Here is a 54,487-nt window from a genome sequence, read left to right as displayed (position 1 = left end):
ATGGCCCGATGTCGAATACGCTGCATTGCTGCCCGTGAACCAGGTGATCGACTGGCTCACGACAGTCGATTCATTTGGTGCCGTCGCCGCAGAGTTGGATCTCAAAGTAACGATCTACTACGGCGCTGTGATCGCAGGACATGTCGCTCCCATGGGAGCTGTCTACATCCTTTCAGTGATGCCCGATCCGTTCTTCGCGAAGGAATGGGAAGATGCTCTACCTTATCCGTCGATTCACGACGAAGGCCTCCAACTCTATGACGACACGTTCGTAGCAATTGGCTCGATGTCTGCCATCGCATCAGCCCATGCGGATGGATTGAACGCCATCGAGTTGGAATTCTTTAAGAAACTAAGTCAACGTTGCATACGAAATATTGCCCGCATCACCGAACTGCTTGAAGAATCGCGGGGAGAGAATGCACCGCTGACAGTTGCAGCCGACTCGCTGGCACGCATTTTTTCTCGCTTCACCGAAGAGTTCGGAAGCACCAGGACAGACACCGTGGCTGCGGACATGAGCGAGTTCAGTCCCGGTTCTGCATCGAAGTTGTACTGGGAACATCTCGAAATCCGCATGACACTTATCGAGCGGGCTGCCATACAGCCCAACGAGAGCACTGGCCGACGCACCGCACCAGGCAGCGGCGTATTTCAGGGCTTGACCACGGCCCCCGAGAACGGCGACACCCCGAAAACCATGTAGTAGTTGAAGTCGGGTGTTACTTGAGGCTGGCCAGCGAGGTGCAGCGCCATTCAAAGGCCAGCAAGCACCCCTCTAGATGAGAAAGGGCGTGAGGCCCATCACCAGAACAGGGTAGGCGGCATCGTGTCTCTCGACCATATATTCCACTCAGGTGGAAGTACTTGAAAACCAACCAGAGAAATCAGGAGAGAAGATGCCCCAATACGATTACTACGTTTCTGCTGTCGACTACAACAGCGACGAGACCCATATTGCGAAGCTGCGAGTGCATCCGATTAAAGCTGACGGGAAATTCTCCCTTGCCGGCGAGTTGATGACACGGCCTCAGATCGTGGAGCTGATCGGGAAAAAGAAAACGTTCTGCACCATCTTCCAGAAGGTCGACAAGAGCTGGAAGGAAGGAGCGAAGCTCGAGATCTTCCCCGTGACCACCAACTACCTGAAGACCAAGAAGGACAGCTCCGAGCGGGACAATCTCGAGAATCTGCCTCGGATCTAGATATCTGGACTTCCTGGAGCGTCGCCCCCGGGACAGAGTGCTTGACGTGCATGGGAGAACAAGGCATCCAGTTCGATGGCACGTCCGAAGAGCAGGCACGGACCGACTTGTCTGCTCCACAAATGCCGAAACAGTCACCTCGTTCTGGATCGCCAGTCGCGCATGCCTTCGGCAATGCCGACAAACCACTCGGGCGCGTTGCGAAAGTCCTTGAGAAGGTGGTTGTAGCGAAATGCGCGCGCGCTCCAGGCGCGCCGGAACGCCTCCTCCACATCGGACATCATCCATGCTCCAAGCTGGAGCAGATGAAAACGCTCCTGCGTTGGCCTGACCTCGAAGAGCAGACGCCCTGGCGCAAGGCCAGGGTCATCCACACCCAGTTCAACCAATAGGTGCTCGTGCAGATTCACGTTCCGGTAGGTGCTGCCCAACAGCTTCAGCGTCTGCCGCAAGACAGCGAGCTCCGACCAGTCCAGACCCGGAAGTTCAAACCCTTGCTGTAGGTCCAGCAGCTCCTGCCGGTACACCAACCACTCCATACCCTCGCGGCTATAGCCATCGCCCAGCACTGGAGGCGCCTCGTCATAGCGCGCACCGCAGGCATGGCAACTTCGCATCGGCACTTCGCCGGAAGCCTCATCCCGCCCGAAATCCATCCGGAAGTAGGCCACGGCCTCTCCGCATCGATGGCAGCGGTCATCCAGCAGGCGTTGATGAATCGAGCAGAACGTACAGAACGCCAATCTCCAGCGCCTGCGGAAATACGGCTGCTCGTCCGCGGCGAGGCATTCCGCACAGAACTGCTGTCCGTAGGCCCGGCGTGTGCGGTGGTACATCTTCAGGTTCAGGACCCAGGGCAGCACGCCGGAGGCCTTGAAATGGTTGAAGAACGCCCCTTCATAGGCCCTTAGGGAAGTGGCGTAAGCGATCTCCTTCGGAGTTGCCGTACGCTGGATCAACTCATCCAGCAGCCAGCTAGGCGCCAGCCGGTCGATGTCCCGATTCCAGACCTGCAGGCGGTTGCCGAAGATCAGGTTGCAGAAGGTCTGGACCTTCAGGCCCATGCCATGAGCCAGCCGCACCAGCCAACTGGAGGTGAGCTCATCGGGAAAGGGCTTGTAGCGGACTGGCCAGAGCGATGGTGTCAGTCCGTGCATGGCTTCAGATCGCCGGCTGCACACCTGGTTGAACGCTGCGCCTGCGCTTGGACGGTGGAGTCCAGACCAGGTCGTTGATCAGCGCTTCTGTGATCTGCTCGTCCCCGGTATCGATCGCCTTGACGGCCGCATTACGCACGAGCGAACAGATATCGCCCAGGGAGTCTTCGGCGCGGTCTTGAACCAGTCGAAGCATCGCCACCGACTTCAGATCGGAGGGCTTCTTCAATGGAATCCGCTTCTCCATGGTGGCCAATAACGTACCCACCTCCTTGTCGCTTTTCCATCGAGGCATGTACATCGTCTCGAACCGGCTGCCCAGTTGTTCGTCAATCGTCAGTGCGTTCAACGCGTCGTAGGTGCCCGCGGTCACCATGCGGACCTTTGTGTCGTGCGCCAGATTCTTCAGCGCGTTGCGGAACTGGCGCTGCCTTAGTGGCGGTCCTTGCAGGGTGTTGTTGATCTCATCGATGAGCAGAACCTTGACACTGACCTTGCGAAACATGAGCTTGATCTGCGAATACATCGCCCCTTCTTCCGCATTCGGCTTGTACGGAACCAACAGCGCATCCAGGATACTCATATAGAGCGCTTTGATTTTGGGCTCTGGAGGACAGGTAATGACGACCACGTCAACCACAGAGGTCTCAGCCTCCGGAGAAACAACCGGACCGTGAAGGGACAGGAAGTGCTCGAGCACCGTCGACTTCCCGCTGTGCGAGTCACCGATGAGCAGAAGATTCGGCGGGCGCGTGGAAGGTGGATGACGAAGGAGGAACTCCATGAACTCCAACGCCTTCACGGAAGGCCCCAGCGACATCCATGAGCCCATCAGGATCGCGTTCTGTCGCTCGGCATCGGGCGCGTCGATCATCTTGAGCGCTTCCTTGCCGAGGTGAGGGTACGACGAGTTCGGTTTCGACGGGCTCGGTGTTGACGAGTTTGTCGTTGACGACTTCACCGTTGGCGAATTCGACTTCTTGGGCATGCAGTACCTATTCCTCTTCGATCGGGAAGATTTCGTCAGGGTTGTATCCCGCAATCGCGTCCGGCGGCGAAGTAGGCACCACCTGTGAGGCGCGCGGCAGCTCGACAGGCCCGCGTTCACGCGCCTTCGCATGCTCGGCACGCCGCTGCATGTTTTGACGGGCCTTCTTGGTCGTCTCCGCGCTCTCCTGCTCGCGCCTACGCTGCTCCAACACGATGGCCATCACGGCGCGTGTGTCTTCAAGCCTCCCGCCACCATCCTCCTGGATACGCTGTGCCGCGTCATACTCCCATTGGCTGATGCCAGGCGGCAGGCTCGGATCCGCATAGGGAATCGACACGTGCTTCTTCTGGATCGGGTCCCGGAAATAGAGCACGCTGATGTCGCGAGGATCCCGGCCGAAGCGGTGATAGACGCTGGTCTTGGTCTTCGGATCCTTGATGTTCACGTACGGCCTCAGGCAGTCGTGGAAATAGACGATCCGATCGATCACCACGCCTTCAGGATGAATGACCCGCTCCTGGAATGGAAGCAGATCGATGCGCAGCTTTTCCTCGTCCTGAACCAGGGCCGGCCGGCCTCGTCCTGGTTTGGTCTTTGTGCCCAGGATGCCTTCCTTCCACTTTTGAGCCGGCGGCATACCGAGCGTCGAGTGCTTCTCTTGGTGGTACTTCTCGATGGTTAGATACAGCCATGCCTCCAGCTCCATGAGGGTCATGGTCGCCGTCTTCGCCGAGTCGTACTCACCCCTTTCCTTGGGGTTTGAGAAAGTAGCGCCCGGCAGCGCCTTGATCTTGGAGGCCAGCGTACCCATGAAACGCTCGATGATGGCGCCGTACTTGGGATTCTTGACCGGACGGAAATGCGCGTCGATATGGTGCTCCTTGCACCCGAACTCGATCAACTTACCCCGGAACTCCTTGGCGTTGTCCATGTGCACGACGTCCATGACGCCGTAGTACGGCCAGTTGACCTGGTTCGTCAGACCAAGTTGCTCCAGGCGCCGGCGCTTGGTCAGGATGGCGTTCGTGATGCACAGCCCCGCGGACAAGCTCGACGGCGGATCAAGGGACACATAGAACCCCAGGATGACACGGCTGTAGCAATCGATGAGAACCGTGATCCACGCGCGCCGGATCGCCTTTCGGTACTTGTCGTCGACAACGATGATGTCCAGCAACGTGTGGTCCATCTGCGCGATGGCAAGCGGGTAGTCAGCATCCGGCAGCTTGTTGCCTCTGCCTGGCGTCTTGTTCGCTTCGAACTTCCTCGCCTCGGCCTCGCCCTTGCGCTTCTTGGCTCGCTTCTTCTCTTCGATTTCGTCGATGCGCGAGCGAATCGTGTTGGGCGCCGGCGGCTTGATGCCTGCGATCGCGCAGTCTGCCTCGATTTTTTCGACCAGGGCTTTCTTGCTGATCTTCTGACCAGTGAGGAAGTAGTTCCTGATGCCGTCCTGGATCACGTGCTCCAACTCGTCTGAAAGACGGTTCTTTCCTCGCCCGCCGCTCGGGCGGTAAGGAAGCAGGCTCGAGAGCAACTGCGTCTCGTACAGATCGTGCATCAGCCGGTAGAGGGTTGCCTGCGAAATCTCAAGCTCGGCGCAGGCTTGCTCCCGAGCCTCCTTCGAGACCGTCTTCATGGCCAGCAGCTGCGTCAGGATCTTGCGCCGGTGCTCGGCAATCTCCCAGTCATGCGAATCCACGCCGTCCAGGTTGACCTGCTCGGCCACCTTGATCTTCTTTCCTCGCCTGAAAACCTCCCGAAAACCGAGTTCATCCAGATCCAGCGTCGCCAGCTCTTCCGTCCCCAGTTCCTTCGCCATCACCTTCATCAGGCCGACGAACCGCAGGATGACGTACTCCTTGCCGTCATCGGTCTTGACGACCATGCCTTCACGCGGCTTCAGCAGGGGAGCGGCTCTATGGCGAGGATCGGTCATGGCGCCGTGCCCGGGATGATCCACGCATCGTTTTCCATGGGGGCGTCCAGATCCAGCAGGATCCTGCGGTGCGCGACGCAGGTCCAGAAGTGATGGAGCATTTCCCCGCTTCCGTTTTCATGAGCTTCCCGCAACTCACCGACGGTGGAGCTTTCGCCTTGCTCGGCAAGCCAGGCAAGGAGCCGACTCGATGCCGCGGTATCTGGCGGATGCCTCAGGAAGCCGCGCAGATACTTGATGTTCTTGAGCCGCTGATGCGGGAAGTCTTCCTGGCTTTTCTTGATGAAGATCCAGCCCCGCTCCGCGCAATACGCCTCGGCAGCCCTGAACTTGGGCTCGTACTTCTGCTTGTTGGTTTCGAAATCTGCCCGGGTCTTGACCTCGGTTAGCTCCGAAGGACGTCCCAGTTCCTTGCGATAGTGAACGAGCACATCGGGCACGTACCCGTTGCGCACACCTTTCACTGGAATTCGCACCGGCTGGACCTCAATACTCAGGACGTCATCGTCGGGGCCCAACAGGAGGACATAGTCCTTCTCCTGCAGCGACTCGAACTCCTGAAGCTCCTCCGAATGGCGCGTGTGCACGCGCCCCGTCACCCCCAGGTAGTTCCTGGGAATCCTTCGTACCGGCATATCTTCTCCCCCGAGAGATGCCGGATATTCTCATACTCTTCTGAGTGCGCGCGGATATGGCACAGGTCGACGCCGGTTGCAGTCGATCTCCATTTCTTGCCTGGAATGCACTTTCCGGCGCGACGGAATCTCCTGATTCCTGCATTCATACATGCGCTTTCGCGGACTGAGGGGGCGGTGCCTGAGGCGCTACCTTACGGCTTTTGGGCCTCCCCGGGGCGGTTATTGGAACACCCCCCGGGACGCCCCACACGCCCTCCTAAGCAGACGTGGTGGCGAAGCAGACGTCGTGGAGATAGACGTCATGGAGCAAGACGCAGTAGATCCATCGGGGGGAGGCATAGGCGCCCTCCCGACAGACCTCAGTTGGCTTGCTTGGCCGCAGGACGCTGGGGATACTGCGCACATCGATTCAATGACCGGGTGCAGAAAATGGCAGCTATTCCCAAGAAAGCCGCAGCGGACGCGACCACCGACCGCCGGGTTGCAGCGAAGTGGTCCAAGACCGTCGCCGAGTCGGGTTGGACGTCGTTCCCCAACGTCATCTTCGAGCGGCAGCAAGCGCTGCGGCTCTCTCCGCTGGACATCAACATCCTGCTACACCTCGCAGGCAATTGGTGGAACGCTGGCAGCAATCCGTTTCGCTCCAAGAAGACGTTGGCTCTGGCCATCGGCGTGCACCCGCGGACCATCCAGAAACGCATCGAGGAGATGGAGAGATGGGGATACGTCAAGCGCATTTACCGCAAGGCCGGCGTAGGCGACAACCTTCCCAACGAATACGACCTTTCAGGACTGATCGAGAAGATCACGCCCTTCGCCAAAGAGAAGCTCAACGAGCGCGCCAAGGCGCAGGCGGAGAAGACCGCCGCGATCACCCGCAAACGACCGCTGACGGTAGTCGTCGGCGGCAAGTGAAAAGGCGAAACCCGCCAGGTGCTGGAACACCGAAGCGGGTTTCTTGTGCAACTGGTCCTAGAGAGGGACTTCGGAGAAAGGAGGCTTTCAATGCTTCGGCTGCGCAAGCACATCACATTAGGGTAGCCCCGCTCGGGTTGCGTCCGAGCGGGCATCTTACGCGAGAGGCGGGACCCCGTCTCGCCTCTTATCTTGATAAAGATTCAGCTAAACACTGATGATGAAGGTGAACAATCAGCGCAAAGTGCAAGTGACCAAACGGTGTCATTGGGTACCCCAAGCCTATCTCCGAGCCTTTGCCGCGGATGAGCAGGGCCGAAAGATTTGGCGTTTCAGTAAAGAAGCGGGCGAACCCGAGCTGAAGCCGATCGACAAGGTCGCGGTCAGTTTCTACCTCTACGTGCCGGTCGACCCAGATACGGGCCATCGCAACGATAGTTTCGAGCAGAAGCTGAGCGGACTCGAAAGCTGGTTTGGTGATCCAGTCTGGAAGATGCTTCAAACCGATATGGTCAATCTCGGTTGGGAGCCGATTCGAAAGATGGTGAGCCTGCTGGTTGCGACGATGATGCTGAGAAACCCGAGGCACTTCGGCTTTTACAAGCGTTGGCATCGGTGGCTCTGCGAAGAGGTCAGCGCTCGCGGTGAGGTGCCTTCCGCTTTCGAACACAGGGACAAGACCTACGATATTGATCCCGCCAGTTGGCCGGCTTTCAGGGATGCAACTGAAGATGATCTGAAGCGCAACTGGATCAAGGAGATGAACGGTTCGGCGCACTACGCCAGCATGTTGATGAAGATGCGCTGGTCGGTCCTTTGTGCCGAAGAGCCTGCATTCATAACGACCGATGCACCAGTAACATTCATTCATCCTTCGTTAGCGTTTCACGGTATCAACAACCCTGAGACGAGTATTCTTTTTCCGATAAGTCCGACACGCTTGCTTTGTATGGACCATCGAATGAGCGAGCCTGACAATCAGTACTATCCTCTGAATGGAAGCGGTGCCGCTGAGAACCTGCTGCTATGGAGAAACTCCCTCGAGTACATGTTCAGCCATCGGCACACAGATGAGGTCTGCGAAAGCATGGTTGCTGCCGAAGACCAGCTCAAGGCAGCAGCTCTGAGGTCGGAAGGCAGCCAGTCGGCATAGTGGCTCACGCTTCCGAGCCGTTGAAGAGCTCCGGTTTATTTTTAACCGCCCTGCAGCTCCGAGGAGTCGTGGGGTTGCTTCTTCACCATCGCCTAAAGGTATCTTGAACTCGTCGCGCACGTTCTCAGGGTGTGAGGCCTTCTCGACGAGAGTGAGGCACTTCGTGTGCGCGCAAGAAGGGACGTCACTTTCCGAGTGCAGCGGAACCCATTCGGTTTAAGCTGGAGACCCTTCCAAGATCCGTCGCCCCGAGGAAACCTCTCCCAAAGCCGAGGCAAGCAAACAATGGCCAGTGTATTTTTCTCATACAGCCACAAGGATGAAGAGCTGCGCAACCAGTTGGAAGCGCACTTGGCACTGCTCAAGAATCAGGGACTCATCGACGGGTGGCACGACCGCCGCATCATTGCCGGAGACGAGGTTGACGATGCGATCTTCAGCAAGCTCGAGACCGCCGACATCATCCTGTTGCTGATCAGTTCGGACTTCATCAGTTCGCCATATTGCTTTTCCAGAGAGATGAAGCGGGCGATGGAGCGCCACGAAGCTGGCGAGGCGCGAGTCATCCCAGTCATTCTTCGCCACTGCGAGTGGCATAGTGCGCCATTTGGCAAGTTGATGGCCGCGCCGAAAGACGGCAAACCCATCGCTTCTTGGCCGGATCGCGACGAAGCATTGGCCGATGTGGCGAAGCAGGTTCGCCGGGCTGTTGAAGCCACCCCGGCACCCAGGGCCCCTCAGCAAGCACCGCGCTCATCACGTGCAAGCTGGTCAGCGCCTCCTTCCGCCTCGACGGATTCACCGCGACCAAGCCCTGGACTTCCGCGCTCGAGCAATTTGAGGCTCAAACAGGAGTTCTCCGAGCAGGACCAAGATGACCACCTGCGCTCAACATTCGAATTCGTGGCCAAGTTCTTCGAGGGTTCGGTGGGAGCGATCGGCGAAAGAAATCCTGAAGTCAAAGGCCACTTCGAGCGCATTGACTCCCGCCGCTTCGCTGCAGTCCTCTATCGCAATGGCCAGAAGCTGGCGGAGTGCTCCGTCCACCTTGAAGGGATCAGCCGATGGAACAACGGCATTGCGTTCTCACATAACGCGTCGGCGAGCCAGGGCTCTTTCAATGAACTGCTGAGAGTCGAGGCCGACGAGCAATCGTTGTTCATGACGGCCTTGGGAATGAACTTCAACGGCAACGGTGGCAAGAAGCTCTCGCAAGAGGGGGCCGCAGAGTACTTCTGGGCGATGTTCATCGGGCCGGCTCAGCGATGAGAGGACGTAAACTACCGCCAGCTATGGCAGAACAGCACATCTATCTCGAAAGCTAGGTTTCTCTCAGAAAAACTCAAAGGCGACTTGATTTTTCTCATTCACTTTTGAATTTTTCTCACTGACTTCTGATTTTTCTAGATGACGGAGCCCGTTTTTTCTCATCAACTTCTGGGTGCTGTCAGGCGCGCCGGCGCTCGATTGACGCTCCCGGAGGCCGCCTCCGCCCCGGACTCCGCGCAGTCCGGCAAGCCCCTGCACATCCTCCTGGCGATGTGCTACCTGCTGCATCGCACGGGCGCCGAGATGTTCACGCGCGACCTGGCGATGTGGCTGCGACGCCGCGGGCACGCCGTCACCATCTTCGCGACGGCCTTCGGCGACATGGCGAACGAACTGCGCTTCGCCTCCATCGCCTGCGTCACCGACCTGGCCGACATGGCGGCGCGACCGGACATCATCGTCGGCAACACGCACCACGAGACGGTTCGAGCCCTGCTGCATTTCCACGACGTGCCGGTCATCACGATCTGCCACGACCGCAGCGACGACCATGGGCGGCCCGCTCAGTTCGCGCAGGTCGTGCGCCATGTGGCGGTCGACGAGAACTGCGCGCAGCGGCTGGTGCACGAGTTCGGCATCGAACGCGAGCGCATCGAGCTGATCCAGAACGGCGTCGACCTCTCTCGCTTTCCTCGGCGCGGCGCACTGCCGCAGCGGGCCCGCACGGCGCTCGTCTTCAGCAACTACGCCTCGCACAACGAGCAGCTCGAGGAAATCCGCGCCGCCTGCGTGCAGCGCGGGCTGTCGCTGGACGTGATCGGCAGCGGCACCGGCAACCACCTGCCCGACCCGGCCGAGGCGCTGGGCCGCTACGACATCGTCTTCGGCAAGGGCCGCTGCGCCACCGAGGCGCTGTGCACCGGTAACGCGGTGGTGGTTCTCGACCCGGTCTGGGGCATGGGCGAGATGGTGACGGCTTCCACGATCGCCCACGCGCGGCGCTGGAATTTCGGCCGGGCGCTGCTGATCCGTCCGATCACGCGGGAAAGCGTGGGCGCCGAACTCGACCGCTACGACGCCGAAGATGCCGCCAGCTCCGGCGAGTGGATGCGCACGCACGGCAGTCTCGACGCCACGCTAGGCGCGCTCGAAGGCTCCGTGCTGCGCATGGTCCGGCAACACACGGTGATCGAGATTCCCGCCGGTCAACGGGCGGACGAGATGTCCCGCTACATGCAGGACTGGATCCGGCGCGGCAATCCTTCGGCCGCGCAGCTGACCATCGCATCGCTGCACCAGCATGTTGCGGGGCTGCAGCAGTCCTTCAACGACCACCAGCACATGTACCAGAGCCGGATCGAGGCGGTACAGGCCGAGGCGCAGCGCCAGGCGGAGCACGCGGCGCAGTCGAATGCCCACTGCAACGAGCGGCTGGCCGAAGCCGAGCGGCAGGCGCAGCAGGCACGCACCGAACTCGCCCTGCTCCAGGCGCAGCTGCGCGAGGTCTACGCCAGCCGCTCGTGGCGCGTGACCGGGCCGCTGCGCCGCATCTCGACCCTGGTTCGTCCAGGCGAACCGCAGGCATGAAGGCGCTGGTGATCGCCGCCCATTCGGGGCATGAGCTGCTGCTTTGGAAGTGGCTGCGCAACGAGCGGCCCGACTTCGTGGTGCTGACCAACGGCGCCGGATCGACCGGCGTGCCGCGGCTCGAACCGACGGTCGACAACCTCTCGCGCGCCGGTGCCCGCTGGATCCCGGAGGTGGTGCAGCCGGTCGCCGACGCCGACATCTACCGCGCCCTTCTCGAAGGCGACACGAGCCTCTTCACGCGATGGGTCGATGCGCTGGCCGATCACGTCGTCGAGCAGGGCATCGACTGCATCGTCGCCGACGAAGCCGAGGACTACAACCCTTCGCACGACATGTGCCGCCTGATGGCCAACCAGGTCGCGGCGCAGGTCGTGGCGCGCGGCCGCGAGGTCGTCTCGCTCGGCTATCCCACCGTGGGCCACCCCAGCCCGCCGGCGCGGCTGGCCTCCGAACGCCACGTCGTGGTCGAACTCGATGCGGGCGAACTGCAAGCCAAGCTGGACGACATGCACGGCTACGCGCGCCATTTCGGCGGCCAGCTGGAGCAGGAGCTGGCGGGCTTCATCGCCGAGTTCGGCGCCCAGGCCTACGGCCGCGAATGCCTCTTCGCCGCACAGCCCACGCGCTACGAACTGGCCCAGCCGCCCGCGGGCAAGCCCGCCTTCGAAGTCTTCGGCGAAGAACGCGTCGCCGCCGGCGTCTACAAGCACGTGATCCGCGGCTCCCACCTGCAGGCCGTGGCCGAGCGGCTGCGCGGCGCCATTCGCCGTTGACCTGACGCATCAGCCAGCGACGACGCCGCGATGATCTTCACGACGCCCGCCAGCGACGACGACAGCACGGCCACCGTCGCCGATCCCGTCGTCACCGTACCGGCCCCGCTTGCCACCGACACCGCGCTGTCCCATGCTGTCGTGGGCATCGGCCGCTTCGGCTGCGTGCACGCCCGCAAGCTCCTCTCCCTGCAAGGCTTCCACCTGCGCGCGCTGGTCGATTGCTCGCCGTCGGCCCGCGTCGCAAGCGAGCTTGCCGCGCTGCCGTTGCTGTCCAGCCTGGACGACATGCCGCGGGACATCGCCTCGGCTACCGTCGCCACCTGCGACGACGCGCATGCCGAGGTCGCGATGGCTTTGATGCGACGCGGCTGTCATGTACTGGTGGAAAAGCCGCTGTGCATCGACCGGCACGAAGGCGCCCTGATGATCCGCACGGCGCGGCAATGCGGCGTCACCCTCGGCACCGGACACATCGAGCGCTTCAATCCGGTGTTCGACGAGTCGCTCCTGGGCCGGCTGCGCAATGCGGCCACGAACCATCGCCAGAGCCGGAGCGCCCGTCCGTTCATGCGCTTCCGGCGCTGCTCGACCCGCATCGCGACCGCCAGGGACAGCGTGCTGGACCTGATGGTGCACGACCTCGACCTGTTCGCATGGCTGTGCGCAATTCCCGCCGAGGCGCCACTCGAGCTGCTCGCGCTGCATGTCGATGCGCATGGCGTGCGCGCCCGCGTGCGGCTGGATGCGCTTGTCGCCGAGTTCGAGAGCGGCTACGGCAGCCTGCCCGCGGCCCGGCTGCAGCTGTGCGACGGCCATCGCGAGCAATGGCTGGACCTGCGCGGCGCGGCGTCGACAACGGCGGCCGGCGGCGACGATGCCCTGGCGCGCCAGTACCAGGGCTTCCGGCGCGCGGTGCTGGGCGAGCCCAGCCGCATCGCGTCCGGCGCGGATGGCCTGGCGGCCGTCACCCGCGCCTGCCAGATACTGCACGCATGAAGATCCCGCTGTTCCGGCCGGCGGCTTCCGCCGAACCGACGGCGGCGCGCCTGGCCCAGTCCCTCGCCGGCGTGCTGCGCAGCGGCACCTACATCCTCGGTCCGCAGGTCCAATCCCTGGAGACGCGGCTGTCGGCATTGCTGCAAGGCCGCGAGACGGTGGCCGCAGGGTCGGGCTCCGAGGCGCTGCTGCTGGCCTTCAAGAGCCTCGGCATCGGCAATGCGGGCGGCGGCGATGCGCTGGACGAAGTCCTGGTGCCGGCCTACACCTTCGTCGCATGCGCGGAAGCGGTGCTCGCAGCCGGCGCGCGGCCGGTCTTCGTCGACAGCGCGCCGGACGACTTCATCCCCATGCCCGAGGATTTCCGCAAGGCCCGCACGCCTCGTACGCGCGCGATCCTCGCGGTGGGCCTGTTCGGCGATGCGAGCGGCCTGCCCGAGCTGGCCGACTGGTGCCGCGACGAAGGGCTGCTGCTGGTCGAGGACGTGGCGCAGTGCCTGGGAGCCCGGGCCGGCGACGGCGCCACGGCAGGTCACGCCGCCGGCACCTGGGGCGATGCCGCGGCGATGAGCTTCTATCCGACCAAGACCCTGGGCACCGCCGGCGACGCCGGTGCCCTGGCCTTCAAGGACCCGCGCCACGCGGACAAGGCCCGGCTGCTGCGCAACCACGGCTACCGCGACGGCCTTCATCGCTGCCTCGGGCACAACAGCCGCATGGACGAGCTGCAGGCCTGCCTGCTCCACGCCGCGCTCGACGACTTCCCCGCGAACCTCGCGCGGCGTCGCGCCATCGCCGCGCGCTACCTCGCGGCCTGGTCGGACCTGCCGATGCGCCTGCCGAAAGACTCGGCCGGCCACGCCTGGAACTACTTCGTCGTCCGGCTGCCCGGTCCGCTCGAGCGCGAGAACTTCGCGGCCCGGCTGGCAGCGTCCGGCATCGCCACCCGCGTCTACTACGAGCAGCCGCTTCACCTGCATGAGGCGCTACGGCCCTGGCACGGCGACCGCGGTGCCCTGCCGCACAGTGAAAGGCTGGCCGGCTGTTCGCTCGCATTGCCGCTGTACCCGATGCTCGACGACGAGGAAATCGGGTACATCATCGATGCCGTACGGCAAGCAGCCCGAGCCCCGGGCGACCCGCACCCGACGACATGCCAGCCACCGTCCTGACCACGCTGTCGACCCGCCCCGTCCCGGGCCTGGTCGAGAACCACGCGGCCTATGCGCGGCGGCACGGCTACGCGCACCGCGTCGTCGACAGCACCCATGTGTGGGGCCCACGCCAGCCGGTCTACTTCCGCTACCACGCGATCTACCACCACCTGGCGCAGATCGGCGAAGGCAGCCTGCTGCTGGTGCTCGACCAGTTCGCGGTGGTCTACGAGCCCCGTGCGCTGGAAGAGACTTTCGCGGGCGTCGACGCGCTGGTCAGCGCGCAGCCCGACGACGACGCGCTCTGCAACACCAGCATGCTCCTGCTGCGCAACACGGCCGAGGTGCGCGAGAAGCTTCGCCAGCTGGTCGACCATGTCTCCCACTGGGCGGTGCGCATCCTGGAAGACGACGAGCAGCCGGAGAACTCGCTGGTCGCGCACGTCTTTCCGCCCCGCCCCTGCGGCCTGGCGCTGCCCAACGGCGTCTATACCAACGTGCAGGCCAGCTGGCCCGGCGGCGGCTATCACGACTCCATCCGCGGCGTGCGGCCGCTGGTGGCCAGCGACGCGCCCACCTGGCGCCGCACAGGGCCCGGCAACCGGTGGACGCCGACGCTGGACTACGACTTCCGCGGCGTGCAGAACCTGGTCGACGAAGCCGCCGCGCTGGCCGCCGGCGAACGCCCGCCCTGCCTCGTGCTCGCCGAGGCCGCGCAGCCGGACGGCGACGAGCTGCACCTGAACCCCGGCGCGCGCATCGCCTTCGTGAGCATCTACACGCACCACATCGCGAGCTATGGCCGCATCCACGAAGAGAGCTTCGCGCGCTACTGCCTGCGGCATGGCTACGGCTACCACCTCTACCGGAAGGTGCCGGAGTTCGCGAACGGGCTGACGGGCTCGTGGGCCAAGCCGCACGTGATGCGGCGCCACCTCGCCGAGCACGAGTTCCTGCTGTGGGTCGACGCGGACATCATCGCGATGAACCAGTCGCTGCGCATGGAGCCGCTGGTCGAGGGACGGGATGCCCTGGTGGGCAACGACCACACGGCGTGGAACATGAATTCCAGCGTGGTCGGCGTGCGCAACACGCCCGCGATGCATGCGCTGGTCGAGGACGTCTGCCAGCAGATCGAGAACGCGCCCGACCGCTCGTCGATCCACGCCAACGGCGGCGACCAGACCTACTTCGCGAACGCGTTCAGGGCACGTGGCCTCATCACGCAGGCCCAGGTGGTCGATGCCCTGTCGCTCGACGCCCCCGTGATCTACGCCACCGGCGAGAGCCACTTCGTGCACTTCCCCACGCAATACACGCCGCAGCGTGCAGCATCGATGCATGCATGGAACCAGCGCAGCCTCGCGCGCGACGCCGACGGCTAGAGAATCAGGCGCAGCCCCTTCGCGAGACACCGCGGAACCGGCTTCGCCGGGCCGCAGGCGTCGCCCCCGGCGAGGGGGTTGGCGCAGCGACACGAAGTGCGCGAAGCCTGGGGGAGTTTCACGGTAAGTCGAGCCTGTAGCCGACCCCGTAGATCGACCGGATCAGCTCCTGCCCTCCGCTCGCCGCATCGAGCTTGCGGCGCAGGTTCTTGACGTGGCTGTCGACCGCGCGATCGGTCACGGCGCGCTGGTCGGCATGCACATGGTCGAGCAGCCTGTCGCGCGAGAGCACGCGGCCGCGCGCGTCGGCCAGCGCCTTCAGCAGGCGGAACTCGACCGGCGTGAGATCCAGCGGCGTGCCCTGCCAGGCGGCCTTGTAGGCCTGCGCGTCGATCTGCAGCGGCGACGCCTCGCGCGCCGCATAGCCGCTGCGCCGCAGCAGCGCCTTCACGCGCGCCACCACCTCGCGCGGGCTGAAGGGCGTCTTGCAGATGTAGTCGTCCGCGCCGATCTCGAGCCCCATCAGTCGGTCGGCCTCCTCGACGCGCGCCGTGAGCATGATCACCGGCACCTCGCTGAACTGCCGCAGCTCGCGGCACACGCTCATGCCGTCCTGCCCGGGCAGCATGACGTCGAGCAGCACCAGGTCGGGCCGGCCGGCCTTCACGGAAGGCACCGCCTCCAGCCCGTTCGCGATCCATTGCGAGGTGTAGCCCGACGCCCGCAGGTAGTCGGCGAGCAGCGCGGCCATGCGCGGCTCGTCCTCGACGATCAGGATGTGGGCCGTCGCCGCCGGCGTGTCGTTCGTCGTTGCTGTCGTCATCGTCCTGCCCTCCTCCTCATGCCCTCGGCAGGCGGATCGCGATCCACACGCCGCCCAGCGGCGAGGCCTTGGCCTCGATGGTTCCGTCGTGCGCCTCCACGATGCTGCGGCAGATGGCCAGCCCGAGCCCCGCGCCGCCGCTGGCACGGTTGCGCGAGCCCTCGCCGCGGAAGAAGCGCTCGAAGAGGCGCGGCAGCAAGGCCTCGTCGATGCCCGGCGCGGAGTCCATGAGGTCGATGGCGATGCGGTCGCCGTCCTCCCGCGCCTCGATGCGCAGCACGCCGCCGGCGTCGGTGTAGCGGCAGGTGTTGAGCACGAGGTTGCTGAAGAGCTGCTGCATGCGCCGCTCGTCGGCGAACACCACGAGCGGCTGCGCGGGCAGCGCCAGCTCCAGCCGCAGGCCGGCCAAGGCCAGCCGCTCGCGGAAGGCATCGAGGCTCGGCTCCAGCAGGTCGCGCACGTCCACGTCGGCCTTGCGGTAGGCGAGCGCGCCCACGTCGGCCAACGACAGGTCGTAGAGGTCGGTCACCAGCTGGTTGAGCATGCCGACCTCGTGCTGCAGCGAGCGCACGGCCTGCGCGTCGAGACGGCGCACGCCGTCTTCCATGGCTTCGAGTTCGCCGTGCAGCACGCCCAGCGGCGTGCGCAGCTCGTGCGACACGTCGGCCATGAATTCGCGGCGCATCTGCTCGTTGCGCTGCAGCGTGTTGGCGAGCGAATTGAAGTCGCGCGCCAGCTGCCCCACCTCGTCGTGCGAGGCCACGGCCACGCGGCTCGCGTAATCGCCCGCCGCCAGCCGGTGGGTGGCCGTCGCCACGCGCTTGACGGGCGCGAGCAGCACCCGCGCGATCCACCATGCGATGCCCGCGGCCAGCAGCACGCAGAGGCTGCCGATGACCCAGCTCGCGCGCAGCTGGTTCTTCTGGAAGCGCTGGTCGCCGGCCTCGCTCACGCTCTGGAAGGGCATCATGACGACCCAGCCCACGGTCTTTCCGTCGACCACCACGGCGCGCTCGACGGCGCCCTTGCGCACGTCCCTGAAGCCGATGATCACTCGCCTGTCGACATCGAGCAGCGAGATGCGCAGCACGGCCCCGGTCAGGTCGGACACCAGCGCCGGCGAACGGCCCGGCTCGAAGTGCTCGCCCGACGCGGAGGGCGCGGGCCGCATGATCTCGAACCAGGGGCGCGGGTTGTCGCGCAGGAAGTCCCAGCTGCCGTTCAGCCGGTAGGCCGCGGCGGCGTTCGGCACCACGGCGTCGAGCCGCTCCACGCCCTGTTCGTTGAGATAGCCGACGAAGCCGCGCTCGAAGTTCCAGCGCGAGGCGGCACCCATGGCGACCACGGCCAGCACGGCGGTGGCCAGCACGGCGAGAAAGAGCTTGGTGGTGATGCTGATCTTCATGAAGGGCCACAAGATAAGCCAGATGGGGCCCGCGCGGTGCATCGCCGCCCCATGGCCGTGCGGGTCGCGGGGACCTCCACATTCGCTCCACATTCCCTGAAGACCATGGGTTCCAACCTGATTGGAACTCCGAACATGATGTCTTCCCGCTTCAACCGCACCGGCCTCGCGTGCGCCCTGGCCATCGGCCTGCTGGGCGCTGTCGCGGGATGCTCCGGCTCTTCCTCCACTTCGCCCGGCCCTTCTTCTCCTTCCGGCCCTCCCGGCCTCGCCGCAGGACCCCAAGGCGCTTCCGCCACACAGGTCAGCGTGGTCACGGTGCAGCCCGAAAACCAGCCCGTCACCACCGAACTCTCGGGGCGCACCCGCTCCCGCCTGAGCGCCGAGATCCGCCCGCAGGTGGGCGGCATCGTGCAGCAGCGCCTCTTCGAGGAAGGCGCGCTGGTGAAGGCCGGGCAGGTGCTCTACCAGCTCGACCCCGCCAGCTACAAGGCCGCCTACGCAAGCGCGCAGGCCACCGTCGCGAAGTCGGAAGCGACGGTCAACGCCGCGAAGGTCACGGCGCGCCGCAATGCGGAGCTCGCGAAGATCGAGGCCGTCAGCAAGCAGACCAGCGAAGACAGCCAGGCCACGCTGCAGCAGGCCGAGGCCGAGCTGGGCGTGGCCCGCGCCGCGCTCGACACGGCGCGCATCAACCTCGGCTTCACGCGCATCACGGCGCCCATTGCGGGGCGCATCGAAGCCTCCACGGTCACGCCGGGCGCGCTGGTCACGGCCAGCCAGACCACGGCGCTCACCACGGTGCAGCAGCTCGATCCGATCTACGTCGACGTGACGCAATCGACCACCGAGCTGCTGCGGCTGCAGCGCGAACTGGCGGCCGGCACGCTCAAGGGCAGCAGCGACAAGAGCGAAGCCTCGGTGAAGCTGCTGCTGGAGGACGGCAGCACCTACGGCCACGCCGGGCGCCTGCAGTTCTCCAGCGTCACGGTGAACGAAGGCACCGGCGCGGTCACGCTGCGCATCCTGGTGCCGAACCCCGATCGCACGCTGCTGCCCGGCATGTACGTGCGCGCAGTGCTGGAAGAAGGCGTGGCCGAGGGCGCGCTGCTGGTACCGCAGCAGGGCGTGACGCGCACGGCCAGCGGCGACGCGTCGGCGCTGGTGGTCACTGCCGACGGCAAGGTCGAGAAGCGCGCGCTGAAGGTGTCGCGCACGGTCGGCAACCGCTGGCAGGTCACCGAGGGCCTGAAGGCCGGCGAGCGCGTGATCGTCGAGGGCTCGCTGAAGGTGAAGGCGGGCGACACGGTGAAGACCGTGGCGGCTTCCGACGCCACGGTTGCCAGCGCGGGGGCCGCAGTCGCGCCCACCGCGCGCTGAGGAGCCCACGCACATGGCACGCTTCTTCATAGACCGGCCCATCTTCGCGTGGGTCATCGCCATCGTCATCATGCTGGCCGGGGCGCTGTCGATCAGCACGCTGCCGCTGGAGCAGTATCCCGACATCGCGCCCACCAAGGTCACCATCAACGCGACCTACACGGGCGCCTCGGCCAAGACCATCGAGGACTCGGTCACGCAGGTGATCGAGCAGAAGATGAAGGGCCTCGACCGGCTCGTGTCGATGTCCTCGAGCAGCACCTCCTCGGGCACCGCGCGCATCGAGCTCACCTTCGAAGCCGGCACCAACGCCGACGTGGCGCAGATGCAGGTGCAGAACAAGCTGCAGCAGGCCGAGTCGCAGCTGCCGCAGTCGGTGCAGAACCAGGGCGTGACGGTCACCAAGTCGGGCACCGACTTCCTGATGATCGTCTCGCTGATCTCGCAGGACGGCAGCGCCTCGGCCACCGACATCGGCGACTACATCTCCAGCAGCCTGCTCGACGTGGTCAGCCGCATCGACGGCGTGGGCGACGTGCAGACGCTGGGCTCGGGCTACGCCATGCGCATCTGGCTCGACCCCGCGAAGCTGCAGAAGTATTCGCTGATGCCCTCGGACGTGACCACCGCGCTCACCAGCCAGAACACCGAGGTCTCGGCCGGCCAGCTCGGCGCGCTGCCGGCGGCCGCCGGCCAGCGCCTGACCGCGACCATCACGGCGCGCAGCAAGCTGCGCACCGCCGACCAGTTCCGCGAGGTGATCGTCAAGTCGGACAGCAGCAGCGGCGCGATCGTGCGGCTGGGCGACGTCGCGCGCATCGAGCTCGGAAGCGAGAGCTACACCATCAGCTCGCGCTTCGACGGCAAGCCCGCGGCCGCCATGGGCGTGAAGCTGGCCACCGGCGCCAACGCGCTCACGGTGTCGAACGCGGTGAAGGCCAAGCTCGACGAGCTTTCGCCCTTCTTCCCCAACCAGATGAAGGCGGTGGTCGGCTACGACACCACGCCCTTCGTGCGCATCTCCATCGAGGAAGTGGCCAAGACGCTGGCCGAGGCGATGGTGCTGGTCGTGCTGATCATGTACCTCTTCCTGCAGAACCTGCGCGCCACGCTGGTGCCCGCCATCGCGGTGCCGGTGGTGCTGCTGGGCACCTTCGGCGTGCTGGCGCTGCTGGGCTACTCGATCAACACGCTCACGATGTTCGGCATGGTGCTGGCCATCGGGCTGCTGGTGGACGACGCCATCGTGGTGGTGGAGAACGTCGAGCGACTCATGACGGAGGAAAGGCTCTCGCCGAAGGAAGCCACGCGCAAATCGATGGGCGAGATCACCGGCGCGCTGGTGGGCATCGCGCTGGTGCTGTCGGCGGTGTTCATTCCGATGGCCTTCTTCGGCGGCTCGACGGGCGTGATCTACCGCCAGTTCTCGGTGACCATCGTCGCGGCCATGCTGCTGTCGGTGCTGGTGGCGCTGACGCTCTCGCCTGCGCTGTGCGCCACGCTGCTCAAGCCCGTGGAGGCCGGCCACCACCAGGAAAAGCGCGGCTTCTTCGGCTGGTTCAACCGCAACTTCGAGCGCAACGCCGAGCGCTACCGCTCGGGCGTGGGCGGCCTGCTGCACCGGGGCAAGCGCAGCATGCTGGTCTACGTGCTGCTGCTGGGCGTGCTGGGCGTGACCTTCATGCGCCTGCCCACCTCGTTCCTGCCCGACGAAGACCAGGGCACGCTGATGGCGCAGGTGAAGCTGCCCGCCAGCGCCACCGACGAGCAGCTGCAGCAGACCATGAAGAGCTTCGAGCAGTACCTCTCCTCGCAGAAGGAGGTCGCCCACTTCATCACGCTGACCGGCCTGAGCGGCGACCAGGCCACGGGCAATGCCTTCATCACGCTGAAGGACTGGAGCGAGCGCGGCGGCAAGGCGCAGGACGCCGCATCGCTGTCGCGCCGCTTCACGATGGACATGGCCGCGCGCACCAGCAACGCCAACGTGTTCGTGATGCTTCCGCCGGCCGTGCGCGGCCTGGGCTCCAACGCCGGCTTCGACGTGCAGCTGCAGGACCTGGGCGGCATCGGCCACGAGGCGCTGGTGCAGGCGCGCGAGCAGTTCCTGGCGCTGGCCCGAAAAGACCCGGCGCTGAGCCAGGTGCGCAGCAACAACCTGGACGACACGCCGCAGTTCGCCATCGACATCGACGACCGCAAGGCCGCCGCGCTGAACCTGTCGACCTCGGACATCAACGACACGCTCTCGAGCGCGATGGGCGGCAGCTACGTGAACGACTTCATCAACAACGGCCGCGTGAAGAAGGTCTACGTGCAGGCCGACGCGCCCTTCCGCATGCAGCCCGACAGCGTGGACCGCTGGCACGTGCGCAACGGCAACAGCGAGATGGTGCCCTTCTCGGCCTTCGCCAGCAGCCGCTGGACCTACGGCTCGCCGCAGCTGTCGCGCTACAACGGCATGTCGTCGTTCGAGCTGATCGGCGACCCGGCCGCGGGCGTGAGCTCGGGCACGGCGATGGACGCGGTGGAACGCATCATGAAGCAGCTGCCGCAGGGCATCGGCTACGAATGGGCGGGCAGCTCCTACCAGGAGCGCCTTTCGGGCTCGCAGGCGCCGCTGCTGTACGCGGTGTCGATCCTGTTCGTGTTCCTGTGCCTGGCTGCCCTGTACGAGAGCTGGTCGGTGCCGTTCTCGGTGATGCTGGTGGTGCCGCTGGGCGTGCTGGGCGCTGTGCTGGCGACCAAGCTGGCGGGGCTGTCGAACGACGTGTACTTCCAGGTGGGGCTGCTGGCCACGGTGGGGCTGTCGGCGAAGAACGCGATTCTCATCGTGGAGTTCGCCAAGCAGCTGCAGGACGAGGGCATGGCGCTGGTCGAGGCCACGCTGCAGGCAGTGCGCCTGCGGCTGCGGCCCATCCTGATGACCTCGCTGGCCTTCATGTTCGGCGTGCTGCCGCTGGCGCTGAGCACCGGCGCGGGCTCGGGCAGCCGCCGCGCCATCGGCGTGGGTGTGCTGGGCGGCATCGCCACCGCCACCGCGCTGGGCATCTTCTTCGTGCCGCTTTTCTTCGTCGCTATCCGGCGCTTCTTCGCGCAACGGAAAAAGCCCACGACTCCGACCACGCCGGCCTCGCTGCCCGCATTGCCCGAGGCATGAAAGCCATGACACATCCTCGCTTCAGACTCCGCGCGCTTTGCGCGCTCCTCGCCGCCGCGACGCTGGCCGGCTGCGTCAACCTTGCTCCCGTGTACTCGCGGCCCGAGGCGCCCGTGCCCAAGGCCTGGCCGGCCTCCACGGACGCGAAGGACACAAAGGACACCAGGGACGCCAAGGACGGCGCCGTCTCCGCCACCACCGGCTGGCAGAGCTTCATCACCGACGACCGGCTGCGGCGCACCATCACGCTCGCACTGGCGAACAACCGCGACCTGCGCGTGGCCGTGCAGAACATCGAGAAGGCGCGCGCGCAATACGGCGTGCAGCGCGCCGAGCTGTTCCCCAGCGTCTCGGCCACGGCCGGCGGCACGCGCCAGCGCACCTCGGCGGCCACGAGCAGCAGCGGCGAATCGTCCATCGGCAACACCTACACCGCCTCGCTGGGCTTCAGCAACTACGAGCTCGACCTGTTCGGCCGCGTGCGCAACCTCAACGAGGCGGCCCTGCAGAGCTACCTCTCGACCGAGGCCACGACCCGCAGCACGCAGATCAGCCTGGTGGCCGAGGTCGCCTCGGCCTGGCTCACGCTGGCCGCCGACAACGAGCGGCTGAAGCTCGCGCAGGACACGCTCGCGAGCCAGCAGCGCTCCTACGAACTGACCAGCCGCATGAAGGCGCTCGGCGCCAGCACCGCGCTGGCGCTGGCCCAGGCGCAGACCACGGTGGACTCGGCGCGCGTGGACGTGGCCGGCTACACCGCGCAGGTGGCGCAGGACCGCAACGCGCTCGACCTGCTGGCCGGCGCCACGGTGCCGGACGAACTGCTGCCGGCCGCCGGCATGACCACCGCCAGCGCGCTGGTCGAAGTGCCCGCGGGGCTGCCCTCGACGCTGCTGCAGCAGCGGCCCGACGTGCTGGCCGCCGAGCACACGCTGCAGGGCTCGAACGCCGACATCGGCGCGGCGCGCGCGGCCTTCTTCCCGACCATCTCGCTGACCGCGAGCTCGGGCTCGTCGAGCACGGCACTGTCGGGCCTGTTCAAGGGCGGCAACAGCACATGGAGCTTCGCGCCCTCGATCAGCCTGCCGATCTTCAACGCCGGCAGCAACCGCGCCAGCCTCGATTCGGCGAAGGCGCAGCGCGAAATCGACCTCGCCACCTACGAGAAGACGGTGCAGACCGCGTTCAAGGAAGTGGCCGACGCGCTGGCCGTGCGCGGCTCGCTGGGCGAGAAGCTGGCGGCGCAGCAGTCGCTGGTCGATGCCACGCAGAAGAGCTTCACGCTGTCGGAAGCGCTCTACCGCAACGGCAGCTACAGCTATCTCGAAGTGCTGGACGCGCAACGCTCGCTGTACACGGCGCAGCAGACGCTGATCACGCTGCGCCTGTCGGAGCAGAGCAACCGCATCACGCTCTACAAGGTGATGGGCGGGGGCGGCACGGCGCAGCCGGCTTCGACCGGCTGAAGCTGCTCAGCCGCGCGTCGCGTTTTCCTTCATCTTCGCCAGCGCGATGGCGATGGCCGCGCCGCCCAGCGTCTTGATGAGCCCGGAGTGCTGCGCGTAGAACTGGCTGACTTCGTCGATCACGCCCGCGTGCTGCTGCTCGGCATGCGTGGCGATCTCGGTCACCTGCGCGGGCGAGAGTTGCGAGGCCTGGTCGGGCGTGACCTGCGTCTGCCCCGGCTGCAGCATGCGCCCGAGCACGCCGCCGGCCAGCGCAGAGGCGGCGGCCGGGCCGAGCGTGGCCAGGATCTGGTTGAGCACGCCGGCCTGCTGCGCCGGAGAAGACTGGCCGAACAGCTGGCCGACCGTGTCGCCGAAGGGCGGCGTCTGGTCCGAGCGCATCGCCGCGGCGAGCCCCGCGCCCAACTCGCCGGGCGAGGCGTGCTGCGCGACCTGGTCGAGGTGGGCTTCGGCATTGTTGTTGCCGATGGCTTGCTGGAGGATGTCGAGTAAACCCATGGCGAGCTCCTTGGTGATCGGATCGGTCGGCTTCAGCGGGTCACGAGGTGCCAGACCCCGAGCAGCACCGCCGCGCCGACCACCGAGGCGATGAAGCCGGCACCGGCCCCCGCGGCATACCAGCCCATGGCCTGCCCGGCATAGGTCGCGACCAGCGAGCCGGCAATGCCGAGCACCGCGGTGAGGATGAACCCCATCGAGTTGTTACCCGGCAGCACGGCGCGGGCCAGGAGCCCGGCGATGAAGCCGATCAGAATCGTCCAGATGATGTGCACGGAAACTCCCTGTCCTTGGTGACAACAAGCGCCGCCGCTTTGTTGCGAAAGGCGCCCGGGGATCGTCGCCCCGCCTTCCTGAGCGGCAACTGACGGCGTGCCGTCCTGCACCCGGGCGGTCGCCAAGGCGCTGGCCGAAAGCGGGAGCATTTCGCTATCCTGCCGGCTGGCCAAGAAGAAGGAAGATGACTTTGCAAACGCACCCTGCCATCCAAGCCGCCATGGAACGCAGTTTCGGCGCCATTGCCGATCTGATTCGCCTCCACGCGCAACACACGCCCGACCACGCAGCGCTGGCGGACGCCACCCGCACGCTGGACTACCGCGCGCTCGACGCGCTGATGGACCGCATCGCGGCCAGCCTGCAGCGCGACGGACTCAAGGCCGGCGACGCCATCGCCATCTGCGCCTCGTCGTCGGTGAACTACGCGGCCGTGTTCCTGGGCGCGCTGCGCGCCGGCGTGGCCGTGGCACCGCTGGCACCCGGCTCCACGCCCGCCAGCCTGGCCCGCATGATCGAGGACGCCGACGCGCGCATCCTGTTCAGCGACGCATCGGCCGCGGAAGTGATCGGCCCCGCGAAGGAAGGCGGCATCCCGCGCGTGGCGCTCGACGGCTCGCAGGTCGGCCGCGGCATCGACGAATGGCTCGCGCCGGCGGGCGCACGGCCCGAGGCCGTGGAAGTGCAGCCCGGCTGGGCCTTCAACATCATCTATTCGTCGGGCACCACGGGCGAGCCCAAGGGCATCGTGCAGGGCCACGGCATGCGCTGGGCCCACGTGCAGCGCGGCGCCAAGTACGAGTACGGCCCCGACACGGTCACGCTGCTGTCGACGCCGCTGTACTCCAACACCACGCTGGTGGTGTTCTTTCCCACGCTGGCCTTCGGCGGCTGCGTGGTGCTGATGCCCAAGTTCGACGCGCTAGGCTACCTGCAGCTGGCGCAGCAGCGCCGCGTGACGCACACCATGCTCGTGCCGGTGCAGTACCAGCGGCTGATGGCGCATCCGCGCTTCGACGAGCACGACCTGTCCTCGTACAGGCACAAGTTCAGCACCAGCGCGCCCTTCGGCGCGGCACTGAAGGCCGACGTGCTCAAGCGCTGGCCCGGCGGGCTGGTCGAGTTCTACGGCATGACCGAGGGCGGCGGCACCTGCATCCTGGAAGCGCACCTGAACCCCACCAAGCTGCACACCGTCGGTCGCCCGGCCGAGGGCAGCGACATCCGCCTGATCGACGAGGAGGGCAACGAGCTGCCCAGCGGCAACACCGAGGTGGCCGGCGAGGTGGTTGGCCACTCGGCCGGCATGATGACCGGCTACCACCGCCAGCCCGCGAAGACGCGCGAGGCCGAGTGGTTCGACGCCACCGGCAAGCGCTTCATACGCACCGGCGACGTGGGCCGCTTCGACGCCGACGGCTTCCTCACGCTGTTCGACCGCAAGAAGGACATGATCATCAGCGGCGGCTTCAACATCTACCCGAGCGACCTGGAAGCCGTGCTGCGCGGCCATGCGGCGGTGGCCGACGTGGCGGTGGTGGGCGTGCCCTCGGAGCAATGGGGCGAGACGCCGGCCGCCTTCGTGGTGCGCCGCGAGGGCGACGCCACGAGCGAAGACGAGCTGCTGCAGTGGACCAACGCCCAGCTCGGCAAGACCCAGCGCCTGGCGCGGCTGGCCTTCATCGACGAGCTGCCGCGCAGCGCGATCGGCAAGGTGCTCAAGCGCGAGTTGCGTGAACTCGTCGGCCGCTGACACCGGCGCGGCGGCGGCGCCCGACCACGGCGGCGGCGGCAACGGCCTGCTGTGGGTGCTGGTCGCGGTCGCGGTGCTGTTCGCCTTCCTTCGCCCGCGCGCGCCGATGGACTGGCTGCGGCTGGTCGACTGGCAGACGGTGGGCGCGCTCGCCGGGCTGCTGGCCATCACGCAGGGCGTGGAGCGCAGCGGGATGCTGCAGTCCGCCGCGCAGCGCCTGCTGGCGCGCACGCACAACCAGCGCAGCCTGGCGCTGCTGCTGACGGCCAGCGCGGCATTTCTCTCGGCGCTGGTCACCAACGACGTGAGCCTCTTCCTGCTGGTGCCGCTCACGCGCGTGCTCGCCACGCAGGCGCATCTGCCGCTCGCGCGGCTGGTGGTGCTGCAGGCGCTGGCGGTGAACGCGGGCTCGGCCCTCACGCCCATCGGCAATCCGCAGAACCTGTACCTGTGGCATCGCTCGGGCGAGGGCTTCGTCGCCTTCATGGGGATGATGGGGCCGACGGTGGCGGTGATGCTGTTCTGGGTCTTCGTCGCGGTCTGGCTGCTGGTGCCGCGCACGCCCATCGAGCTGAAACCCGAGGCCGAAGCCGCGCCGGTGCAGCCGCGCATGCTGGCGCTGTCGGCACTGCTTTTCGTTGGCTTCGTGGTCGCGCTCGACCGGCACTGGCTGCTGGCGGGGCTGGGCGTGGTGTTCGGCGTGTTCCTGGTGGCGTATCCGCGCGTGCTGCGCGGCATCGACTGGGCGCTGCTCGCGATCATCGCGCTGATGTTCGTGGACCTGCGGCAGCTCGCGGAACTGCCCGCCGTGGTGGCGCTGCTGGGCCACTGGCCGATCACCGAGGGCTGGCGCGCGTACCTCGCGGCCATCGTCACCTCGCAGTTCATCAGCAATGTGCCGGCCGCGATCCTGCTGGACGGCCATGTGCGCGACCTGCCGGCGCTGGCGGCCGGCGTGAGCGTGGGCGGCTTCGGCTGCGTGCTGGGCTCGCTGGCCAACCTGATCGCGCTGCGGCTCGCCAAGCTGCCGAACGGGCTGCGCGAGTTCCACCGCATCAGCATTCCCTTCCTGCTGGTGTGCGCGGCCTCGGCACTGCTGCTGCGGCTGGGATGACAGCGGCGGGCCGGAGTCGGACAATCGCGTCCTCCCTTCCCCGCTCCTTTCCATGCACACGCCCGCCACGCACACCCTGGCCCTGCGCGACTACGGCCACTCGCACGGCAGCCACGCGCACGAGCATTTCCAGGTGCTGATCGGCCTGGACGGCGTGCTCGAAATCGAGGTGGAAGGCCGTGGCGCCGGCATCGCGGCCGGCGAGGCGCAGGTGGTCGCGCCGGGCGACCGGCACGACTTCAGCGCGCAAAGGCATGGTGCCGTGTGCCTGGTGCTCGACACCACCCATGCGGGTTGGGCCCGCTGCGCCGCACGCGCATCTCCCGATTCGCCTCAGCTGCACACGCTGGCGCGCTACCTGGCGCAATGCATGAAGCAGCCGCAGGCCTCGGCGCTGGCCCTGCAGCACGGCCCCGCGCTGCTGCTGGAGGCATGGAATCCGGCACCGGCATCCTCATCGGATTCGCGCCGCCGCCGCATCGACTGGCCCCTGCTCGCCGACTGGGCCCGCGCCCGCTGGCACCAGCCGCTGGCCGTGGCCGACCTGGCGGAGGTCGCCTGCCTGAGCCCCAGCCAGTTCGCGCAGCGCTGCCGCGACGAGCAGGGCATGGGCGCGATGCAGTGGCTGCGCTCGCTGCGGCTGGCGCATGCGCGCGAGCTGCGGCTGGGCGGCTTGAGCGTGGCGGAGACGGCGCGCCGCACGGGCTACCGCTCGCCGTCGGCGCTCACGGCGGCGCTCCGACGCTGAGGCGCTGACTTTCTCCCTCCCCCGCTGGGGGAGGGCCGGGGTGGGGGCACGACGGCGACGAAAAAACACGGGGCGCGATCAACGGCCTGCCCCCATCCCAACCTTCCCCCAGCGGGGGAAGGAGCAAAGCCCAAACCGTCGTTTCGCGACGACGAACCATCGTTGCGCGACGACCGCATCGCGTAGCCTCGCCGTCCATGCCATCGACCGCCTACGCCCTGATCGCCATCGCCCTGTGGACCACGCTCGCATCGCTGGGCACGGCCCTGTCCCATCTGCCGCCCTTCCTGCTGACGGGCCTGGCGCTCATCATCGGCAGCGTGCCGAGCTGGCCGCTGGTGCTGCGCGACCGCGCCGCCTGGAAGGTGCCGCCGCGCACGCTGGCGCTGGGGATCTACGGGCTCTTCGGCTATCACTTCCTGCTGTTCATCGCGCTGCGCTACGCGCCGCCGGTCGAGGCCAACCTGGTCAACTACCTGTGGCCGCTGCTGATGGTGGTGCTGGCGCCGGTGCTGCTGCCGGGCGTGTCGCTGCGGCCGCTGCACCTGGTGGCGGGGCTGCTGGGCTTCGCGGGGGCCGCGGCGGCGATCCTCGGGGCGGGCGGCGGCAATGCGTCCTTCTCGGGCTACCGGGGCTTTCTGCCGGCGCTGGCCTCGGCCTTCGTGTGGGCCAGCTATTCGCTGTGGACGAAGCGCGTGCCGGCCTTCCCCACCTCGGCGATCGGCCTGTTCGGGCTGGTCTCGGGCGCGCTCTCGCTGGCCTGCCACGCGGTGCTGGAGCCCTCGGTGGCGCTGTCGGGCCGCGACTGGCTGCTGCTCGTGCTGTGCGGCCTGGGCCCGCTGGGCGCGGCCTTCTTTGTTTGGGACATGGCGCTCAAGCGCGGCGACGCGCGGCAGATCGGCATCCTGAGCTACATCACGCCGCTGGGCTCGACGGCGTTGCTGCTGCTCGTGACCGGGCGTCCGCTGACCTGGACCATCGTGCTCGCGGCCTGGCTGATCATCTCGGCGGCGATCATGGGCACGCGCGCGCGGTGATGCTTGCGTGCTGAATCAGGCTGTATCCGACGGGGCGGCTTCATTTTTTGTGGCTAGAGTGGAGGCTCAGGAAAAAAGGAGCCAACCCACATGGACGACAAGAACAGGGATTTCGAGATCACGCCCAAGCTGGTGTTCGACCTGAACCTGGCGCTGTACCTCGACCTGGTGGCCGCGCTGGAGGGCGCGGGCGCCGTCACCTACCGCCAGATGGCGGCCCGGGTGCTCAACATCAGCATGGATGCCCGCAACGACGGCGAAACCGGCCTGTCGACGGTGCTCGAGGGCATCGCCCGGGGTTTCGCGGGCCACGGCGACGGCCTGTCGATCGAGCTGCTGAAGGCCGCGCGCGGACTGCGCGAGGACGACGCGCTGGGCGACATCCCGCTGCGGCCCGACCTGGGCTGAGCGCCGGCCCCGGCTTCGGCCCGGCCCGGGCTGTCGGGGCTACTTGTAGTCGAGGGTGAAGGTGGCGGTGCCGTCCGCGCGTCCCGGCGTCACCTTGTCGGCGGTCTGGTAGTAGCGCGCGGTGTAGGGCAGCACGTAGTCGCCGTCCTTCGACGGCCCGACCAGCGCCTCGTCGCCGAACTTGACCGGCTGGCTCTGGTTGTCCACCACCTGGATGCCCACGCCGGTTGCGGTGCCCGTGCCGCCCTGGGTGATCTTCAGCACCCCCTGCACGTTCGACGGATCCGGCGTGGCGTCCATGCGCAGGTAGACGGTGTTCTGCGCGTTCTGCCCGGCCTTGCAGTTGAGCCTGATATCGAACTTGCGGTCGCCCGTGGTCGTGCCCTTGCCCTTGAAGTTGTTCTGGGGCACCTTGCCGAAATCCACCGTGATGTTGCGCGAGCCCAGGTCCACCGAGCACGAGGGCGTGATGATGGTGATGCCTTCGCCCAGCAGGTTCGTCGTGAGCACCGACTTGTTGTCCGCCACGCTGTAGTACTGCGTGTAGGTGCCCTGGGCCAGCGGGCCGTTGCCGGTCACGGTCGCGATCTTGAACAGCTCCACCTGGAAGCGGGAGGCCGCGTTGAAGTCGCCGAAATCCGTGGTGGTCGAACGATCGTGCGGGTAGTAGTTGACCGCGGTCTGGTCGAAGTAGCGCGACAGCCGGATGCCGACGCCGGGCACGTTGGTGGTGTACACGTGGTCGTAGCCCGCCACGGGGGAGCCCTGCAGCATGACACCCTTCACGTTGCCGCCGCCCGAGCAGGTCCACGGCTTGTTGGTGGTGCCCGTCAGAGGCAGCGGGAAGAGCTGGCTCTTGAACATGGTGCCGACCGCGGCGTCGTTCGGGATGACGACCCGGCCCATCGCCATGTTGACGGTCTTCTCGATGTAGCCCGGCGTCACGTAGCAGGCGGCGCGCGCGGCCTGCGCGCCGAGCAGCACAGCAAGGGCCCCGAGGGTCGGAATGGCGAGGCGCGCGATCTTCATCGCGCCGGATGGATGGCTGCTGCGGCTCATTCCGCTCCCTTCGGTTGCACGGCGTCCGGCCCGGTGGCAGCGCACTGGCCGTTCAGCTCGCGGATCGGCGGCGGGTTCTTTTCGTCGGGCAGGCTGTAGGGCACGACGCACTGGTCGGCCTGGCCCTGGCCCCATCGCACGGTCAGCCGCCCGCTGTCGGCCGCGCCGGTCACGAAGGACTGGCCGTCGGGCCCGACGATGCCGACCTCCTGGCCCGCCTCGTTCTCGATCTTCGAGCCCAGCGGCAGGGCCCGGCCCTTGCGGTCGGTGAGCACCATCAGCAGGCGGAAGCCCACCGAGGTCTCGAACTTCGCGACCACCACGGCGCCGCGCGTGGGCACCAGTTCGGTCGCGGCGTTCTTCACTTCCACGGTGTCGCCGAGGTCGCTCGTGCGCACGGCCAGCCGGTTCAGCCGGTACGGCGTGAGGTTGGGAATGACCGCGTTGCCGGCCCGGTCGGTCGCCACGCCAGGCTGCGACTCGAAGCCCACGCCCTGCGCCTTGGGCGCCTGCACCAGCGCCACCGTCTCGCCCAGCGGCTGCGACGCCGTGACGCCGCCGCCGTGGAACAGCAGGCCGCCGGCCACGCCGACGGTGCTCTGGCCGTAGCCGCGGCCCTGCGAGTACCCGAGATCGAGCCGGCCCACCGACGACAGATAACTGGCGCTCGCGCTGGCGCTGCTGCCGCCGCCCTGGTTCGCGTTGCTGGCCGTGACGTTGTAGGTCAGGCGGCTGTCGTCGAAGGCCGAGCCGTAGACGCTGGCCTGCTGGTTGAGGCGGCCGGTGCTGTCGCGGTTGACGGCGTACTGCGCGCTCGCACGGGTGTCTCCCAGCGGAATGCTCAGCGTGAACATCAGCTGGCGCACCGGCGCCCGGTTCAGGCTGGTGGTGTAGTTGTAGTAGACGCTGTAGCCGAACTGCCTGTAGTTGCCCGAGTAGCCGACCTGCACCAGCCTGTCCTTCGCATTGGTGCCCCAGTAGCTCTGCTGGCGGGCCGAGGCGAAGACGCTGCCCCAGTCCTTGATCTGCTGCGAGACCTCGAAGCGGATCTCGTTGCGGCGGCTGTTGAAGGACTCGAAGGGCAGCAGGTCCTGCATCTGCACCGCTTCCTGGAAGGTGCGGAAGCCGCTGGTCGAGTAGCGGTAGCCCGCCACGCGGAAATTGGTGCCCGACGAGAGGACGGCCTTCGAGTAGAGAAAGCGCACCGACTGGCCGTTGAAGTTCCTCGCGCCGTTGACCGGCGTCCGGTCGGTGGTGCGCGCGGCCGAGAGGTCGACCGACACCGCGCCGAAGTCCTTCATGTTCTTGCCAACGCCCACCAGCACCGACTGGTAGATGTTGGCCGCCAGCAGGCCGCCGTACAGCGTGAACTCGTTGCCGAGGCCGCGCGCCAGCGTCGCCTGCACGAAGGCGGGCTGGGTGAGCGTGGGGCGGCTTCCGGCGCTCGTCGTGCCGAAGTAGTTGTTGCGGTACTTGCCCACGGTGGCCGAGTAGCGCCAGGTGCCTTCGCGCAGCAGCGTGGGCACGGCGGAGAAGGCCTGCGTGTACTTGACCTCGCGGCCGTCGGCCTCGGTGATGGTCACCTCGATGTCGCCGCTGGACGCGGTCGGGTAGAGGTCGTCGATCACGAACGGGCCCGGCGCGACGAAGGTGCTGTAGATGATGTAGCCGTTCTGCCGGACCGTGACGCGCGCGTTGGTCTGCGCCACGCCGCGCACGGTGGGTGCGTAGCCCTGCTGGCTGTCGGGCAGCATCGCGTCGTCGGAGGCCAGCTGCGCGCCGCGGAAGGGGACGCTGTCGAAGAAGTTGCCGGGCGTGTTGCCGTCGCCGATCAGCAGTTGCCCGTTGATCGAGGCGATGTCGCGCTGCGCGTAGGTGTTGATGCCCTGCCAGCGGCTCTGGCCGTCGATCCCGCGGTTGTAGGTGGAGAAGTGACGGAAGCGCCAGTCCTCGTAGTTGAAGCCGGCGCGCAGGCCCGCGAACAGCGTGTTGCGCTGCAGGGCCTTGTTCGTGTCGGCGAAGGGATTGCCGTCGAACGCGCTCTGCGGCGTCGCGAACGGATTGACGTCGTTGCGGTACTTGTCGCCGCTGTAGCGCGCGAAGTTGAGCTGGTAGTCCAGCATGCCGGCGGTGATGCCCCTGCTCCACTTCTCGGGGCCGACCGCGCCGCGCGCCGAGCGCTTCAGCGCCGCCTGCGGGATGCTCACGAACAGGCGCTGCCTGCCGGCGTCGTAGCTGTACCTGGCCTCGGGGCTGATGGCGGACAGGTCGACGCAGGCGTCGTCCGCCGCGTTCGCCAGCGCGGCGAACACCGCCACGTTGACGCCCCAGCCGTCGAGCATGCCGCGCGTGATGCAGGGCTCGGCGTCGTTCCTGCCCTCCTTCTCGACGAAGCGGATCTCGGCCTGGCCGGTGCCGCGCTCGTTGAGCGACACGTCGACCATGTACTTGCCCGCGAGCACGCGATTGCCGAAGGAAAAGAGCGACAGGTCGGCGTGGGGCTGGTCGCCGCCGATGTTCAGGAATTCCTCGTTGAAGCTGGAGGCGGCCTGCTGCTGCGATTGCTGCTGCTGCGCGTGGCCGGTCGCGCCCAGCGCGCCCAGCAGGGCCGCGCACAGGGTGAGCCGGAACGGCGCGCGAGTAGCGGACAGGCAGCGGCGCATGGGGGGATGCCTCAGCGCTTTGCGCCGTCGGCGGGCGGCGGGGTGACCGTCTCGACCGTCACCGCCACGGGCTCCGCGCCCGCCGGCACCTGCACGCGCTCCTCGGGCGTCTCGCCGCCGTAGTCGTTGAGCGTGGTGTAGCCGACCTGCACAGCCTGCGGCGCCTTCACCGCGCTCAGCGGGTACGCCACCTCGCCGAAAGGCGGCACCATGTCGGCGTTGATGAGCTGCTGGCCATTGTTGACGTTCAGCGCGGTGAAGGTCACGTGGTAGCCCGTGGGGTTGGCGATCTTCAGCACCGCGCCCTGCCCCTGCGCACCTGCGCTCACCGCCCACCTGAGCTGGGCGCGCGACTGGTCGGACTTGCCCTGCAGTCCCGAGGGCCGGTAGAACACCTTGATGCGGCTGCGCACCGCGATCTGGAGCACGTTCTCGTCCCTGGACTTCTCGGGGATCTCCTTGACGTTGAGCCAGAACACCGACTCGCGGTCCGACGGCAGCTCGCCCGTGGTGCGCATGATGCGCAGGATGTTCTCCATGCCCGGGTCGAGCCGCGACAACGGCGGCGTAACGAGCAGCGGCGTCTTGTTCCGGCCCTCGCCGGCGTCGATCCAGCTCTGCACCACGTAGGGCGAGACGCCGGTGTTCTTCACCGGGATGGAGGCTTCGCGGTCCTTCTCGCCGAGGATCACGCGGGTGCCGCCGAGCATCACGCCCGCGCTGGCCGGCCACTGCAGGCCCAGCGTCAGCAGGACGGCGAGAGCCCATCGGAAGCGGTTGTTGCTGCACATAAGAGAAGAGAAGAAGTCCTCGGCCCGGGCCGAACGCATGAAGGACGTGGAACACGCGAACCCGGCGCGACGGCGCGCGTTGCAGCGCCGTCGGAAAAAGCGGGAAGAAAAAGGGGATGCCGGCGCCGGCGGGGACGTGGAGTCCGGACGCGGCGCCGGGCATTTGCGGCATCGCCGGCCGACCCGAAGCGGCGGGCGCTTCGGCGGGCCGTGGATGCCGCGGGCGCGCCTGCTTACTTGTAGGCGACGGTGAACTGCGCGACCGAGTTGGCCGGACCGACCGTCACGGTCATCTTGGTGGCGACGTAGGCGGCCTGGAAGTTCAGCGAGTTGTCGCCGAGGCCCAGCACGTACTGGCCCGATTCCGAACCCAGCGGGATCTTGGTGCCGGCCGAGTCGCCGAGTTCGATGGCCACGCCCGAAGCCGAGCCCACGCCCACCTGGCCGGCGTTGGCGATGCGCAGGTTGGTGGCGTCGTCGAGGTCGGCCGTGCCCGAGAAGGTCACGGTCGCGCCCTTGGCGGTGGCGCCGCAGCCGAGCAGGTCGATCTTGAACTTGGAGGGGGTGGCCTTCTTGCCGACCACTGCCGTGCCGGCGGTGGCGCCGTCGAACGCAGTGCGCGAAACCTTGCCCAGGGGCACGGTCATGTTCTGGCTGTTGGGAGAGATCGAGCAGGGCGCGTCGACGATCTCACCGGTGAAATTGATGGTGCCGTCGGCGGCGAATGCGCCCTGCGACAAAGCGCCGGCGATGGCCAGCGCTGCGAACTTCGTGATTACAGACTTCTGCATTTCTTGCGTTCCCTGGGGATTGATGTGACTGAACTGCGACCTGCTGATGCAAGGCAGGCGCGCAGTCTATGCAGTCGATGACGCAAGAAGAAGGTGCGTTGGCGCTAGTTAACCGTAGTTAACATTGCACTCAAGATGTCTGTGAAATTTACACGAACGTTAACAACTCGACACTAGATTTCGGCGACCTGCAGCACCAGCTTGCCGAAGTTCTCGCCCGCGAAGAGCTTGTTGAGCGACTCGGGGAAGGTGTCCAGCCCCTTCACGACGTCTTCCTTGCTCTTCATGCGCCCATCTTTCAGGTAGCCGGCCATTTCGGCGATGGCGATGTGATAGCGGTCGGCATAGTCGAACACCACGATGCCTTCCATGCGGGCGCGGTTCACCAGCAGGCTCAGGTAGTTCTTCGGCCCGGCCGAGGGCATGCTGTTGGCGTTGTTGTACTGGCTGATGGCGCCGCAGATGATGATGCGGGCCTTGCGCGCGAGACGCGCCAGCACCATGTCGAGGATCTCGCCGCCGACGTTGTCGAAGTAGATGTCCACACCCTTCGGGCAGTGCGTCTTGAGGCCCTCGCGCACCGCTGCGGCGCCGGCCTTGTAGTCGATGCAGGCGTCGAAGCCCAGCTCCTTCACCACCCAGTCGCACTTGGCCTCGCCGCCGGCGATGCCGACCACGCGGCAGCCCTTGATCTTGGCGAGCTGGCCCACGGTCTGGCCGACCGCGCCGGCCGCGCCGGAAACCACCACCGTCTCGCCCGGCTTGGGCATGCCCACGTCCATCAGGCCGAAGTAGCCGGTCATGCCGGGCATGCCCAGCACGTTGAGCCACTGGGTGATGGTGCCCACATTCAGGTCGATCTTCACCAGGCCGTTGCGCTTGACCTGGTCCGCGGGGATCAGGATGTATTCCTGCACGCCCAGCGTGCCGTAGACGGTGTCGCCCACCGCGAACTGCGGGTTCTTCGAGGCGATGACGCGGCCGACGCCGCCGGCGCGCATCACTTCGTCGATGCCCACGGGAGGGATGTAGCTCTTGGCGTCGTTGAGCCAGCCGCGCATGGCGGGGTCGAGCGACAGCGACAGCGTCTTGACGAGCACGCCGCCCTCGGCCGGCTCGCCGACAGGCTCGGTGGTGAACTTCCAGTTCTCGCGCGTGGCAGTGCCCTCGGGGCGCTTGGCGAGGCGGACCTGGTGGTTGGTGAGTGGGGTGCTCATGGTGTCTGTCTCCTTGACCTTGAATGAGGGGCTTGACGGGCGCTCGTGCGCGGGCGCCTGCATCGTAGTCGCGGGCCCGGGCCGGGCTGGTAGCGCAGGTGACAGGCGGGCCGGCGGCGGCGCCGGCCCCTCGCCTCAGGTCAGCCTGACGACGATCTGCAGCCCCGGCTGAGCGTTGCGCAACGTGAGCTTGCCGCCGTGCGCCTCGGCGATCAACCGGCACAGGTACATGCCGAGGCCGACGCCGCCGGTGGCGCGCGCCCGGGCGCCGTCGGTGCGGTAGAAGGGCTCGGTCAGCCGCTCGAGCTGCTCGTCGTCCACGCCGGGGCCGTGGTCGCGCACCTCGATCTCCACGCCCTGGCTGCTGCCGTCGAGCACCGCGCGCAGCGACACGCACGGCGGCCGCGGCGCGTCGGCGCTGTAGCGCAGCGCGTTGTCCAGCAGGTTGCGCACCAGCAGGCGGATGCGCATGCGATCCACCGCGTGCGGCGGCAGGCCCTCGGCCAGGTCGAGGTGCACGTGCTGCGCGCCGGGCATCTCGGCCACGATCTCGCGGATCAGCGTCGCCAGGTCGACCGGCTCGCGCTGCAGCGCCACGTGCGGGCTCGCCAGGCGCTCGCTCTCGAGCAGGTCGCTGATGAGATCGCGCATCTCGTTGAGGTCGCGCAGGAGTGCATCGCGCTCGGCCTGCCCCTCGGGCGTGGTCGGCAGCAGTTCGGCGTTGAGCCTCGCGCGCGTGAGCGGCGAGCGCAGCTCATGGCTCAGCGCCAGCAGCAGCCCGCGCTTGGCGTCGAGCATGGCCTGGATGTCCTCGGCCATGGTGTTGATGCGCTCGGCCAGGTCACCGAGGTCGTCGTTGCGGCGGATCGGAATCGGCTGCGTGAACTCGCCGCGGCCGAAGCGCTGCGCGCCCTCGCGGATGTCGATCAGCGGACGCAGCAGCCGGCTCACGTAGGCGTACGCCAGCAGCACGCACGACAGCAGCAGGCCGAGCGTGGCCCAGCCGATGACGCGCGGCGCCAGCTGCCAGAGCTTGGGCGACCAGCCGAAGATCACGCGGTGGCCGTCGGCCGTGGGGCGGATGAACCACTTGTCGCCGCCGAACACGTCCTCGCGGTCGTGCATCCAGCCGCCGGGGCTGTTCGCGCCGCCGGGGTTGGAATCCCAGTTGACCTTGGGTCCGACGATGCGGATGGTGATCGGCAATCGCGCCACCAGCGCCTGCGCTCGCGAGACATCGGGCGGCGCACCGATCTCGGCGACTAGCCGGTCGGCGTAGTCGGTCAGCATCGGCTTGGCGGCCTCGGCCCAGCCGGTGGAGAACGACTTCTTCATGCCGCCCATGAAGACCGCCGCCATCACCAGCGCGAGCATCACGAACATCAGCACCAGCCGCACGCGCAGCGAGCGGCGCCAGCGGCGCTTGCCCTGCACTTTCTCGTTCCAGCGCGCGTGCCACTTGGCGTGCCAGTCGCCGCGCGTCATCTCGTCGCGGCATTCCTCGCCGCGCCACCGCATCCTGCGGGACTCCCTGCTTCGGCCGAAATTCATGCAGGCTCGCTACGGGCCACCGCCAGCGCATAGCCGGCGTTGCGCAGCGTCTTGATGCAGTCCAGCGGCTCCAGCTTCTTGCGCAGCCGGCTCACGACGATGTCGACGGCGCGCGTGTAGAGCTCGGCTTCGTGGCCGCGCAGGCGGTTGAGGATGTCGTCGCGGCTGAACACCTTGCCCGGTTCGGCGGCCAGCAGCGCGAGCAGTTCGAACTCGGTGCCGGTGAGTTCCACGCGCTCGCCGTGGCGCAGCACCTGGCGCCGGTCGAGGTCGATTGAAAGCCCGTCGAACACGCGGTACTGCGTGCCGTTGGCTGCCGCCTGCGGCGTGCTGCGCTGGCGGCGCAGGATGGTCTGCACGCGCGCCACCAGCTCGCGCGGCTCGAAGGGCTTGGGCACGTAGTCGTCGGCGCCGAGCTCGAGGCCGACCACGCGGTCCATCACTTCGCCGCGGGCTGTGAGCATCACGATGGGAATGTCGCTTTCCTTGCGGATCTCGCGGCACAGCGCGAAGCCGTCCATCTCGGGCAGCATCACGTCGAGGATGGCCGCGTCGTAAGCCCCCGCGCGCAGCTTGGCCAGCCCTTCGCTCGGGCGCACGGCGCTCTCGAGCGTGCAGCCGAAGCGCGCGAAGTAGGTGGTCAGCGGCGCGGCGAGATGTTCGTCGTCGTCGATCAGCAGGATGCGCGGCATGGCGGGATTGTGCCTCCGGACGAGAAAGTGGCGGATGACTTCGCTGACCATCAGACCCGCCGGCATCGCACCGCCCAGGTCAGGCCCGTCACGAGGGTGGAAAGCAGCAGCGCGTGGTAGACCACGTCGGGCACGGTACGCGGGCCGATGCCCGCGATGATGGTGCCGAGCCCGACCAGCGTACCCAGCAGCGCGAAGCCCTGGCCGAAGATGGCGGCGCGGCGCGCGTGGTGCGGCCGCAGCCAGGTCTCGACCGATGCCAGCACGAGCACGGTGGCGATCACCGCCTCGGCGGTTCGGGCCGCCGTGTGCGCGTAGCCGGGCACGAGGAGCCCCCCGTGCACCATCGACGCGATGCCCAGCGTGAGCGCCTCCGTCAGCATCCATGCGCGCGCGGCCGGCGCGTGCACGGCATGGGACGCGGTGTCGTCGCTGCTCATGTACTCGTCGCTCACCATGGATCTGCCTTGCCGATGCGGCCCAGGTGCGTGGCGGCGAAACCCGTCGCGTACTTGAGCCCGTAGCCGAGCGCGTGGTCGACGCCGATGTGGGCCAGCCAGATCAGGCTGCCGGCCACCGCCCAGGGCATGGCAGCGAACACGCCAAGCGCCAGCAGCAGCACCGGACCGACGTACGAATGCGCCGCGTTGTAGAGCGCCGCCCCTGTGCGGGGGCCCGCGAGGTAGCCCAGCAGCGAGAGATCGGGCACGAGCAGCCAGAGCGCGAACACGCCCCAGCCCGCGCCGAACTGGGCGTAGGCGGCGAGCGCCACGCCCAGCACCACGGCGCCTTCGAGTTGAAGCAGCGCGCGCACCCCGCCCGTGACCGCCGTCGCGGCCTCCGCCGGAGACACCGTGGAACCGGCCTTGCCGGCCCACGGGTCTTGCCCGCGCAGAAGCGGCAGGCGGAACGACGGGAGCTCAACCACGATGGCTCCAGCGGCGGCCGCCACGCTCCATGAAGTCGCGCACCTTCTGCTGCTGCGCGGCGTTCAGGTTGTCGTAGAAGTCGGCGGCGGCGGCAATGATCTCGGGGCTGCCGCTGCGCACGGCGGCCGTCTTCTCGTCGATCAGGCGGGCAGCGCCGGCCTGGTCGAGCTTGTTGCCCGCGAACAGCGCCTTGAACTGCGAGCGCGGATCGCCCGAGCCGCCGGCACCGCGCATGGCTTCGCGCTGCGCCTGCAGCTTCTCGGCCAGCACCGTGAGCTTCTGTTTCTGGTTGGCGTCGAGCTCGAGCTTGCTGCCCACGCGCTCGACCATCTTCGCGCGGAACTCGGCGCTGTCGCCGCCCCAGCCGTGGCGATAGCTGCTGCAGCCGGCGATGCTGCCGGCAACCATGGCGGCGCCCGCGAAGCCGAAGAGAGTGCGCTTGATCCAGTGTTTCATGGTGATTCCTTGTGTTCCTGATGTTGTGTTGAGGAGGAAGCTCCATGGTGCGATCTGCACCGGGCCAAGTCCTCTCGCTGCGGTTGCGGCGTGTTTCGTTTTATTGCGACAAGCGTGGCGGCAAGCCGGACTGCTGCTTACAGGCGGCTGCTCTTGGCGTTGGCCGCAGCGGCGCGCGCGTCGACGGGGTTGGGCATCGTCGAGATGACCTGGCTGTTCACGCGCGAGCTGGCCGACACGTTCTGGTCGGGCGCGGCAGTTGCGCGCACTGCTTCGGCGACGATGCGCGCGCGCTCGGTAGACACGGCCATGGTCTCGGCGCCGCGCGAGCCGCGCACCACGTTCTGGTCGGGTGCCGATGCGGTGCGCATGGCTTCGGCGTTGACATCGGCGCGGCTCTTGGCCGACACGACGGGCTGCACGCCCTCGTAGCTCTCGGCCTTCGCGCCGGCTGCGGCGAGCATGGCGAAGGATGCGACGGCGACGATCTGGGTGAAGGAGACGGACTTCATTTCAGGCCTTTCTTGCAGTGGTTGAAGAGAAGGCCTGATCGTGCTTGCGGGGCTCCCGCAAGTCCTTTCGCCGCAGTTTCGGCGTGTTTCGTTTCTTTTCACTCACCCGCAAGGGTGAGTGAAAAGTACGCTCAGTTCATGGTGTCAGCCCGCCATTGCGGCGGCAGGATCGTCGGATTCGAGCACGCCCTTGGCCCAGGCCTCGAGCTTGCCGGTGTCGGCGCGCAGCACTTCCTGCTTGACCGCGAGGATGCGCGAGGGATGCATCGAGAAGCTGCGCAGGCCCAGCCCCAGCAGCAGGCGCGTGAAGGCCACGTCGCCCGCCATCTCGCCGCACACGGCCACGCCCTTGCCCTGGCGGCGGCACTCGGCGATGGTGTCGGCCACCAGGCGCAGCACGGCCGGGTGCGCAGGGTCGTAGAGATGCGCCACCGATTCGTCTGCACGGTCGATGGCCAGCGTGTACTGGATCAGGTCGTTGGTGCCGATCGACAGGAAGTCGAAGTGCTTGAGGAAGATGCGCAGCGTGAGCGCGGCGGCGGGAATCTCGATCATGGCGCCGAGCTTCACGTGGCCGTACACCGCGCCGCGGTTGTCGAGCTCGGCACGCGCGAAGTCGATCAGCGAGAGCGTCTGGCGGATCTCGCTCGCGTGCGCGAGCATGGGAATGAGCAGGTGGATCTCGCCGTGCGCCGCCGCGCGCAGGATGGCACGCAGCTGCGTGAGGAACATCGCCGGATCGGCCAGGCTCCAGCGGATGGCGCGCAGGCCGAGCGCGGGATTCAGGTGCTCCTGCTTGTTGGCCGAAATGCTGTCCAGCGGCTTGTCGGCGCCCACGTCGATGGTGCGGATGGTGACCGGCATGCCCTGCATGCCCTCGACCGCGCGCTTGTAGGCCTGGTACTGCTCTTCCTCGTCGGGCAGGCGGGTCTGGCGCGTGCCCGTGTCGCGGCCCATGAAGAGGAATTCGCTGCGGAACAGGCCCACGCCCACCGCGCCGGCCTTGACCGCACCCACGGTGTCTTCGGGCATCTCGATGTTGGCGAGCAGCTCCACGCGCTGCCCGTCGAGCGTGATCGCCGGCTTGTGCCGCAGCCGCGCGAGCCGGCCGCGCTCGAGGTCGCCCTGGCGTTGCTTGAAGCCGTACTCGGCCAGGATGATCGGCGACGGATCGACGATCACCACGCCCGCGTCGCCGTCGATGATGACCCAGTCGTCCTGCCGCACCAGCTGGCTCGCGGTGCGCGCGCCGACCACGGCCGGGATGTCCATGCTGCGCGCCACGATGGCCGTGTGCGAGGTGCGCCCGCCCACGTCGGTGACGAAGCCGGCGAACACGCTCTTCTTGAACTGCAGCATGTCGGCCGGCGAGAGATCGTGCGCGATCAGCACCAGCGGCACGTCGATGCCGTCGCCCGCGGTGGGGTCGTCGTTGTCGTCGTCAGCGGAGGCGGCGCGCTTGCGGCGCGGCGGGCTCGGCGCCAGCACGGCGGCCGTGCCCTTCATGCGGTGCAGCAGGCGCTCGACCACCTGCTCGAGGTCGGCCTTGCGCTCGCGCAGGTACGGGTCCTCCATCTCGTCGAACTGGCGCGCGATGATCTCGAGCTGCGTGGTCAGCGCCCATTCGGCGTTGTAGAGCCGCTCGCTGATCCAGTGCTTGACGCCGCCGCTCAGGGCTTCGTCCTGCAGCAGCATCTGGTGCACCTCGAGCAGCGCCGCGAGCTCGTGCGGCGCGTCGTTCGGGCCCATCTGCGCGACGTTGGCCTGCAGCTTCGCCAGCTCGTCGGCCACCGCGTTGCGCGCGGTGCGCACGCGGTCGATCTCGGTCTCGATCTCTTCGGGCTTGATGAAGTAGTGGGCCACGTCGATGCGGCTCGACACCACCAGCACGGCGCGCCCGATGGCAATGCCACGGGCGACGGGGAGGCCGTGGACTGCGAAAGTCATGGGGCTGTCCTTATTCGCCTTCGCCGAACTTGTCGTCCATGAGCTGGACGATGGCGTTCATCGCTTCTTCTTCCTGGGGGCCGTTGGTTTCCAGCTCGACGGTGGTGCCGATGCCGGCGGCCAGCATCATCACGCCCATGATGCTCTTGGCATTGATGCGGCGGTCGCCGCGGGAGAGCCACACCTCGCAGGGAAAGCTGCCTGCGAGCTTGGTCAGCTTGGCCGATGCGCGTGCGTGCAGGCCCAGCTTATTGCTGATGGTCACGGATTTCTTGATCACTGTGCTTTCTTTTCGCCTGGTTCTGGGGAGCCGCCACCGCCACCTGCATGACGCCCGCGGTGCCGCCCGCGAGGGCGCGCTGCACCAGCGTCTCCAGGGGCTCGTGCCGGTAGGTGACGGCACGCAGCAGCATCGGGAGGTTGACCCCCGCCACCAGCCGCGACCGCACGCCGTCCACCAGCTTCTGCGCCACGTTGCAGGGCGTGGCGCCGAACACGTCCGCCAGCACCAGCACCTGCGAGCGCGGCGTATGCAGCTGCTGCGCGAGCGTGATGCGCGCGGCAGCCAGCGTTTCTTCGGGCGACACGTTGGGCAGCACGTCGAGCGCGACGATGGCCTGCTCGCAATCGGGAAACACATGCAGCGCGCACTGCCGCATCGCGTGCGCGAACGGTGAGTGGGCGATGATGAGGATGCTGTTCATGCGGGACGGAGGACGACGCGTCGATTATGCGGGGCCGTCCAGGGGAAGTAGATATGCGACATAACGCGACAGCCGCGAAAAACGGACAGTGCCGCACGAATCGGGCCGGCCGTTGCGGACACGCCGCCAGTCGAGCCAGCTATCAGAACCATAGCAGGCAGCGCCGCCGCGGCGAACATGCCGCCGGTCATGGAAGCCTCAGGCCCTCGAAGAAGGTCTTCGACGCCTCGGCCGAGGAAGGATGGCCGAGCACGGTGGCCTGGTAGAGCGCGACGGTGCCGTCCTTCTGCGACTGGGCGAACCAGAGCACCTGCAGCTGCATGGTGGCGCCCTGCGGCTGCTGTTGAGGCTGTGGCAGCGCGTCGAGCTGCAGCGCAGCGGGCACGGCGGTCGCGCGCTGCACGCTGGGGCGCGACTCCGTGACCTGGGCCGCTCCCAGCTGGCTGCGCGTGGCGGCCTGCCAGGCATGAAGCCAGGCTTCGGCCTGCGCGGGACTGCCGGCGGAGGCATGTGCGATGGCGAAGGTCGCGCCGCCGGCCTCGCAGCCCGTCATGTCGACCTGCACCGATTCGGAGCCCAACGGCAACGCGCGGGTGGCGCGGTCTGCCTTGCAGGGCAGCATCGCAACCAGGCCGGCTCCGGCGATCGGCACCTCGCGCCAGTTGAAGGCGGGGCTGCAGGCTGCGAGCAGGGCAGCCGCGGCCAGCACGAGCCGGGAAGAAAGGACGACAGCAGGCGGCATGGGGCAGCGATTATCGAGCGGCGCCGGGCCAGCGGGATGTCGCCAGCACGATCCGGCATGCGGAACTAAAATCGCGCCGCCCTTCTCTTGCACCAAGCCATGAAGAAATACCTCGCTGCAGCCGCCGTCGTCGTCGCATTGGCCACCGGCGTGGGCGTGTACCTCGGCTCCGGTGCCACCGCCGCTCCCGCCTCCACCTTCGTGCTGCTCGACGGCACGCAGAAGAGCACGGCGGACCTGAAAGGCAAGGTCACCCTGGTCAATTTCTGGGCGACCAGCTGCGTGACCTGCGTGGGCGAGATGCCCAAGGTCATCGCCACCTACGACAAGTACAAGGCGCAGGGCTACGACACCCTGGCCGTGGCAATGAGCTACGACCCGCCGAGTTACGTCGTCAACTTCGCCGAGACGCGCAAGCTGCCGTTCAAGGTGGCGATCGACAACACCGGCAGCGTGGCGCAGGCGTGGGGCGATGTGAAGCTCACGCCGACCACCTACCTGGTCAACAAGCGCGGAGAGATCGTGAAGCGTTATGTGGGCGAGCCCGACTTCGCCGAACTGCACAAGCTGATCGAGAAGCTGCTGGCCGAAGCCTGATTCCCAATCGATCCCCCAAAAGAAAAGGCGCCCCGAAAGGGCGCCTTTTGCTTTTGTCCTGCTGCGATCCGCTGCTTACTGGTTGCGGAAGCTGTCGTGGCAGGCCTTGCAGCTCGCAGCGGTCGGGCCGAACTGGGCCTTGAGCGCGTCGAGGTTGCCAGCCTTGGCGGCGGTCACCAGCTTGCCGGTTTCCTCGATCAGCTTCTGCTGGCGTTCCTTGAACTTGGCGTCTTCCTTCCAGATCTCGGGCTTGGCCTTGCCGCCCTCGGCGCCGGGACCGAAGCCCGCCCAGGGCAGCTTCGCCATGTCGGCGACCACTTCGGCATTGGCCGCGGCGGCAGCTGCGTCGTAGGGCGCGCGGCCGTTGGCCATGGCGCCGAGGCGGCTGAAATGCTGGCCCATCACGAACAACGCGCTCTGGCGGTACTTGATGGAGTCCTCGGGCTTGGCGAACTGGGCCGCCGCGGGAAGGGACATGGCAGCGCAGGCGGCTGCAAGGGCTAACGAAGCAATTCGGGTCATCGTGGATCCTCGTTGTGGGAGAAAAACGCCGTCGAACGCAGCGCTGCGAGCGAGTGTAGGGGCGGGCCGTGTCCGGCGCATAGCAACAACCCGAAGCGGTCCGGGGCCCGGACTTTGCTAATCTGCGCCTTCCGCAGCATTGCGCCCCCGGCGCCTTCCTCGATGACCGACTCCTCCGTGGCCGCCCTTCGCGCGGCCTCCGGCCCCGGCGCCCGCACCCGGGTCTGGGACCTGCCGACGCGCCTTTTCCACTGGGCGCTGGCCGTCGCCGTCATCGGCATGATCGGCACCGGCCTGAACGGGGCCATGGAATGGCACTTCCGCCTGGGGTACACGGTGCTCGCGCTGCTGCTGTTTCGCGTGCTCTGGGGCTTTGTCGGCGGGCGCTGGTCGCGCTTCGGCGCCTTCGTCTACGGACCGGGCTCGCTCGCGGCCTATCTGCGCGGGCGGGCGCATCCGGACCACTTGATCGGGCACACGCCGCTGGGCGCGCTGTCGGTGTTCGCGGTACTGGTCATCCTGGCGGTGCAGGTCTCCACCGGGCTGATGGCCGACGACGAGATCTCCGCCTCGGGGCCGCTCACCCGCTTTGTCTCGGGCGAAGTCGTGAGCCTGGCCACCGGCTGGCACAAGGCGCAGGGCAAATGGGCCGTGATCGCGCTCGTCAGCCTGCACGTGCTGGCGGTGCTGTTCTACGTGCTGGTCAAGCGGCACCGCCTGGTGCGGCCGATGGTGACGGGCGACAAGCTGGTTTCCTCGGAAAGCGGCCAGGTGGCGCCGAGCCGCGACGACGCGGCTTCGCGCTGGCTGGCGCTAGTCCTGTTCGCGCTGTGCGCGGGCGTGGCCTGGTGGATTTCCTCGCTGCGCGTATGAGCTTCTCCGTGTCACGCCCCCTGCCGCTGTCGGCGGTACCCGCCGTGGTGCTGCTCACGCCCGAAGAAGCGCACGAGATCGAGGCGGTGCGCACGATCTTCCGCGACTACGCGGGCTCGCTGGGCATCGACCTGGATTTCCAGGATTTCGACGGCGAACTGGCCCAGCTGCCCGGCGAATATGCCGAGCCGCGTGGCACGCTGCTGCTCGCGCTGGTCGATCCGGCCAATGTGAAGGAAGACGCCGGGCGCCAGGCTCCGACGCTGAAGCGCGCCAACGGCACGCTCGCACACATCGCGGGATGCTGCGCGCTGCGTCCGCTCGACAACACGGACTATGCGAACGCGGCGGAAATGAAGCGCCTGTACGTACGCCCCGGCTTCCGCGGCCTGGGGCTCGGCCGCCAGCTGGCGGAGGCGATCCTGGATGCGGCACGCAGCGCCGGATATGGCTGCGTGCTGCTCGACACCCTCGACGACATGGAGTCGGCGCGGGCACTCTACGAAGACCTGGGCTTCGTGGAAGTGCCGCCCTACTATCACAACCCCGTTGCCGGGGCCCACTACCTCAAGGTGGATCTCTGAGCGGCCGAACGGCCGTCGGCTCGATGATCAGCTGCGGGCTTGCGCCAGCAACGTGCCGGCGTCGCTGACTTCGAACTTGCCGGGTGCCTCGACGTTGAGGGTGGCGACCTTGCCGTCCTTCACGAGCATCGAGTAGCGGTTGCTGCGCAAGCCCATGCCGCGGCCGGTCAGGTCGAGCGTAAGGCCGGTGGCCTTGGCGAAGTCAGCGCTGCCGTCGGCCAGCATGCGCACCTTGGCGCCCGTCTTCTGGTCGCGAGCCCAGGCGCCCATCACGAAGGCGTCGTTCACGCTCACGCACCAGATCTCGTCCACACCGGCTGCCTTGAAGTCGTCGAAGTGCTGCACGTAGCCCGGCACGTGCTTGGCCGAGCAGGTGGGGGTGAAGGCGCCGGGCAGCGCGAACAGCGCGATGGTCTTGCCAGCCGTTGCCTTGGTCACGTCCACGGGGTTCGGGCCGATGCTGCAGCCTTCGCCCTCGACTTCGGAGTATTCCTGCAGGGTGGCCGAGGGAATGGTGTCGCCGACTTTGATCATTGAATGTGCTCCTGAAAAAGAAAAACGGCCCACATTGTGGGCCGTTTCCGGATCGGATGCCCCTGAGGGGCTCCAATGATTGATCAGACCAGGACGGCCTTCTCGACCAGACGGGTCACGACCCAGTTCTTGGTCTTCGAGATCGGACGGCTTTCCGTGATCTCGATGGTGTCGCCCAGCTTGTACTCGCCCTTTTCGTCGTGGGCGTGGTACTTGCTCGTCTTCGCCACGATCTTGCCGTAGAGCTCGTGCTTCACACGACGCTCGACCAGCACGGTCACGGTCTTGGCGCGCTTGTCGCTGACCACCTTGCCGATCAAGGTGCGCTTGAGGGATTTTTTAGCTTCCGTCATGTTCACTCCTTACTTGGCGGCTTGGGTTTCTTGCTGCTTCTGAGCAAGAATGGTCTTGGCGCGCGCGATGTCGCGGCGGGTCACGCGCAGCGTCGAGGTGTTCGACAGCTGTTGCGTGGCCTTCTGCATGCGCAGGCCGAAATGGGCCTTCTGCAGGTCCTTGATCTCGGCTTGCAGGCCTGCGACGTCCTTCGTGCGCAGGGTTGCGGCCTTCGTCACCTTGGCCGGAGCCGCGGCGGTCTTCTTACGTGTTGCCATGGATGTTCTCCTCTCAGGCGCCGAGCTGGCGAGCGACGAACGTCGTGCGCAGCGGCAGCTTGGCGGCGGCCAGGCGGAACGCTTCGCGAGCGAGTTCTTCGGGCACGCCGACGATCTCGAACACGATCTTGCCGGGCTGGATTTCGGCGACGTAGTACTCGGGGTTGCCCTTACCGTTACCCATCCGCACTTCGGCGGGCTTGGTCGAGATCGGCTTGTCCGGGAACACGCGGATCCAGATACGGCCACCGCGCTTCACGTGACGCGAAATCGCGCGACGAGCGGCTTCGATCTGGCGTGCCGTCAGGCGGCCGCGGTCGGTGCATTTGAGACCGAAGTCACCGAACGCGACCGAGTTACCCGTGGTCGCGATGCCGGTGTTGCGGCCCTTTTGTTCCTTGCGGAACTTTCTGCGTGCAGGTTGCAGCATGTTTTGTTACTCCGTGAGGGCCCCGGGCACTTGCGTACCCGGGAGCGACCGATTACTCGGTCTTGGCACCGTCCGCTGCTGCAGCGGGCGCGGCTTTGCGGACGCGCTTAACGGCGGGTTTCGAGTCTGCACCGGCACCGCCGGTTGCTTCTGCGGGCTTGTCGCTGCCATCGGCCGGAGCGGTGTTGCCACCGATCGGACCGCGGGCACCGGCGCGGGGGCCGGGGCCACGGCGGTCGCTGCCCGGACGGTCGCCACCGGGGCGGCCATCACGGCGCGGACCGCGCGGACGACGTTCTTCTTCAGGACGCGGCGTCTCGACGGCGGGCAGGTCGTTACGACCCAGCGTGTCGCCCTTGTAGACCCAGACCTTGACGCCGATGACACCGTAGGTGGTCTTGGCTTCCGAGGTGCCGTAGTCGATGTCGGCGCGCAGGGTGTGCAGCGGCACGCGGCCTTCGCGGTACCACTCGGTACGGGCGATTTCGATGCCGTTCAGGCGGCCAGCCGACATGATCTTGATGCCCAGGGCACCCAGACGCATGGCGTTCTGCATGGCGCGCTTCATGGCGCGGCGGAACATGATCCGCTTCTCGAGCTGCTGCGTGATGCTGTCGGCGATCAGCTGCGCATCGATTTCGGGCTTGCGCACTTCCTCGATGTTGACCGCAACCGGCACGCCGAGCTGCTTGCCCAGTTCGCGCTTGAGGTTCTCGATGTCTTCGCCCTTCTTGCCGATCACGACGCCCGGACGTGCCGAGTAGATCGTGATGCGCGCGTTCTTGGCGGGACGCTCGATCATGACGCGCGACACCGAAGCGTTCTTCAGCTTCTTCTTCAGGTATTCGCGAACCTTGATGTCTTCGGCCAGCATGCCCGCGAAATCGCGGTCGCTTGCGTACCAACGGCTGGACCAGTTACGGGTGACCGCAAGGCGGAACCCGGTTGGGTGGATTTTCTGTCCCATATTTCTTCCAGGCCTTCTTAGTTGCCAACCGTCACGTACACATGGCACGTGGGCTTGCTGATGCGATTGCCGCGACCCTTGGCCCGCGCGGTGAAGCGCTTGAGCGTGGCGCCTTGCTCGACGTAGATGGTCTTGACCTTCAGTTCGTCGATGTCGGCACCGTCGTTGTGCTCGGCGTTGGCAATAGCCGATTCGAGCACCTTCTTGACGATCACAGCGGCCTTCTTCTGCGTGAATTGCAGGATGTTGAGCGCTTGATCGACCTTCTTGCCGCGGATCAGGTCAGCGACCAGACGGCCCTTGTCGACCGACAGGCGGACACCGCGGAGGACTGCACGTGTTTCAGACATGGTCGTTCCTTACTTCTTCTGGACTTTCTTGTCCGCGGGGTGCCCCTTGAACGTGCGCGTGAGCGCAAATTCGCCGAGCTTGTGGCCGACCATCTGGTCGGTGATGTACACAGGCACGTGTTGCTTGCCGTTGTGCACAGCGATGGTCAGGCCGATGAACTCGGGCAGAACCATCGAGCGACGCGACCAGGTCTTGATCGGCTTCTTGTCCTTGGTCGTCACGGCCTTGTCGGCCTTGGCCACGAGGTGGTGGTCGACGAACGGACCCTTCTTGAGAGAGCGAGTCATTGGCTATCCCTTACTTCTTGCGACGCGACACGATGAAGACCTGCGTGCGCTTGTTGTTACGGGTGCGATAGCCCTTGGTCAGATTGCCCCACGGGTCGACAGGATGGCGGCCTTCGCCAGTCTTGCCTTCGCCACCACCGTGCGGGTGGTCGACCGGGTTCATCACCACGCCGCGAACGGTCGGGCGAATACCCATGTGACGCTTCACACCGGCCTTGCCGAGTTGGCGCAGGCTGTGCTCTTCGTTGGCAACTTCACCGATGGTCGCGCGGCATTCGATGTGAATGCGGCGAACTTCGCCCGAGCGCATGCGGACCTGGGCGTAGACGCCTTCACGGGCCAGCAGCGTGGCCGAGGTACCGGCCGAACGGGCGATCTGCGCGCCCTTGCCGGGTTGCAGTTCGATGCAGTGGATCGTCGAACCCACCGGGATGTTGCGGATCGGCAGGGTGTTGCCGGCGCGGATCGGGGCTTCAGCGCCCGACAGCAGCGTTGCACCAGCTTCCAAACCGCGCGGGGCGATGATGTAGCGGCGCTCGCCGTCGGCGTAGCAGACCAGAGCGATGTGGGCGGTACGGTTCGGGTCGTATTCGATGCGTTCGACCTTGGCCGGGATGCCGTCCTTGTTGCGCACGAAGTCGACAACGCGATAGTGGTGCTTGGCACCGCCGCCACGATGACGGATCGTGATGTGGCCGTTGTTGTTGCGGCCGGCCTTCTGGAACTGGGGTTCCAGCAGGGGGGCGTGAGGAGCACCCTTGAACAGGTGGTCACGCGAGATCTTCACCGCGCCGCGTTGGCCCGGCGAAGTGGGTTTCATCTTGATGACGGCCATGATTAAGCGCCTTCCCCGACGAGGTTGAGCTCTTGACCGGCCTTCAGCGTCACATAGGCCTTGCGAACGTTGTCGCGGCGGCCGACGGACTTGCCGAAGCGCTTGGTCTTGCCCTTGGTGTTGAGCACCGACACGCCCTTGACTTCGACCTTGAACATCAGTTCGACAGCGGCCTTGATCTCGGGCTTGGTGGCGTCTTGCAGCACCTTGAAAGTGACAGCGTTCGACTTCTCGCCGACCATCGTTGCCTTTTCGGACACGATCGGGGCGACCAGCACCGCCATCAGGCGGCCTTCTTCGAACGTACGTTCAGCGGCGGTAGGGTTCACGCGGCTCATGCGAACATCTCCTTGAGCTTGTCGACGGCACCCTTGGTGACCAGCACCTTCTTGTAGTGAACCAGCGACACCGGATCGGCGTAGCGGGGTTCGACCACGAGAACGTTGACCAGATTGCGCGAGGCAAGGTACAGGTTTTCGTCGACTTCTTCGGCGATCACGAGCACGGACTCGAGATTCATCGCCTTGAAACGGGCTGCCAGCGGCTTGGTCTTGGGCGAGTCGACCTTGATCGAGTCGACCACGGCCAGACGGCCTTCGCGAGCGAGCTGCGAGAAGATGGACGCCATGCCGGCGCGGTACATCTTCTTGTTGATCTTCTGCGAGAAGTTTTCGTCAGGCATGTTCGGGAAGATCCGGCCGCCCCCGCGCCACAGCGGCGAGGAAGTCATACCGGCACGGGCGCGGCCCGTTCCCTTTTGCTTGAAAGGCTTCTTGGTCGAGTGCTTGACCTGCTCGCGGTCCTTCTGGGCGCGAGTGCCTTGGCGTGCGTTGGCCTGGAAAGCAACGACGATCTGGTGGACCAGGTCTTCGTTGTAGTCACGGCCGAACACGGTCTCGGGTGCGTCGTACTTCGACGCGGCCTGGCCTTGTTCGTTCAGGAGTTCGAGTTCCATTACTTCGCTCCTTGGGCCTGCGGCTTGGCCTTGATGGCGGGACGCACGGTGACGAAGCCACCCTTCGAACCCGGAATCGCGCCCTTGATGAGCAGCAGTTGACGTGCTTCGTCGATGCGGATCACGTCGAGGTTTTGCGTGGTGCGGGTGACGTCGCCGAGGTGGCCCGTCATGCGCTTGCCGGGGAACACGCGACCGGGATCCTGCGCCATACCGATCGAGCCGGGCACGTTGTGCGAACGGCTGTTACCGTGCGACGCGCGCTGCGAGCTCATGTTGTGACGCTTGATCGTGCCAGCGTAGCCCTTGCCGATGGAAGTGCCCTGCACGTCCACCTTCTGGCCCACGGAGAAGACGCTTGCCACCGGGATCACGCCGCCAGCCTTGTGCTGACCTGCGGTATCGGCGGTAACGCGGAATTCCTGGATGATTTCACCAGCTTCGACACCCGCCTTGGCGAGGTGGCCGGCTTCGGGCTTGGTCACGCGCGATGCCTTGCGCGAACCGAACGTCACCTGCAGGGCGACGTAGCCATCGGTCTCTTGGGACTTGATCTGGGTCACGCGGTTGTTGGACACATCCACCACCGTGACAGGAACTGCGTCCCCGTCATCGGTGAAGAGACGCATCATCCCCACCTTGCGGCCCAGCAACCCGAGGGAGTTGCTCAGACTCATTTGTTTTCTCCAAAAATGGAAGCTTCCTTCGCCGCTGCCACTTCAATTGGCGACAGCGTTTGCCGGGTTTCCCCGAACAGCGGAAGAAGGTTGATAAATCTCTGCTCGCATAGCGCCCATGCGGGCGCAACAAGGGCAGAGCCAGCGATTATAGCCCGCGGTGCGGGCTTGACGCAAGCGCCGTCATTGCGGCGCTTTCGGGCCTCGGCGCCCCTTCATGGGGCGTTTTTCGGCCTATTTCGGCTCTTTGGCCGGCATCGAAATGATTTTTTCGCCTTCCGGGGACGATTTCAGCTCGCCCGCGGCCTTCATGGCCGGCGCGCTCGAGCCGGTCTGGACAGGAATGGCGACGATGCTCATGGCGCCGTTCTGCGTGACGAAGACGTTCAGGTAGGCCAGGCCTTCGCGGTCGCTGGTCACCGTGGCGGTGGCGGTCGTGCTCTGGCCGGCGGGAAGCGCGAGGGTGCTGCTCGTCGTCAGGGTCAGCCCGGCGTCGGTCGTCAGGCGCGCAGTGGCGCCAGCCGGATCGCTCACGCCGTCGAACTGCAATACGACCGAAATCGCCCGGCCGACCCTGGCCGTACCCTCGACCCGATACTGGATCGCGACGCCGGAATCGTTGGGCTTGCGCGCGGCAGCCGTCATGGGCGCAGCCTGGCTGGAAGAAGCGGTGCCCTTGGCGGTGCGCGGCGTCGACGTGCTGTCCGCACATGCAGATGCGGCAACAAGCGCCAGGCATGCGGCGGCGATCATCGAGCTGGAACGGAGGTTCATGGCGGCCTTCCTCGCTGCTGTCTATTTATTGAATCGAAACGTTGAAGCAGGTGCTTGCGGCAGCGTTATTGACATCGTTGACGACCAGCACATAGTCGCCAGCCGACAGGCTGACCGTATTCGTGTTCCGGCTCACCACCCCGCCCCGGTAGATTACGAAGTTCGGGCTGGCGCCCGCCGGCGGGCTGACCGTGAACAGGTAGTTGCGGCTGGCCGGCGCCGTGAAGCGCAGGTAGGCGAAGCTTCCGAGCTTGTTCCCCTGGCGCTGAGGATCCGCGGCATTCGTCACGCAGGCCTGCGTGACCGAGCCTCCGACCGCCGCCGTCGTGTACATCGGCAACACGTAGCTCACGGCCGGAGCGCCGCCGTTATTGCTTTCCTGCGCACCGTAGGGATCGTTGGAGGCGGCGCTGATGTTCTGGCCCGCGAGCAATGTTGCCAACGCCGACGCATTGCCCGAGGCGACCGAATTGAATGCCGCCGTGAACGGATGAATCGAGGTCACCGGCGCTCCGCTCCGGAACAACGCGCTCGTCAGCGTGTCGTGAATGGGCTTGAAGCCGACCTGCTGGTTCAGATTCCAGAAGATCGACTGGATCGAGGATTCGCTGAACCAGCCCGGATTGGTGGCCGTCGGCCCTCTCGTGAGGTCGAGGCTTCCGCCACTGGCCTGGCCGGGTCCGCCCGAGTCGACATAGTTGCTGCGCCCCAGCGCGATGCCCGACCAGCCGTTGCCCCAACCCTCGGAGAAGGCGAGGCGGCGGTCGACGCGCTCGCTCGTGGAGTGCGCGCCGCCCGTCGAGTCGTCACGGCTGAACGAGGCCTGGTAGTAGTGCCCCCATTCATGCGCAATGACCGGAGCATCGAATTCGTCGGTATCCACGTCTTCCTTGCCGAGCACGTAGATTTCGGCGCCCGAACTCCTGCCGATGAAGAACGTGGTGCCGATCTGCCCCTGCGCAATGCTGCCGCTGGCGTTCGTGTTGTTGACGCTCCAGAACACCTTCAGCGACGGGAACGCCGTCGCAGGCGCCGCCGACATCACTTTCTGCATCGCCGTGTAGACCGTATCCATGATGGCGAACGGCCCGGACACGCGCTGGCTGGTGTAGCTCGAGCCACCCCAGCCGCTGGCGGCACGCAGGTCGCGGGTGAGCGCCGCGCTGCCGGTGGAGAACGCCGACGACTGCATGGAGTAAATGGCGCTCGATTGCGTGTTGTCGCGCACGGTGACGTCCCAGCTCGGGAACGCCCCGGTGCGGGTCATCTGGGCCCGCACGCGGACGATGACATTCGTATTTCCCGGAACGCTCGCCGAATAGGCGCCGTTGTCGTCGGTGGAAGTGGTGGCCAGCTGGCTGCCGCTGGTGGCGTCGAGCACCTCGACGAAGGCTGCGCGCACTGGCTTGACCGTGGTGTTGGCATACACGAGGCGGCCGCTGGGATTGGGCACCGACTCGTAGGTGGCTGTGCCGCTCAACGCGACCGGCGCCGTCGGAACTATGGGCAACAAGGGAATCCCGCCGCCGCCTCCCCCTCCGCCGCCACCGCAGGCGGTCAGCAGCACTGCTGCGATGCAAGCCACAAGGCTCGAAGCAAAGGAGATACGGTGTCTCATGGTTGTGCTGCCCTCGTTTCAGCTACCCGGCGCCTCGATGATTGACGGCGGCCGGCACGGGAGGATGCCACATCCGCGTGACATAAAGCACAAAACCCGCCTGCATTTCTGCAGGCGGGTTTTCTAGCAATCGCGGCGCGAAGCCGAATGGATTACTGCAGCTTGATCTCGACGTCCACGCCGGCCGGCAGGTCGAGCTTCATCAGCGCGTCCACGGTCTTGTCGGTCGGGTCGACGATGTCCATCAGGCGCTGGTGCGTGCGGATTTCCAGCTGGTCGCGCGAGGTTTTGTTGACGTGCGGCGAACGCAGGATGTCGAAGCGCTTCATGCGGGTCGGCAGGGGCACGGGGCCCTTGACGATCGCGCCGGTGCGCTTGGCGGTGTCCACGATTTCAGCGGCCGACTGGTCGATCAGCTTGTAGTCGAATGCCTTCAGGCGGATGCGGATCTTTTGCTTGGTAGCCATGGTGATTCCTTTGCTCCCGTCTTCTTACAGGTCGAGGATCTTCGCCACGACGCCCGAACCCACGGTACGGCCGCCTTCGCGGATAGCGAAGCGCAGGCCTTCTTCCATGGCGATCGGA

General features: G+C 66.6%; 59 protein-coding genes and 1 pseudogene (1 of these 60 cut by a window edge). 21 read left to right on the top strand and 39 right to left on the bottom strand.

Annotated features, from left to right (window positions below):
• Positions 1 to 706, top strand: the 3' portion of a protein-coding gene (locus BMY35_RS28350; protein WP_143080760.1) for a hypothetical protein. 3,263 nt of this gene lie to the left of the window's left edge; only the last 706 of its 3,969 coding nucleotides appear in the window; its start codon lies beyond the left edge, outside the window; the stop codon is at positions 704 to 706.
• 151 nt (positions 707 to 857) lie between these two features.
• On the top strand, positions 858 to 1,205 hold the full coding sequence (locus BMY35_RS28345; protein WP_218153025.1) for a DUF3892 domain-containing protein: 348 nt from the start codon (positions 858 to 860) through the stop codon (positions 1,203 to 1,205).
• Between the two features lie 134 nt (positions 1,206 to 1,339).
• Here the strand turns inward: BMY35_RS28345 and BMY35_RS28340 are convergent, their stop codons facing one another.
• The 4 genes from BMY35_RS28340 to BMY35_RS28325 are packed head-to-tail and all read right to left on the bottom strand — an operon-like array spanning position 1,340 to position 5,888.
• Positions 1,340 to 2,362, bottom strand: a complete 1,023-nt coding sequence (locus BMY35_RS28340; protein WP_093206333.1) for a TniQ family protein — start codon at positions 2,360 to 2,362, stop codon at positions 1,340 to 1,342.
• Positions 2,363 to 2,366: 4 nt separating this feature from the next.
• Positions 2,367 to 3,350, bottom strand: coding sequence for a TniB family NTP-binding protein (locus BMY35_RS28335; protein WP_218153024.1), 984 nt, complete (start codon positions 3,348 to 3,350; stop codon positions 2,367 to 2,369).
• Between the two features lie 7 nt (positions 3,351 to 3,357).
• Positions 3,358 to 5,289: a DDE-type integrase/transposase/recombinase gene (locus BMY35_RS28330; RefSeq protein ID WP_093206331.1), complete on the bottom strand. Its 1,932-nt coding sequence runs from the start codon at positions 5,287 to 5,289 to the stop codon at positions 3,358 to 3,360.
• Complete coding sequence (locus BMY35_RS28325) at positions 5,286 to 5,888, bottom strand: TnsA endonuclease N-terminal domain-containing protein (RefSeq protein WP_177213723.1); 603 nt, start codon at positions 5,886 to 5,888, stop codon at positions 5,286 to 5,288. Before BMY35_RS28325 ends, BMY35_RS28330 begins: the two co-directional genes overlap by 4 nt.
• 468 nt (positions 5,889 to 6,356) lie before the next feature.
• Between BMY35_RS28325 and BMY35_RS28320 the strand changes: the two genes are divergently transcribed.
• The 8 genes from BMY35_RS28320 (at position 6,357) to BMY35_RS28285 (ending at position 15,165) form a co-directional block, all read left to right on the top strand.
• Positions 6,357 to 6,842: a helix-turn-helix domain-containing protein gene (locus BMY35_RS28320; protein ID WP_093206329.1), complete on the top strand. Its 486-nt coding sequence runs from the start codon at positions 6,357 to 6,359 to the stop codon at positions 6,840 to 6,842.
• 217 nt (positions 6,843 to 7,059) lie between these two features.
• Positions 7,060 to 7,995: a DUF4238 domain-containing protein gene (locus BMY35_RS28315; RefSeq protein ID WP_093206328.1), complete on the top strand. Its 936-nt coding sequence runs from the start codon at positions 7,060 to 7,062 to the stop codon at positions 7,993 to 7,995.
• A 285-nt stretch (positions 7,996 to 8,280) separates the two neighbouring features.
• Positions 8,281 to 9,264, top strand: coding sequence for a toll/interleukin-1 receptor domain-containing protein (locus tag BMY35_RS28310; RefSeq protein WP_093206327.1), 984 nt, complete (start codon positions 8,281 to 8,283; stop codon positions 9,262 to 9,264).
• A 198-nt stretch (positions 9,265 to 9,462) separates the two neighbouring features.
• Complete coding sequence (locus BMY35_RS28305; protein ID WP_256229876.1) at positions 9,463 to 10,851, top strand: glycosyltransferase; 1,389 nt, start codon at positions 9,463 to 9,465, stop codon at positions 10,849 to 10,851.
• The gene (locus BMY35_RS28300) at positions 10,848 to 11,627 is read left to right on the top strand and encodes a hypothetical protein (protein ID WP_093206325.1); all 780 of its coding nucleotides are present in this window, start codon (positions 10,848 to 10,850) and stop codon (positions 11,625 to 11,627) included. Before BMY35_RS28305 ends, BMY35_RS28300 begins: the two co-directional genes overlap by 4 nt.
• 30 nt (positions 11,628 to 11,657) lie before the next feature.
• A complete protein-coding gene (locus tag BMY35_RS28295) occupies positions 11,658 to 12,626 on the top strand; it encodes a Gfo/Idh/MocA family protein (RefSeq protein ID WP_093206324.1) in 969 nt (322 codons plus the stop codon).
• Entirely contained in the window at positions 12,623 to 13,798 is a 1,176-nt protein-coding gene (locus BMY35_RS28290; protein WP_093206323.1) for a DegT/DnrJ/EryC1/StrS family aminotransferase, read from the top strand. The genes BMY35_RS28295 and BMY35_RS28290 overlap by 4 nt, the downstream gene beginning before the upstream one ends.
• Positions 13,780 to 15,165, top strand: coding sequence for a glycosyltransferase family protein (locus BMY35_RS28285; RefSeq protein WP_093206322.1), 1,386 nt, complete (start codon positions 13,780 to 13,782; stop codon positions 15,163 to 15,165). The genes BMY35_RS28290 and BMY35_RS28285 overlap by 19 nt, the downstream gene beginning before the upstream one ends.
• A gap of 118 nt (positions 15,166 to 15,283) precedes the next feature.
• On the opposite strand, the gene BMY35_RS28280 is transcribed toward BMY35_RS28285, so the two are convergent.
• Both BMY35_RS28280 and baeS read right to left on the bottom strand, forming a co-directional pair.
• A complete protein-coding gene (locus BMY35_RS28280; protein ID WP_093206321.1) occupies positions 15,284 to 15,988 on the bottom strand; it encodes a response regulator in 705 nt (234 codons plus the stop codon).
• A gap of 16 nt (positions 15,989 to 16,004) precedes the next feature.
• On the bottom strand, positions 16,005 to 17,393 hold the full coding sequence (baeS, locus tag BMY35_RS28275; RefSeq protein WP_093206484.1) for a sensor histidine kinase efflux regulator BaeS: 1,389 nt from the start codon (positions 17,391 to 17,393) through the stop codon (positions 16,005 to 16,007).
• Positions 17,394 to 17,528: 135 nt separating this feature from the next.
• On the opposite strand from baeS, the gene BMY35_RS28270 reads away from it, so the two are divergent.
• The 3 genes from BMY35_RS28270 to BMY35_RS28260 are packed head-to-tail and all read left to right on the top strand — an operon-like array spanning position 17,529 to position 23,399.
• Positions 17,529 to 18,773 carry an efflux RND transporter periplasmic adaptor subunit gene (locus BMY35_RS28270; RefSeq protein WP_218153022.1) on the top strand — a complete coding sequence of 415 codons (1,245 nt, stop codon included), beginning with the start codon at positions 17,529 to 17,531 and terminating at the stop codon, positions 18,771 to 18,773.
• A 13-nt stretch (positions 18,774 to 18,786) separates the two neighbouring features.
• Positions 18,787 to 21,933 (top strand): efflux RND transporter permease subunit, encoded by a 3,147-nt coding sequence (locus BMY35_RS28265; protein WP_093206320.1) that lies wholly within the window; start codon positions 18,787 to 18,789, stop codon positions 21,931 to 21,933.
• Complete coding sequence (locus tag BMY35_RS28260) at positions 21,930 to 23,399, top strand: efflux transporter outer membrane subunit (protein ID WP_218153021.1); 1,470 nt, start codon at positions 21,930 to 21,932, stop codon at positions 23,397 to 23,399. The genes BMY35_RS28265 and BMY35_RS28260 overlap by 4 nt, the downstream gene beginning before the upstream one ends.
• Positions 23,400 to 23,405: 6 nt before the next feature.
• Here BMY35_RS28260 and BMY35_RS28255 read toward each other — a convergent pair whose 3' ends face one another.
• Together BMY35_RS28255 and BMY35_RS28250 are read right to left on the bottom strand one after the other, a co-directional pair.
• On the bottom strand, positions 23,406 to 23,897 hold the full coding sequence (locus BMY35_RS28255; protein ID WP_093206318.1) for a hypothetical protein: 492 nt from the start codon (positions 23,895 to 23,897) through the stop codon (positions 23,406 to 23,408).
• Positions 23,898 to 23,929: 32 nt separating this feature from the next.
• Positions 23,930 to 24,172, bottom strand: a complete 243-nt coding sequence (locus BMY35_RS28250) for a GlsB/YeaQ/YmgE family stress response membrane protein (RefSeq protein WP_093206317.1) — start codon at positions 24,170 to 24,172, stop codon at positions 23,930 to 23,932.
• A 221-nt stretch (positions 24,173 to 24,393) separates the two neighbouring features.
• Between BMY35_RS28250 and BMY35_RS28245 the strand changes: the two genes are divergently transcribed.
• The 5 genes from BMY35_RS28245 (at position 24,394) to BMY35_RS28225 (ending at position 29,233) form a co-directional block, all read left to right on the top strand.
• Entirely contained in the window at positions 24,394 to 25,926 is a 1,533-nt protein-coding gene (locus tag BMY35_RS28245) for a class I adenylate-forming enzyme family protein (RefSeq protein WP_093206482.1), read from the top strand.
• The gene (locus BMY35_RS28240) at positions 25,907 to 27,040 is read left to right on the top strand and encodes an SLC13 family permease (protein WP_093206316.1); all 1,134 of its coding nucleotides are present in this window, start codon (positions 25,907 to 25,909) and stop codon (positions 27,038 to 27,040) included. The genes BMY35_RS28245 and BMY35_RS28240 overlap by 20 nt, the downstream gene beginning before the upstream one ends.
• A 52-nt stretch (positions 27,041 to 27,092) precedes the next feature.
• On the top strand, positions 27,093 to 27,788 hold the full coding sequence (locus BMY35_RS28235) for a helix-turn-helix transcriptional regulator (RefSeq protein ID WP_093206315.1): 696 nt from the start codon (positions 27,093 to 27,095) through the stop codon (positions 27,786 to 27,788).
• A 197-nt stretch (positions 27,789 to 27,985) separates the two neighbouring features.
• Positions 27,986 to 28,825, top strand: a complete 840-nt coding sequence (locus tag BMY35_RS28230) for a DMT family transporter (RefSeq protein ID WP_093206314.1) — start codon at positions 27,986 to 27,988, stop codon at positions 28,823 to 28,825.
• 90 nt (positions 28,826 to 28,915) lie between these two features.
• Positions 28,916 to 29,233, top strand: a complete 318-nt coding sequence (locus BMY35_RS28225; RefSeq protein ID WP_093206313.1) for a hypothetical protein — start codon at positions 28,916 to 28,918, stop codon at positions 29,231 to 29,233.
• Between the two features lie 39 nt (positions 29,234 to 29,272).
• On the opposite strand, the gene BMY35_RS28220 is transcribed toward BMY35_RS28225, so the two are convergent.
• The 15 genes from BMY35_RS28220 to BMY35_RS28150 all read right to left on the bottom strand — a co-directional run bounded on the left by BMY35_RS28220 (position 29,273) and on the right by BMY35_RS28150 (position 43,287).
• A complete protein-coding gene (locus BMY35_RS28220; protein WP_093206312.1) occupies positions 29,273 to 30,292 on the bottom strand; it encodes a fimbrial protein in 1,020 nt (339 codons plus the stop codon).
• Positions 30,289 to 32,955, bottom strand: coding sequence for a fimbria/pilus outer membrane usher protein (locus BMY35_RS28215; RefSeq protein WP_093206311.1), 2,667 nt, complete (start codon positions 32,953 to 32,955; stop codon positions 30,289 to 30,291). Before BMY35_RS28215 ends, BMY35_RS28220 begins: the two co-directional genes overlap by 4 nt.
• 11 nt (positions 32,956 to 32,966) lie before the next feature.
• Entirely contained in the window at positions 32,967 to 33,785 is an 819-nt protein-coding gene (locus tag BMY35_RS28210; protein ID WP_256229872.1) for a fimbrial biogenesis chaperone, read from the bottom strand.
• Between the two features lie 194 nt (positions 33,786 to 33,979).
• On the bottom strand, positions 33,980 to 34,537 hold the full coding sequence (locus BMY35_RS28205; protein WP_093206309.1) for a fimbrial protein: 558 nt from the start codon (positions 34,535 to 34,537) through the stop codon (positions 33,980 to 33,982).
• 173 nt (positions 34,538 to 34,710) lie between these two features.
• The gene (locus BMY35_RS28200) at positions 34,711 to 35,754 is read right to left on the bottom strand and encodes an NADP-dependent oxidoreductase (protein ID WP_093206308.1); all 1,044 of its coding nucleotides are present in this window, start codon (positions 35,752 to 35,754) and stop codon (positions 34,711 to 34,713) included.
• A gap of 135 nt (positions 35,755 to 35,889) precedes the next feature.
• Positions 35,890 to 37,272 carry a HAMP domain-containing sensor histidine kinase gene (locus BMY35_RS28195; RefSeq protein ID WP_093206307.1) on the bottom strand — a complete coding sequence of 461 codons (1,383 nt, stop codon included), beginning with the start codon at positions 37,270 to 37,272 and terminating at the stop codon, positions 35,890 to 35,892.
• Between the two features lie 29 nt (positions 37,273 to 37,301).
• Positions 37,302 to 37,997 (bottom strand): response regulator transcription factor, encoded by a 696-nt coding sequence (locus BMY35_RS28190; protein WP_177213722.1) that lies wholly within the window; start codon positions 37,995 to 37,997, stop codon positions 37,302 to 37,304.
• A 50-nt stretch (positions 37,998 to 38,047) separates the two neighbouring features.
• Entirely contained in the window at positions 38,048 to 38,455 is a 408-nt protein-coding gene (locus BMY35_RS28185; RefSeq protein ID WP_093206305.1) for a hypothetical protein, read from the bottom strand.
• Positions 38,449 to 38,925, bottom strand: coding sequence for a DUF4260 domain-containing protein (locus BMY35_RS28180; RefSeq protein WP_256229868.1), 477 nt, complete (start codon positions 38,923 to 38,925; stop codon positions 38,449 to 38,451). Before BMY35_RS28180 ends, BMY35_RS28185 begins: the two co-directional genes overlap by 7 nt.
• A complete protein-coding gene (locus BMY35_RS28175; protein WP_093206303.1) occupies positions 38,918 to 39,382 on the bottom strand; it encodes a Spy/CpxP family protein refolding chaperone in 465 nt (154 codons plus the stop codon). The genes BMY35_RS28180 and BMY35_RS28175 overlap by 8 nt, the downstream gene beginning before the upstream one ends.
• Positions 39,383 to 39,519: 137 nt before the next feature.
• Complete coding sequence (locus BMY35_RS28170) at positions 39,520 to 39,894, bottom strand: DUF4148 domain-containing protein (RefSeq protein WP_093206302.1); 375 nt, start codon at positions 39,892 to 39,894, stop codon at positions 39,520 to 39,522.
• Between the two features lie 144 nt (positions 39,895 to 40,038).
• Positions 40,039 to 41,841 (bottom strand): phosphoenolpyruvate--protein phosphotransferase, encoded by a 1,803-nt coding sequence (gene ptsP / locus BMY35_RS28165; protein WP_093206301.1) that lies wholly within the window; start codon positions 41,839 to 41,841, stop codon positions 40,039 to 40,041.
• Positions 41,842 to 41,851: 10 nt separating this feature from the next.
• Positions 41,852 to 42,121: an HPr family phosphocarrier protein gene (locus BMY35_RS28160; RefSeq protein WP_019657667.1), complete on the bottom strand. Its 270-nt coding sequence runs from the start codon at positions 42,119 to 42,121 to the stop codon at positions 41,852 to 41,854.
• Positions 42,090 to 42,545: a PTS sugar transporter subunit IIA gene (locus tag BMY35_RS28155; protein WP_093206300.1), complete on the bottom strand. Its 456-nt coding sequence runs from the start codon at positions 42,543 to 42,545 to the stop codon at positions 42,090 to 42,092. Before BMY35_RS28155 ends, BMY35_RS28160 begins: the two co-directional genes overlap by 32 nt.
• A 187-nt stretch (positions 42,546 to 42,732) precedes the next feature.
• A complete protein-coding gene (locus tag BMY35_RS28150) occupies positions 42,733 to 43,287 on the bottom strand; it encodes a hypothetical protein (RefSeq protein WP_093206299.1) in 555 nt (184 codons plus the stop codon).
• A gap of 99 nt (positions 43,288 to 43,386) precedes the next feature.
• Between BMY35_RS28150 and BMY35_RS28145 the strand changes: the two genes are divergently transcribed.
• Positions 43,387 to 43,884, top strand: coding sequence for a TlpA disulfide reductase family protein (locus BMY35_RS28145; protein WP_093206298.1), 498 nt, complete (start codon positions 43,387 to 43,389; stop codon positions 43,882 to 43,884).
• A gap of 75 nt (positions 43,885 to 43,959) precedes the next feature.
• Here the strand turns inward: BMY35_RS28145 and BMY35_RS28140 are convergent, their stop codons facing one another.
• Positions 43,960 to 44,406 (bottom strand): c-type cytochrome, encoded by a 447-nt coding sequence (locus BMY35_RS28140; protein ID WP_093206297.1) that lies wholly within the window; start codon positions 44,404 to 44,406, stop codon positions 43,960 to 43,962.
• A gap of 162 nt (positions 44,407 to 44,568) precedes the next feature.
• Here BMY35_RS28140 and BMY35_RS28135 point away from each other — a divergent pair, with 162 nt between their 5' ends.
• Complete coding sequence (locus BMY35_RS28135) at positions 44,569 to 45,279, top strand: cytochrome b/b6 domain-containing protein (protein ID WP_093206296.1); 711 nt, start codon at positions 44,569 to 44,571, stop codon at positions 45,277 to 45,279.
• Positions 45,276 to 45,863 carry a GNAT family N-acetyltransferase gene (locus BMY35_RS28130; protein WP_093206295.1) on the top strand — a complete coding sequence of 196 codons (588 nt, stop codon included), beginning with the start codon at positions 45,276 to 45,278 and terminating at the stop codon, positions 45,861 to 45,863. The genes BMY35_RS28135 and BMY35_RS28130 overlap by 4 nt, the downstream gene beginning before the upstream one ends.
• A 27-nt stretch (positions 45,864 to 45,890) precedes the next feature.
• Here the strand turns inward: BMY35_RS28130 and BMY35_RS28125 are convergent, their stop codons facing one another.
• The 15 genes and pseudogenes from BMY35_RS28125 to BMY35_RS28055 form a co-directional block, all read right to left on the bottom strand.
• A complete protein-coding gene (locus BMY35_RS28125) occupies positions 45,891 to 46,397 on the bottom strand; it encodes a peroxiredoxin (RefSeq protein WP_093206294.1) in 507 nt (168 codons plus the stop codon).
• Between the two features lie 83 nt (positions 46,398 to 46,480).
• Positions 46,481 to 46,750 carry a 30S ribosomal protein S17 gene (gene rpsQ / locus BMY35_RS28120; protein WP_015867662.1) on the bottom strand — a complete coding sequence of 90 codons (270 nt, stop codon included), beginning with the start codon at positions 46,748 to 46,750 and terminating at the stop codon, positions 46,481 to 46,483.
• A gap of 9 nt (positions 46,751 to 46,759) precedes the next feature.
• Positions 46,760 to 46,969, bottom strand: coding sequence for a 50S ribosomal protein L29 (gene rpmC / locus BMY35_RS28115; RefSeq protein WP_026284221.1), 210 nt, complete (start codon positions 46,967 to 46,969; stop codon positions 46,760 to 46,762).
• A gap of 52 nt (positions 46,970 to 47,021) precedes the next feature.
• Complete coding sequence (rplP, locus tag BMY35_RS28110) at positions 47,022 to 47,438, bottom strand: 50S ribosomal protein L16 (RefSeq protein WP_007838137.1); 417 nt, start codon at positions 47,436 to 47,438, stop codon at positions 47,022 to 47,024.
• Between the two features lie 52 nt (positions 47,439 to 47,490).
• Positions 47,491 to 48,405 (bottom strand): 30S ribosomal protein S3, encoded by a 915-nt coding sequence (rpsC, locus tag BMY35_RS28105; RefSeq protein WP_093057771.1) that lies wholly within the window; start codon positions 48,403 to 48,405, stop codon positions 47,491 to 47,493.
• 17 nt (positions 48,406 to 48,422) lie between these two features.
• Positions 48,423 to 48,755, bottom strand: a complete 333-nt coding sequence (gene rplV, locus BMY35_RS28100) for a 50S ribosomal protein L22 (protein ID WP_019657678.1) — start codon at positions 48,753 to 48,755, stop codon at positions 48,423 to 48,425.
• A 9-nt stretch (positions 48,756 to 48,764) separates the two neighbouring features.
• A complete protein-coding gene (gene rpsS, locus BMY35_RS28095; RefSeq protein ID WP_007838132.1) occupies positions 48,765 to 49,043 on the bottom strand; it encodes a 30S ribosomal protein S19 in 279 nt (92 codons plus the stop codon).
• A gap of 10 nt (positions 49,044 to 49,053) precedes the next feature.
• Positions 49,054 to 49,878, bottom strand: coding sequence for a 50S ribosomal protein L2 (gene rplB, locus BMY35_RS28090; RefSeq protein WP_007838130.1), 825 nt, complete (start codon positions 49,876 to 49,878; stop codon positions 49,054 to 49,056).
• A 2-nt stretch (positions 49,879 to 49,880) separates the two neighbouring features.
• Positions 49,881 to 50,216: a 50S ribosomal protein L23 gene (rplW, locus tag BMY35_RS28085; RefSeq protein ID WP_093206293.1), complete on the bottom strand. Its 336-nt coding sequence runs from the start codon at positions 50,214 to 50,216 to the stop codon at positions 49,881 to 49,883.
• Positions 50,213 to 50,833 (bottom strand): 50S ribosomal protein L4, encoded by a 621-nt coding sequence (gene rplD / locus BMY35_RS28080; RefSeq protein WP_019657681.1) that lies wholly within the window; start codon positions 50,831 to 50,833, stop codon positions 50,213 to 50,215. The genes rplW and rplD overlap by 4 nt, the downstream gene beginning before the upstream one ends.
• Positions 50,833 to 51,510 (bottom strand): 50S ribosomal protein L3, encoded by a 678-nt coding sequence (gene rplC, locus BMY35_RS28075; RefSeq protein ID WP_093206292.1) that lies wholly within the window; start codon positions 51,508 to 51,510, stop codon positions 50,833 to 50,835. The genes rplD and rplC overlap by 1 nt, the downstream gene beginning before the upstream one ends.
• 234 nt (positions 51,511 to 51,744) lie before the next feature.
• A complete protein-coding gene (locus tag BMY35_RS28070) occupies positions 51,745 to 52,284 on the bottom strand; it encodes a hypothetical protein (RefSeq protein ID WP_093206291.1) in 540 nt (179 codons plus the stop codon).
• 25 nt (positions 52,285 to 52,309) lie between these two features.
• Positions 52,310 to 53,851, bottom strand: coding sequence for a hypothetical protein (locus BMY35_RS28065; RefSeq protein WP_256229857.1), 1,542 nt, complete (start codon positions 53,849 to 53,851; stop codon positions 52,310 to 52,312).
• A 203-nt stretch (positions 53,852 to 54,054) separates the two neighbouring features.
• Positions 54,055 to 54,369 (bottom strand): 30S ribosomal protein S10, encoded by a 315-nt coding sequence (gene rpsJ, locus BMY35_RS28060; RefSeq protein ID WP_007838118.1) that lies wholly within the window; start codon positions 54,367 to 54,369, stop codon positions 54,055 to 54,057.
• Between the two features lie 24 nt (positions 54,370 to 54,393).
• Positions 54,394 to 54,487: pseudogene (locus BMY35_RS28055) on the bottom strand (elongation factor Tu); the annotation flags it as partial.

This window comes from Variovorax sp. YR750, from assembly GCF_900109805.1.
GTDB lineage: Bacteria > Pseudomonadota > Gammaproteobacteria > Burkholderiales > Burkholderiaceae_C > Variovorax > Variovorax gossypii.
This window is presented reverse-complemented; position numbering and strand designations above follow the sequence as displayed.

Bases quoted from the DNA above. Each gene is read 5' to 3' on its own strand.
- BMY35_RS28215 (WP_093206311.1), bottom strand. From the start codon at position 32,955: ATGCGCCGCTGCCTGTCCGCTACTCGCGCGCCGTTCCGGCTCACCCTG.
- BMY35_RS28235 (WP_093206315.1), top strand. From the start codon at position 27,093: ATGCACACGCCCGCCACGCACACCCTGGCCCTGCGCGACTACGGCCAC.
- BMY35_RS28185 (WP_093206305.1), bottom strand. From the start codon at position 38,455: ATGGTGAGCGACGAGTACATGAGCAGCGACGACACCGCGTCCCATGCC.
- BMY35_RS28330 (WP_093206331.1), bottom strand. From the start codon at position 5,289: ATGACCGATCCTCGCCATAGAGCCGCTCCCCTGCTGAAGCCGCGTGAA.
- BMY35_RS28205 (WP_093206309.1), bottom strand. From the start codon at position 34,537: ATGCAGAAGTCTGTAATCACGAAGTTCGCAGCGCTGGCCATCGCCGGC.
- BMY35_RS28225 (WP_093206313.1), top strand. From the start codon at position 28,916: ATGGACGACAAGAACAGGGATTTCGAGATCACGCCCAAGCTGGTGTTC.
- rplP (WP_007838137.1), bottom strand. From the start codon at position 47,438: ATGCTGCAACCTGCACGCAGAAAGTTCCGCAAGGAACAAAAGGGCCGC.
- BMY35_RS28145 (WP_093206298.1), top strand. From the start codon at position 43,387: ATGAAGAAATACCTCGCTGCAGCCGCCGTCGTCGTCGCATTGGCCACC.
- rplC (WP_093206292.1), bottom strand. From the start codon at position 51,510: ATGAGTCTGAGCAACTCCCTCGGGTTGCTGGGCCGCAAGGTGGGGATG.
- rplV (WP_019657678.1), bottom strand. From the start codon at position 48,755: ATGTCTGAAACACGTGCAGTCCTCCGCGGTGTCCGCCTGTCGGTCGAC.
- BMY35_RS28210 (WP_256229872.1), bottom strand. From the start codon at position 33,785: ATGCGTTCGGCCCGGGCCGAGGACTTCTTCTCTTCTCTTATGTGCAGC.
- BMY35_RS28140 (WP_093206297.1), bottom strand. From the start codon at position 44,406: ATGACCCGAATTGCTTCGTTAGCCCTTGCAGCCGCCTGCGCTGCCATG.
- rplW (WP_093206293.1), bottom strand. From the start codon at position 50,216: ATGAGCCGCGTGAACCCTACCGCCGCTGAACGTACGTTCGAAGAAGGC.
- BMY35_RS28135 (WP_093206296.1), top strand. From the start codon at position 44,569: ATGACCGACTCCTCCGTGGCCGCCCTTCGCGCGGCCTCCGGCCCCGGC.
- BMY35_RS28155 (WP_093206300.1), bottom strand. From the start codon at position 42,545: ATGAACAGCATCCTCATCATCGCCCACTCACCGTTCGCGCACGCGATG.
- rpsJ (WP_007838118.1), bottom strand. From the start codon at position 54,369: ATGGCTACCAAGCAAAAGATCCGCATCCGCCTGAAGGCATTCGACTAC.
- BMY35_RS28340 (WP_093206333.1), bottom strand. From the start codon at position 2,362: ATGCACGGACTGACACCATCGCTCTGGCCAGTCCGCTACAAGCCCTTT.
- rplD (WP_019657681.1), bottom strand. From the start codon at position 50,833: ATGGAACTCGAACTCCTGAACGAACAAGGCCAGGCCGCGTCGAAGTAC.
- rplB (WP_007838130.1), bottom strand. From the start codon at position 49,878: ATGGCCGTCATCAAGATGAAACCCACTTCGCCGGGCCAACGCGGCGCG.
- BMY35_RS28125 (WP_093206294.1), bottom strand. From the start codon at position 46,397: ATGATCAAAGTCGGCGACACCATTCCCTCGGCCACCCTGCAGGAATAC.
- BMY35_RS28280 (WP_093206321.1), bottom strand. From the start codon at position 15,988: ATGACGACAGCAACGACGAACGACACGCCGGCGGCGACGGCCCACATC.
- rpsQ (WP_015867662.1), bottom strand. From the start codon at position 46,750: ATGACGGAAGCTAAAAAATCCCTCAAGCGCACCTTGATCGGCAAGGTG.
- BMY35_RS28285 (WP_093206322.1), top strand. From the start codon at position 13,780: ATGCCAGCCACCGTCCTGACCACGCTGTCGACCCGCCCCGTCCCGGGC.
- BMY35_RS28150 (WP_093206299.1), bottom strand. From the start codon at position 43,287: ATGCCGCCTGCTGTCGTCCTTTCTTCCCGGCTCGTGCTGGCCGCGGCT.
- BMY35_RS28195 (WP_093206307.1), bottom strand. From the start codon at position 37,272: ATGCGGTGGCGCGGCGAGGAATGCCGCGACGAGATGACGCGCGGCGAC.
- BMY35_RS28315 (WP_093206328.1), top strand. From the start codon at position 7,060: ATGATGAAGGTGAACAATCAGCGCAAAGTGCAAGTGACCAAACGGTGT.
- BMY35_RS28070 (WP_093206291.1), bottom strand. From the start codon at position 52,284: ATGAACCTCCGTTCCAGCTCGATGATCGCCGCCGCATGCCTGGCGCTT.
- BMY35_RS28335 (WP_218153024.1), bottom strand. From the start codon at position 3,350: ATGCCCAAGAAGTCGAATTCGCCAACGGTGAAGTCGTCAACGACAAAC.
- BMY35_RS28320 (WP_093206329.1), top strand. From the start codon at position 6,357: ATGGCAGCTATTCCCAAGAAAGCCGCAGCGGACGCGACCACCGACCGC.
- BMY35_RS28245 (WP_093206482.1), top strand. From the start codon at position 24,394: ATGGAACGCAGTTTCGGCGCCATTGCCGATCTGATTCGCCTCCACGCG.
- BMY35_RS28300 (WP_093206325.1), top strand. From the start codon at position 10,848: ATGAAGGCGCTGGTGATCGCCGCCCATTCGGGGCATGAGCTGCTGCTT.
- BMY35_RS28260 (WP_218153021.1), top strand. From the start codon at position 21,930: ATGAAAGCCATGACACATCCTCGCTTCAGACTCCGCGCGCTTTGCGCG.
- BMY35_RS28230 (WP_093206314.1), top strand. From the start codon at position 27,986: ATGCCATCGACCGCCTACGCCCTGATCGCCATCGCCCTGTGGACCACG.
- baeS (WP_093206484.1), bottom strand. From the start codon at position 17,393: ATGAAGATCAGCATCACCACCAAGCTCTTTCTCGCCGTGCTGGCCACC.
- BMY35_RS28190 (WP_177213722.1), bottom strand. From the start codon at position 37,997: ATGCCGCGCATCCTGCTGATCGACGACGACGAACATCTCGCCGCGCCG.
- BMY35_RS28200 (WP_093206308.1), bottom strand. From the start codon at position 35,754: ATGAGCACCCCACTCACCAACCACCAGGTCCGCCTCGCCAAGCGCCCC.
- rpsC (WP_093057771.1), bottom strand. From the start codon at position 48,405: ATGGGACAGAAAATCCACCCAACCGGGTTCCGCCTTGCGGTCACCCGT.
- BMY35_RS28220 (WP_093206312.1), bottom strand. From the start codon at position 30,292: ATGAGCCGCAGCAGCCATCCATCCGGCGCGATGAAGATCGCGCGCCTC.
- ptsP (WP_093206301.1), bottom strand. From the start codon at position 41,841: ATGACTTTCGCAGTCCACGGCCTCCCCGTCGCCCGTGGCATTGCCATC.
- BMY35_RS28175 (WP_093206303.1), bottom strand. From the start codon at position 39,382: ATGAAACACTGGATCAAGCGCACTCTCTTCGGCTTCGCGGGCGCCGCC.
- BMY35_RS28130 (WP_093206295.1), top strand. From the start codon at position 45,276: ATGAGCTTCTCCGTGTCACGCCCCCTGCCGCTGTCGGCGGTACCCGCC.
- BMY35_RS28295 (WP_093206324.1), top strand. From the start codon at position 11,658: ATGATCTTCACGACGCCCGCCAGCGACGACGACAGCACGGCCACCGTC.
- BMY35_RS28270 (WP_218153022.1), top strand. From the start codon at position 17,529: ATGATGTCTTCCCGCTTCAACCGCACCGGCCTCGCGTGCGCCCTGGCC.
- BMY35_RS28310 (WP_093206327.1), top strand. From the start codon at position 8,281: ATGGCCAGTGTATTTTTCTCATACAGCCACAAGGATGAAGAGCTGCGC.
- BMY35_RS28170 (WP_093206302.1), bottom strand. From the start codon at position 39,894: ATGAAGTCCGTCTCCTTCACCCAGATCGTCGCCGTCGCATCCTTCGCC.
- BMY35_RS28255 (WP_093206318.1), bottom strand. From the start codon at position 23,897: ATGGGTTTACTCGACATCCTCCAGCAAGCCATCGGCAACAACAATGCC.
- BMY35_RS28265 (WP_093206320.1), top strand. From the start codon at position 18,787: ATGGCACGCTTCTTCATAGACCGGCCCATCTTCGCGTGGGTCATCGCC.
- BMY35_RS28290 (WP_093206323.1), top strand. From the start codon at position 12,623: ATGAAGATCCCGCTGTTCCGGCCGGCGGCTTCCGCCGAACCGACGGCG.
- rpsS (WP_007838132.1), bottom strand. From the start codon at position 49,043: ATGACTCGCTCTCTCAAGAAGGGTCCGTTCGTCGACCACCACCTCGTG.